Annotated in this window: 42 protein-coding genes, 3 pseudogenes and 1 riboswitch (1 of these 46 only partly in view); of the genes and pseudogenes, 22 read left to right on the top strand and 23 right to left on the bottom strand. The window is 71.8% G+C overall.

Annotated elements, in window-relative coordinates; translation table 11 throughout:
• Nucleotides 1-10 precede the first annotated feature (10 nt).
• Nucleotides 11-133, top strand: a pseudogene (locus ACIRD8_RS28650) (TetR/AcrR family transcriptional regulator); the annotation flags it as partial.
• A gap of 12 nt (nucleotides 134-145) precedes the next feature.
• Here the strand turns inward: ACIRD8_RS28650 and ACIRD8_RS28645 are convergent.
• Nucleotides 146-667, bottom strand: coding sequence for a TetR/AcrR family transcriptional regulator (locus ACIRD8_RS28645; RefSeq protein WP_403997588.1), 522 nt, complete (start codon nucleotides 665-667; stop codon nucleotides 146-148).
• 108 nt (nucleotides 668-775) lie between these two features.
• Between ACIRD8_RS28645 and ACIRD8_RS28640 the strand changes: the two genes are divergently transcribed.
• The gene (locus ACIRD8_RS28640) at nucleotides 776-1,468 is read left to right on the top strand and encodes a hypothetical protein (RefSeq protein WP_403997585.1); all 693 of its coding nucleotides are present in this window, start codon (nucleotides 776-778) and stop codon (nucleotides 1,466-1,468) included.
• Nucleotides 1,469-1,537: 69 nt separating this feature from the next.
• On the opposite strand, the pseudogene ACIRD8_RS28635 reads toward ACIRD8_RS28640, so the two are convergent.
• From ACIRD8_RS28635 to ACIRD8_RS28620, 4 genes and pseudogenes are all read right to left on the bottom strand, one after another.
• Nucleotides 1,538-1,672, bottom strand: a pseudogene (locus ACIRD8_RS28635) (IS5/IS1182 family transposase); the annotation flags it as partial.
• Between the two features lie 161 nt (nucleotides 1,673-1,833).
• On the bottom strand, nucleotides 1,834-2,046 hold the full coding sequence (locus ACIRD8_RS28630; RefSeq protein ID WP_403997582.1) for a hypothetical protein: 213 nt from the start codon (nucleotides 2,044-2,046) through the stop codon (nucleotides 1,834-1,836).
• A 123-nt stretch (nucleotides 2,047-2,169) separates the two neighbouring features.
• A complete protein-coding gene (locus ACIRD8_RS28625; protein ID WP_403997579.1) occupies nucleotides 2,170-2,652 on the bottom strand; it encodes a hypothetical protein in 483 nt (160 codons plus the stop codon).
• A gap of 371 nt (nucleotides 2,653-3,023) precedes the next feature.
• Nucleotides 3,024-3,989, bottom strand: a complete 966-nt coding sequence (locus ACIRD8_RS28620; RefSeq protein ID WP_403997576.1) for a pirin family protein — start codon at nucleotides 3,987-3,989, stop codon at nucleotides 3,024-3,026.
• 120 nt (nucleotides 3,990-4,109) lie between these two features.
• Here ACIRD8_RS28620 and ACIRD8_RS28615 point away from each other — a divergent pair, with 120 nt between their 5' ends.
• Nucleotides 4,110-4,493 (top strand): tetratricopeptide repeat protein, encoded by a 384-nt coding sequence (locus ACIRD8_RS28615; protein WP_403997573.1) that lies wholly within the window; start codon nucleotides 4,110-4,112, stop codon nucleotides 4,491-4,493.
• Nucleotides 4,494-4,568: 75 nt separating this feature from the next.
• On the opposite strand, the gene ACIRD8_RS28610 is transcribed toward ACIRD8_RS28615, so the two are convergent.
• Complete coding sequence (locus ACIRD8_RS28610; protein WP_403997570.1) at nucleotides 4,569-5,264, bottom strand: TetR/AcrR family transcriptional regulator; 696 nt, start codon at nucleotides 5,262-5,264, stop codon at nucleotides 4,569-4,571.
• Nucleotides 5,265-5,436: 172 nt separating this feature from the next.
• The gene (locus ACIRD8_RS28605) at nucleotides 5,437-6,192 is read right to left on the bottom strand and encodes an SDR family oxidoreductase (protein WP_403997567.1); all 756 of its coding nucleotides are present in this window, start codon (nucleotides 6,190-6,192) and stop codon (nucleotides 5,437-5,439) included.
• A 181-nt stretch (nucleotides 6,193-6,373) separates the two neighbouring features.
• On the opposite strand from ACIRD8_RS28605, the gene ACIRD8_RS28600 reads away from it, so the two are divergent.
• Nucleotides 6,374-6,928: a GNAT family N-acetyltransferase gene (locus tag ACIRD8_RS28600; protein ID WP_403997564.1), complete on the top strand. Its 555-nt coding sequence runs from the start codon at nucleotides 6,374-6,376 to the stop codon at nucleotides 6,926-6,928.
• Between the two features lie 101 nt (nucleotides 6,929-7,029).
• Here ACIRD8_RS28600 and ACIRD8_RS28595 read toward each other — a convergent pair whose 3' ends face one another.
• Both ACIRD8_RS28595 and ACIRD8_RS28590 read right to left on the bottom strand, forming a co-directional pair.
• Complete coding sequence (locus ACIRD8_RS28595) at nucleotides 7,030-7,701, bottom strand: 4'-phosphopantetheinyl transferase (RefSeq protein ID WP_403997561.1); 672 nt, start codon at nucleotides 7,699-7,701, stop codon at nucleotides 7,030-7,032.
• Nucleotides 7,698-8,600 carry a metallophosphoesterase family protein gene (locus ACIRD8_RS28590; protein WP_403997558.1) on the bottom strand — a complete coding sequence of 301 codons (903 nt, stop codon included), beginning with the start codon at nucleotides 8,598-8,600 and terminating at the stop codon, nucleotides 7,698-7,700. The genes ACIRD8_RS28595 and ACIRD8_RS28590 overlap by 4 nt, the downstream gene beginning before the upstream one ends.
• A gap of 149 nt (nucleotides 8,601-8,749) precedes the next feature.
• Between ACIRD8_RS28590 and ACIRD8_RS28585 the strand changes: the two genes are divergently transcribed.
• From ACIRD8_RS28585 to ACIRD8_RS28575, 3 genes are all read left to right on the top strand, one after another.
• On the top strand, nucleotides 8,750-9,121 hold the full coding sequence (locus ACIRD8_RS28585; protein WP_403997555.1) for a VOC family protein: 372 nt from the start codon (nucleotides 8,750-8,752) through the stop codon (nucleotides 9,119-9,121).
• Nucleotides 9,122-9,236: 115 nt separating this feature from the next.
• Nucleotides 9,237-9,773, top strand: a complete 537-nt coding sequence (locus ACIRD8_RS28580; protein WP_403997552.1) for an isochorismatase family cysteine hydrolase — start codon at nucleotides 9,237-9,239, stop codon at nucleotides 9,771-9,773.
• A 138-nt stretch (nucleotides 9,774-9,911) separates the two neighbouring features.
• Nucleotides 9,912-10,511, top strand: a complete 600-nt coding sequence (locus tag ACIRD8_RS28575; RefSeq protein ID WP_403997549.1) for a flavodoxin family protein — start codon at nucleotides 9,912-9,914, stop codon at nucleotides 10,509-10,511.
• A 17-nt stretch (nucleotides 10,512-10,528) separates the two neighbouring features.
• Here ACIRD8_RS28575 and ACIRD8_RS28570 read toward each other — a convergent pair whose 3' ends face one another.
• A complete protein-coding gene (locus ACIRD8_RS28570; protein ID WP_403997546.1) occupies nucleotides 10,529-10,921 on the bottom strand; it encodes an SgcJ/EcaC family oxidoreductase in 393 nt (130 codons plus the stop codon).
• Nucleotides 10,922-10,955: 34 nt separating this feature from the next.
• The gene (locus ACIRD8_RS28565; protein WP_403997543.1) at nucleotides 10,956-12,128 is read right to left on the bottom strand and encodes an epoxide hydrolase family protein; all 1,173 of its coding nucleotides are present in this window, start codon (nucleotides 12,126-12,128) and stop codon (nucleotides 10,956-10,958) included.
• Nucleotides 12,129-12,276: 148 nt separating this feature from the next.
• Between ACIRD8_RS28565 and ACIRD8_RS28560 the strand changes: the two genes are divergently transcribed.
• Together ACIRD8_RS28560 and ACIRD8_RS28555 are read left to right on the top strand one after the other, a co-directional pair.
• On the top strand, nucleotides 12,277-13,488 hold the full coding sequence (locus ACIRD8_RS28560) for a phosphatidylserine/phosphatidylglycerophosphate/cardiolipin synthase family protein (protein WP_403997540.1): 1,212 nt from the start codon (nucleotides 12,277-12,279) through the stop codon (nucleotides 13,486-13,488).
• A 149-nt stretch (nucleotides 13,489-13,637) separates the two neighbouring features.
• Nucleotides 13,638-14,066, top strand: coding sequence for a hypothetical protein (locus ACIRD8_RS28555; protein WP_403997537.1), 429 nt, complete (start codon nucleotides 13,638-13,640; stop codon nucleotides 14,064-14,066).
• Between the two features lie 108 nt (nucleotides 14,067-14,174).
• On the opposite strand, the gene ACIRD8_RS28550 is transcribed toward ACIRD8_RS28555, so the two are convergent.
• Nucleotides 14,175-15,134, bottom strand: a complete 960-nt coding sequence (locus tag ACIRD8_RS28550; RefSeq protein WP_403997535.1) for a MerR family transcriptional regulator — start codon at nucleotides 15,132-15,134, stop codon at nucleotides 14,175-14,177.
• Nucleotides 15,135-15,225: 91 nt separating this feature from the next.
• Here ACIRD8_RS28550 and ACIRD8_RS28545 point away from each other — a divergent pair, with 91 nt between their 5' ends.
• The 5 genes from ACIRD8_RS28545 to ACIRD8_RS28525 all read left to right on the top strand — a co-directional run bounded on the left by ACIRD8_RS28545 (nucleotide 15,226) and on the right by ACIRD8_RS28525 (nucleotide 21,621).
• On the top strand, nucleotides 15,226-16,746 hold the full coding sequence (locus tag ACIRD8_RS28545; protein ID WP_403997532.1) for an alpha/beta hydrolase: 1,521 nt from the start codon (nucleotides 15,226-15,228) through the stop codon (nucleotides 16,744-16,746).
• 114 nt (nucleotides 16,747-16,860) lie between these two features.
• On the top strand, nucleotides 16,861-18,126 hold the full coding sequence (locus ACIRD8_RS28540; RefSeq protein WP_403997529.1) for an NAD(P)/FAD-dependent oxidoreductase: 1,266 nt from the start codon (nucleotides 16,861-16,863) through the stop codon (nucleotides 18,124-18,126).
• Nucleotides 18,123-19,331 carry a lycopene cyclase family protein gene (locus ACIRD8_RS28535; RefSeq protein WP_403997526.1) on the top strand — a complete coding sequence of 403 codons (1,209 nt, stop codon included), beginning with the start codon at nucleotides 18,123-18,125 and terminating at the stop codon, nucleotides 19,329-19,331. The genes ACIRD8_RS28540 and ACIRD8_RS28535 overlap by 4 nt, the downstream gene beginning before the upstream one ends.
• Nucleotides 19,328-20,062, top strand: coding sequence for a class I SAM-dependent methyltransferase (locus ACIRD8_RS28530; RefSeq protein WP_403997523.1), 735 nt, complete (start codon nucleotides 19,328-19,330; stop codon nucleotides 20,060-20,062). The genes ACIRD8_RS28535 and ACIRD8_RS28530 overlap by 4 nt, the downstream gene beginning before the upstream one ends.
• Nucleotides 20,059-21,621 carry an FAD-dependent oxidoreductase gene (locus ACIRD8_RS28525; RefSeq protein WP_403997521.1) on the top strand — a complete coding sequence of 521 codons (1,563 nt, stop codon included), beginning with the start codon at nucleotides 20,059-20,061 and terminating at the stop codon, nucleotides 21,619-21,621. Before ACIRD8_RS28530 ends, ACIRD8_RS28525 begins: the two co-directional genes overlap by 4 nt.
• A 3-nt stretch (nucleotides 21,622-21,624) precedes the next feature.
• Here ACIRD8_RS28525 and ACIRD8_RS28520 read toward each other — a convergent pair whose 3' ends face one another.
• Genes ACIRD8_RS28520 through ACIRD8_RS28505 form a run of 4 tightly spaced genes read right to left on the bottom strand, consistent with a single transcriptional unit; the run spans nucleotide 21,625 to nucleotide 26,280 of the window.
• Nucleotides 21,625-22,635, bottom strand: a complete 1,011-nt coding sequence (locus tag ACIRD8_RS28520; RefSeq protein WP_403997518.1) for a DUF5914 domain-containing protein — start codon at nucleotides 22,633-22,635, stop codon at nucleotides 21,625-21,627.
• Entirely contained in the window at nucleotides 22,632-23,618 is a 987-nt protein-coding gene (locus ACIRD8_RS28515) for a phytoene/squalene synthase family protein (protein ID WP_403997515.1), read from the bottom strand. Before ACIRD8_RS28515 ends, ACIRD8_RS28520 begins: the two co-directional genes overlap by 4 nt.
• Nucleotides 23,615-25,150 (bottom strand): phytoene desaturase family protein, encoded by a 1,536-nt coding sequence (gene crtI / locus ACIRD8_RS28510; RefSeq protein ID WP_403997513.1) that lies wholly within the window; start codon nucleotides 25,148-25,150, stop codon nucleotides 23,615-23,617. The genes ACIRD8_RS28515 and crtI overlap by 4 nt, the downstream gene beginning before the upstream one ends.
• Nucleotides 25,147-26,280, bottom strand: a complete 1,134-nt coding sequence (locus ACIRD8_RS28505) for a polyprenyl synthetase family protein (protein WP_403997510.1) — start codon at nucleotides 26,278-26,280, stop codon at nucleotides 25,147-25,149. The genes crtI and ACIRD8_RS28505 overlap by 4 nt, the downstream gene beginning before the upstream one ends.
• 414 nt (nucleotides 26,281-26,694) lie before the next feature.
• Here ACIRD8_RS28505 and modA point away from each other — a divergent pair, with 414 nt between their 5' ends.
• The 3 genes from modA to ACIRD8_RS28490 are packed head-to-tail and all read left to right on the top strand — an operon-like array spanning nucleotide 26,695 to nucleotide 29,455.
• The gene (modA, locus tag ACIRD8_RS28500) at nucleotides 26,695-27,519 is read left to right on the top strand and encodes a molybdate ABC transporter substrate-binding protein (RefSeq protein WP_403997507.1); all 825 of its coding nucleotides are present in this window, start codon (nucleotides 26,695-26,697) and stop codon (nucleotides 27,517-27,519) included.
• On the top strand, nucleotides 27,516-28,370 hold the full coding sequence (gene modB, locus ACIRD8_RS28495; RefSeq protein ID WP_403997504.1) for a molybdate ABC transporter permease subunit: 855 nt from the start codon (nucleotides 27,516-27,518) through the stop codon (nucleotides 28,368-28,370). The genes modA and modB overlap by 4 nt, the downstream gene beginning before the upstream one ends.
• On the top strand, nucleotides 28,367-29,455 hold the full coding sequence (locus ACIRD8_RS28490) for an ABC transporter ATP-binding protein (RefSeq protein WP_403997501.1): 1,089 nt from the start codon (nucleotides 28,367-28,369) through the stop codon (nucleotides 29,453-29,455). Before modB ends, ACIRD8_RS28490 begins: the two co-directional genes overlap by 4 nt.
• A 25-nt stretch (nucleotides 29,456-29,480) precedes the next feature.
• Here ACIRD8_RS28490 and ACIRD8_RS28485 read toward each other — a convergent pair whose 3' ends face one another.
• A complete protein-coding gene (locus ACIRD8_RS28485) occupies nucleotides 29,481-31,034 on the bottom strand; it encodes a glycoside hydrolase family 43 protein (protein ID WP_403997498.1) in 1,554 nt (517 codons plus the stop codon).
• Between the two features lie 41 nt (nucleotides 31,035-31,075).
• Between ACIRD8_RS28485 and ACIRD8_RS28480 the strand changes: the two are divergent.
• From ACIRD8_RS28480 to ACIRD8_RS28465, 4 genes and pseudogenes are all read left to right on the top strand, one after another.
• Nucleotides 31,076-31,456, top strand: a pseudogene (locus tag ACIRD8_RS28480) (ChbG/HpnK family deacetylase); the annotation flags it as partial.
• Nucleotides 31,457-31,575: 119 nt separating this feature from the next.
• The gene (locus tag ACIRD8_RS28475; RefSeq protein ID WP_403997602.1) at nucleotides 31,576-31,881 is read left to right on the top strand and encodes a hypothetical protein; all 306 of its coding nucleotides are present in this window, start codon (nucleotides 31,576-31,578) and stop codon (nucleotides 31,879-31,881) included.
• Between the two features lie 59 nt (nucleotides 31,882-31,940).
• Nucleotides 31,941-32,161, top strand: a riboswitch (cobalamin riboswitch).
• A 160-nt stretch (nucleotides 32,162-32,321) separates the two neighbouring features.
• A complete protein-coding gene (metE, locus tag ACIRD8_RS28470) occupies nucleotides 32,322-34,640 on the top strand; it encodes a 5-methyltetrahydropteroyltriglutamate--homocysteine S-methyltransferase (RefSeq protein ID WP_403997495.1) in 2,319 nt (772 codons plus the stop codon).
• Nucleotides 34,641-34,843: 203 nt separating this feature from the next.
• Complete coding sequence (locus ACIRD8_RS28465) at nucleotides 34,844-35,671, top strand: aldo/keto reductase (protein WP_403997492.1); 828 nt, start codon at nucleotides 34,844-34,846, stop codon at nucleotides 35,669-35,671.
• A 79-nt stretch (nucleotides 35,672-35,750) separates the two neighbouring features.
• Here the strand turns inward: ACIRD8_RS28465 and ACIRD8_RS28460 are convergent, their stop codons facing one another.
• Complete coding sequence (locus ACIRD8_RS28460; RefSeq protein ID WP_403997490.1) at nucleotides 35,751-38,099, bottom strand: GH92 family glycosyl hydrolase; 2,349 nt, start codon at nucleotides 38,097-38,099, stop codon at nucleotides 35,751-35,753.
• 224 nt (nucleotides 38,100-38,323) lie between these two features.
• On the opposite strand from ACIRD8_RS28460, the gene ACIRD8_RS28455 reads away from it, so the two are divergent.
• Nucleotides 38,324-39,499, top strand: a complete 1,176-nt coding sequence (locus tag ACIRD8_RS28455; protein WP_403997487.1) for a PP2C family protein-serine/threonine phosphatase — start codon at nucleotides 38,324-38,326, stop codon at nucleotides 39,497-39,499.
• Nucleotides 39,500-39,542: 43 nt separating this feature from the next.
• Here ACIRD8_RS28455 and ACIRD8_RS28450 read toward each other — a convergent pair whose 3' ends face one another.
• From ACIRD8_RS28450 to ACIRD8_RS28430, 5 genes are all read right to left on the bottom strand, one after another.
• Nucleotides 39,543-40,148: a class F sortase gene (locus ACIRD8_RS28450; RefSeq protein ID WP_403997484.1), complete on the bottom strand. Its 606-nt coding sequence runs from the start codon at nucleotides 40,146-40,148 to the stop codon at nucleotides 39,543-39,545.
• A 90-nt stretch (nucleotides 40,149-40,238) separates the two neighbouring features.
• Entirely contained in the window at nucleotides 40,239-40,634 is a 396-nt protein-coding gene (locus ACIRD8_RS28445) for a hypothetical protein (RefSeq protein ID WP_403997481.1), read from the bottom strand.
• Between the two features lie 102 nt (nucleotides 40,635-40,736).
• Entirely contained in the window at nucleotides 40,737-42,755 is a 2,019-nt protein-coding gene (locus ACIRD8_RS28440; RefSeq protein ID WP_403997478.1) for a sensor histidine kinase, read from the bottom strand.
• Nucleotides 42,739-43,461, bottom strand: a complete 723-nt coding sequence (locus ACIRD8_RS28435; protein ID WP_403997475.1) for a response regulator transcription factor — start codon at nucleotides 43,459-43,461, stop codon at nucleotides 42,739-42,741. Before ACIRD8_RS28435 ends, ACIRD8_RS28440 begins: the two co-directional genes overlap by 17 nt.
• Nucleotides 43,462-43,513: 52 nt before the next feature.
• Nucleotides 43,514-44,778, bottom strand: partial view of a YeeE/YedE family protein gene (locus ACIRD8_RS28430; RefSeq protein ID WP_403997472.1) — the 3' portion only. 28 nt of this gene lie beyond the right edge of the window; the window shows 1,265 of its 1,293 coding nt (coding positions 29-1,293); the start codon falls outside the window, past its right edge — the gene reads right to left on this strand; the stop codon is at nucleotides 43,514-43,516.

Genomic DNA, 44,778 nt, shown 5'->3' with positions numbered 1-44,778 from the left:
GCGTGCCTTCATCGAGGTGTGGGAAGTCGATGCCCGGACTTCGGAGCCGCTCATGGCGATGCTCCGCGGCGCGATCGTCAACGAGCAGGCGAACAAGCAGCTGCGCGAGTTCCTCCAGGAGCGGTTGCTCGTCGACGCTATCGCGTCACGCGCAGTCGACGGCGCGGGCCGCGGCGTCCAGCGCCTCCTGCGGGTGGGAGCGCTGGATCTGTTCGGAATAGGGGGCCGCTGCTTCGAGCAGGAGTCGGTGGATCTCGGTGATCGTGTGGGCCCCGCGGTCCATGGTCCTGTTCCTCCCGGCGCGCAGCAGCGCGGGGAAGGGGCTGTTGCTGTCGGCGAAGGACTCCAGCAGGGCGTGCGCGTAGGCGTCCAGGACGCCGGAGAGTGAGGGCTCGGCCATGCGCAGCCGCTCGGCCATGTACTCCTCGCGGCGTTCCAGCATCCGCTCGGTCAGGGCAGTGATCAGCTGTTCTTTGTCTTCGAAGCGGCGGTAGATCGTGCCCACGGAGACCCCGGCGCGCTCTGCGACGCCGGTCATCGTCATTTCCTCCAGGCCGGTCGAGGCAGCGATCTCCTCGGCGGCCCGCAGGACGCGGGCCAGGGTCGCGGCGCTGCGTGCCTGCTGGGGTTGCCGGTAACTCAGCGGGCGGACGGGCTCCTCAGTCATGTCCAGCATCGTACTGGCGGACGTTCGGCAGGTTCCTTTGACAAGTGGTCCACACCCTCACTACGTGAATGCGAATTCGCATTCACGTACTACTCGGAGGTTCGGCCCATGACCGACAACCAGATTTCCCCGCCGGTGACGGTAACCCTCGAATCCGGCCCCGCCGGAGGGAGCATCGACGACTTCGAGCTGTTCTACGCCCGCCGCGCCCTGGACCGCTTCCGCACGCGACTGGGCCGCCAGGGCCTCCTCGACCTCCTCGCCGCGGACATCGAGGAAGGCAACGCCTTCCTGCGCGAGAGCGCCCGCACCTCCGACGGCCGATTCAAGGGGGGCACAACCGTGCTCGCGACGAAGGGCCTCACCTCGGGTGCGTTCCTGGCCTGGATGGACAAGGCGTTCGCCGGCGACGAGCAGGCGCTTCTCGCGTCGCACCCCGAGCACTACGTAATGGGCACCGACGAGATCGGCGCGCGCGTGGTGGAGAACATCGGCCCCCACGTCTCCTCCTTCTACATGGGCGGCTGGGGATCGGACGCAGTGGCCTGGGCCGCGGACGCGGACGAGCTTCTCCCCGAGTCCGATTTTCCTCGCAAGATGTCCTCGAACCTGTTCCTGGCGGACGGCACGGTGGTCGGGCGGGCGCTGATCCAGTTCGGTGACACCACTGACGGCTTCACGGCGAACCTGACCGTCTACTTCCCCGTCTCCTGCCCGGACGAGGTCCTGGACCACCATCTGCGGCACTACGCCGTCGAGTTCAGGAACTGGATCGTCGCCGTCGCGGCTGCCCAGGCCTGACGCTCCGGCCCGGCAGCTGGTCGTGAGTCGCGAGGCTGCCGACCTCATGAGCGGGTGCCGGGCCCGGCAGGTGTCGGCGTCGATGACGACCTGGCGGTTGGTGGAGTACCTGTAGTTCTTCGACCGCTCGGCGATGGTGGGGACGAGGGTGCCGTCCACGATGAGCACGGTGTCCTTGGCGAACCGCTTGCGGGGCTGAAACGCGCGCCGACGATCACGGAGCACACTCTCTGACACCAGCCCCAGCAGTCCCTGGGCCTGACGCTCACCGGAGGCCCCACACCACGGCCGCACGTAACTCCAGGCGAAGGGGCCTTCTCTCTTCCCCGGAAGGCTCGCCTCCAGCGCCGCTTCACGGCACCGGACTACCAGACCCCGTCGATGACCTCTTCGAACGCAAGGTTCCACTGCGAGTCTTCATCTGCAAAGGGGAGCGCATCAGGCAGGCCAACTGTACTCAGCAGAAGCGCGGCGCGGTCGTTGACGCGGTTGTGCGGGACGTCGTAGCGGGGGAAGTGGACGACGCCCGTCAGCCCGAAAACGGTGCGTACCTCGTCCGCGGTGATGGCGAAGTTCACGCTGAGGCCTTTGCGTTCCGGGAGGGCACCTGATGATCCATGTTAGCGGCTATGACGCGACTTGAGTTCGTCCATGTACTTCTGGCGTTCGAGGTCACGTTTGTGCCGTGGTACGGACTGGTCTCAATTGTTGGCATGGTGAAGGGTCTTGGTCTCCTTGAAGTAGTTGCCCAGCCAGGCTTCGCATCTGGGGCGTTTCTGGCAGGGTTCTCGCTCAGTGAAGACTTCCTTGAGTCCTGGCTGTTTCTCGTTATACAAAATGGGATATCCGATGGACCGTATGGTCGGCAGGATCTTCGGTTCGGCCGGGCAGGCCTTGCTGCCCGGGGTGCCTACCGCCGCGCACGGGGGCAGTTCGACCAGGCGCAGACGCGAGCCGTAGGAGCCGCCGTATCCCTCGGCGAAGGAGGAGGAGTCCACCTGGAGGCGCACCGGAGCGGAGCGCTTCGTGTCGTCTGCGCGTTCCACCTTGAGGACGGCGCTCGCACCCAGTCGCTTGGCGTCGGCCGCGCCCAGCACCTCTACGGTGATCTTGTCTGGAGTGGTATTTGTCTTCTTGCCCTTGGCCACAGCCTTCCACTCACCCAGCGTGTCCACGTCGGTCACCGACGTTCCACATGCCTATGTTTCCGACTGTGGTGTCGTAGCCGAGCGTGAAGCCGGGCACTCCGGTGCCGTCCTGGCTGACCACCGTCATGTCACGACTCAGATCGGTGGGCCGTACCCAGGCGCTGACCCGCTCACCACAGTCAGCCGATGCACCAGGCCGCAATTCGAGATGCATTGACGCACCGTCAGCTAAGTCAGCATTGGGTCAGCATCAGGTCTACCAAAGCTGCTCAAGCACGACCGCACCTTGGAATCCCGGGCACGCGAGAAGGAAGCCTCCCCCGCGAGGAAGAATTATTCCACTTCTACCTACGGGCGCAGCTGCCGCATCCAGGAGCACATCAGTCCCTCATTCAAATCATTGCAGGTCAACGCACCCTTCCCCGCGGCTTCAGCGTCACCGGAGGCAGTGCCGGAGCGGCGAGCCGGTCGCCGTCGTAGCCCTTCACCTCGCCGAAACGGGGGCCTTCCAGCCAGTCCAGACGGGCTGCCTCGATCTCCTCGTGCGACCGCCCGATGAAGTTCCACCACATGACGATCTCCTCCTCGAACGGCTCCCCGCCGAGAAGCATCAGCCCCGCGTCGGAGTCGGCACGCAGCGGCAGTTCGGTGCGGCCGCAGCCGAGGTAGAGCATCGAGCCGGGGAGGACCGGGACGCCGTCGACCTGGGCCTCGCCGGACATCGACAGCACGGCGTACTCGAAGTCGGGGTCCAGCGGGAGCCGGGCTTCGGCTCCCGCGGTCAGGGCCAGGTCGGCTCCGACGATCGGGGTGTAGGACGTGCCGGGCGACGTGGCTCCGTCGAGCTCCCCCAGGATCACGGTGGCGGTGAATCCCGGCGCCGTGACGGTGGGCAGGCCGGTGTGGTGCTGGAAGTGCGGCTCGACATGACGGTGGGCGTCGGGCAGGGCCACCCAGAGCTGCGCCCCGTGCAGAAACCTGGCGTGCGGTACGGGGCTCTCCTCGGAGTGGCTGATGGCCCTGCCGGAAGTCATCAGCCCCAGCTCGCGCGGCCGGATCTGCTGGAGACTGCCCAGGCTGTCGCGGTGCAGGACCTCCCCGTCGTGCAGCCAGCTGACCGTCTGCAGACCCATGTGAGGGTGCGGTGGCACCTGCATGCCGGGCTCGTCGGCGATGTCGTCGGGGCCGTAGTGATCCACGAAGGCCCAGGCGCCGACCATACGGCGACCCAGGTTGGGCAGCAGTCTGCGTACCTCGGTGGATTCGCCGAGCTGGACGCGGCGCGGGGTGAGGAGTTCACGTACCGGTTCGGCGACGACGAAGCCGCGTCCTCCGCAGACGGAGACAGCGGCTTGGCGATCGAGATTGCTCATGGCGCACAACCTATTCCCGTACGGTCATGGAGCGCCGGTCCCCACGCCGAAATTTTGGTGGAATGTTCAACCATACCGATGCGTTGACCCCTCTGTAACCGTTCCGGACGAGGAGGAGAAGTGGACGACACCTACTACGAGTTCGGCACGCCGGCCGACCGGTGGGACCGGGCGCAGCTGTTCTTCGAGGCCAAGGAGTACCTGACGGCGGCGCGGATCCTCGGCGGGCTGGTGCAGGAGGTGCCGGAGCAGGTGGCGCCGCGGCTGCTGCTGGCGCGCGCCTACTACCACTCGGCCAGGCTCGCCAAGGCCGAGGCGGAGCTGCGCGAGGTACTGGAGCGCAGTCCTGTCGAGGACTACGCGCGGCTGATGCTCGGGCGCACTCTCGAGCGCCAGGGCAGGCATGCCGAGGCGGCCACGCATCTGCGGATGGCTCACGCGATGACCGGGGACCTCGGACCCGGGCTTCCGGAGCACCAGCAGGAGCAGCAGAACCAGGGATGACGCACGGGCCGGAGAGCGGGCGCCGGGAGACGGAAGCCTCGGCACCGCTCCCGGCCCGGCCCTCGGCCGGCGGGTTCACCGTTCCGCGTTCGACACCCGGTCCAGCCATTCGGTCATCAGCGCCGACTCGGCCGTGCTGAGCCCGGATCCGTGCGACCGGCGCAGGAGGGCTCCCAGGCGGGAGGCGACGGAGGGGACCTCGGCGTCCACCGTCTCGACCGCGCTCGCGTCCGGGATGAAGACGGCGGCGTGCACGGCGTCCCGCAGTCGCGCCGACACCCCGGCGTCCGAGAAGGTCGTGGGCCGGGAAACCAGCATCAGCGCGATGCCCGTCGTGGCCGACATGATCATCTGGGCGGCCAACTCGGGTGCCACACGCAGCTTCCCCTGCTCGGCCGCCCGTTCCAGGTCCCGCGTCAGGATGCGGTGCGACTCGAGGGCGGCCGCCGGTGGCGTCCGCATCGCCGGGGAGTTCATCAGCCGGTACAGATTCGGGTTCCGGAGAGCGAACTCGACGTGACTGTCCCAGCCGTTACGGAGATCCTCGACGGGATCGGAGGTCTCGCCCCGCTCGCGCTTCGTCGCCAGGTAGGCATCGAAACCATGATCGACGACGGCCGACAGCAGGCCTTCCTTGTCACCGAAATGCCTGTAGAGGGCCGGCGCCCCGACCTGCGCGGCCTCGCACACGGCCCGCGTGGAGATGTCCCCGTCGGGGGACTCCGCGACCAGCCGGGCCGCGACTTCGAGGATGCGCGCTCGTGTACTCATCGGAGGGACGCTATCAAGCGGTGCGCGGGGTGAACCCAACGGTGGGAGCTGGGGCCACCCACCGCTCCAGGCCTGCCCTGCGGCACGTGCGCCCCCGGGCCCGCGAGAGCCTTGCGCATGGTCTCGACCCTCTCCCGCCCGGCGGATCGGGCGCAGCAGACAGTGGGCCCGGTCAGATGATTCCGCCGTTGGCGCGCAGCACCTGGCCGTTGACCCAGCGGGCGGGACCGGCGAGGAAGGCGACGACTTCCGCGATGTCCTCCGGGGCGCCGAGCCGCTCGAGGGGAGGCTGCGCGGCCATCCTCGCGATGGTCTCCTCGTCCTTCCCGTCCAGGAACAGAGCGGTGGCGGTCGGCCCGGGGGCAACGGCGTTGACCGTGATGTCCCGGCCGCGCAACTCACGGGCGAGGATCAGCGTCATCGCCTCCACGGCCCCCTTGGTGGCGGCGTAGGCGGTGTATCCGGGTATGGCCAGTGCCAGCACCGAGCTCGAGAAGTTGATGATCGCCCCGCCGGACCGCAGACGGCGCGCCGCCTGCTGGTCGATGACGAAGGTGCCGCGGATGTTGGTCCGGTACATCCGGTCGAGCGCGTCGAGGTCGAGGTCGACCAGCGGCGAGAGCGCCATGACGCCCGCAGCGTGAACGACCACGTCCACTCCCCCGAAGGCCTCCTCCGCGGCGTCGAAGAGGGCGGCGACCGCCACCTCGTCGGCGACGTCCGCCTGGTGCGCGACGGCCTCGCCGCCTGCGGCAACCACGGCCGCGACGGCAGCTTCGGCCTCCGCCTCGTTCGCCGCGTAGTTGATGACGACCGCGAACCCGTCGGCCGCCAACCGCTCGGCGCTCTTGCGGCCGATACCTCGCGATCCCCCGGTGACGAGAGCGACCCTGCGTGCGGGGGTGGTGTGCTGCTGCTGCTCGGTCATGACGTTGCTCCTGTGGCAAAGAGGTTGCCGCCGGTTCCACGAACCCCGACAGAATCAACGCTAACACCATTGCGATAGCATCGCTACCTCGAATCGTAACGATGTTAATAGCGTCGCTACCCCGGTCTGGCTGCGGATACTCAGGTGCGCCCGCCCTCGGCCGGGTGATAGTCAGGCCGCCATGGACCTGGACACCCTCATGACCGCCCGGCTCGCACTGCATCCGCTGACCGCCGTGGAAGCGGCGTTGGTGGAGACCGGCGATACGCGCAACCCTCCGGACGGAGCGCGCTGGGCGCCCGGGTACCCCGACGACGGCGACCGGGCAGGCGCCCGCCGCTTCCTCGCGACCTGCGCGAGCGCGGGCAGCACCCAGCCCTTCGGCCCGTACGAGATACGACGCCGGGCGGACGGGATGGCGATCGGCGGCGCGGCCTTCCACGGCCGGCCGGATGCCGCCGGGCAGGTCACCGTCGGCTACGGCCTCATCAGCTCGGCACGCGGCCGTGGCTACGCCTCCGAGGCACTCAGGGCGCTCCTGGCTTTCGCCCGGTCCCAGGGGGTTCTCTCCGTGAAGGGCGACGCCGACCTGGACAACGTCGGATCCCACCGCGTCATGGCATCGGCCGGCATGCGGCTGGTGGCGGTGGACGACCGGCTGAAGCACTACCGCATCGACTGGCGCGGCACCTCACCGGTCGGCGAAGGAACACGGTCCGACGGTACGGCCCGGTGAGACGGACGGCCCGGCGAAACGGTTCGGCCCGGTAAGACGGCCGGGCGGAACACCCAGGGGCGGCGGGGCGGAACACGCGGGGACCGGCGCTCCGCCCGGCCTCACGCGGAAGGGACCTCCGGGAGCACGATCGCGGTCACCACGAAGCCGTCGTCGATCAGCCACTTGCCCTCGTACGACCTCGGCATCCCCGGCGCTGTCAGGGCGAGCGACGCCACGAACGTGCCTTCGGTGGCGGTACCCGGCCTCGTGTGGAACCTGATGTCCGCCTCGTCGAAGTCGAGTTCGATCCGGGTGAGCGGAAACCACGTCTTGAAGACGCTCTCCTTGGCGCTGAACAGCAGCCGGTCCCAGTGGATCGCCGTGCCGCCCTCCCCCAGCGGCAGCCTGTCCCGTTCCGAAGGCACCGAGATCGCCTCCCAGACACCGGGCGGAAGCGGTGCGTTGGGCTCGGCGTCGATACCGACCGCCCGCACCTCGGACGCCCTTGCCAGTGCCGCCGCGCGATAGCCCTCGCAGTGCGTCATGCTGCCGACGGTCCCGTCCGGCCACAGCGGCATGCCCCGATGGCCGGTCAGCACCGGTGCCGGGGGCAGCCCCAGGACGGCCATGGCCCGTCGCGCACAAGCCCGGACGGCAGCGAACTCGTGCCGGCGGCGGTCGACGCTCGCCGCCACCAGCCGCGCCTCCTCCGGGTACAGGCTGCCTGCCGGAGCATCAGCCTCGTGGGTGTCCGCGCACGCGACGTGCGCGGGAAGAAGCCGTTCGATCACGAGGCGTCGCCCTTCGCAGCCGCGGGCCGCTCCTCGTACGGGAGGATCTGCCGCAACAGCCCGCGCGGGTGGCCCCGCTTGCGCCACTCCCTGGGGTAACCGATCGAGACCTCCTCGAACCGTACGCCGTCGTGCCAGGTCGTCCGGGGGATGTGGAGGTGCCCGTAGACGACGGCGGCCACGTTGAAGCGACGGTGCCAGTCGGCGGTGAGTTCCGTGCCGCACCACTGGGCGAACTCCGGGTACCACATCACGGAGGTGGGCTCGCGCAGCAGAGGCCAGTGCCCGGCGATGACGAGCGGAACACCGGGGTCGTGCGCGGCCAGTCGCTGCTCGGTCAGTGCCACTCGTGCCCGGCACCAGTCGTCCCGGGTCGGATAGGGGTCCGGATGCAGCAGGTACTCGTCGGTGCAGACGACGCCCGCCTCGTGGGCACGGGCCAGGGACTCCTCCTTCGTCGCCGTTCCAGGCGCCCTGAAGGAGTAGTCGTACAGGAGGAACACCGGTGCCACCGCCACGGGGCCGTCCGCACCCTGCCACACCGGGTAGGGGTCCTCGGGCGTGGTCACACCGAGTTCACGGCACACCTGGACGAGGTGCTCGTACCGCGCGCGGCCACGCAGTCGTACGGGGTCCCTGTCCACCGTCCACAGTTCGTGGTTGCCGGGAGTCCACACCACATGGGCGAACCGCCCCGCGAGCAGCTCCAGCGTGCTCGCGACCTCTTCCGCCTGCTCGGCGACGTCCCCCGCGACGAGCAGCCAGTCCTCGTCGGTGGACGGTTGCAGCCGGTCGGCGATGGGCCGGTTGTCGGCGATCCCGACGTGGAGATCGCTGACCGCGAGGAGCCGGCCGCCACCTTTCGACGGGTGAGTCACTGGTTCGATGGTGGAACTCATTGTTCGAATTTACCGTCTCCACGGTTCCGCCGGAGCCGCCCCGCTCGACATGCCCGCAGTTCATCCGCCCGACATGATTGACCAGCCGCCACCGGGGAACGCGGCGCCACATGGCTGCCTACGTCTTCCGCGCGACGAAAGGACCGGACATGCCCGTAGCCACATATGGTCTCGTCGCTCTCGACTGCCGCGACCCCGTCTCCCTGGCCGGTTTCTACCAGGGTGTTCTCGGAGGTGAGGTCACGCAGTACGACGAGGACTGGTACGACCTCCGTGTTCCGGGCGGCGCCCGCATCTCGTTCCAGCGGGCGGCGGACCACCGGCCCCCGGAGTGGCCCCGCGGGGACAGGAACTCGCAGCAGGCGCACCTGGACTTCGACGTGACGGATGTCGAGCGTGCGCAGGAGGAGGTGCTGGCGCTCGGTGCGACGCCGCTGGACCTCGACGACCGGGGCGGTGAGCGCAGGTTCCGCGTGTACGCCGACCCGGCCGGGCATCCGTTCTGCCTGTGCTGGCAATGAACCTCTCGGCCCCGACGCACTCGGGCGGCCACCGGCCGGGGAGCGCCACCCGGCGGCCCCGACGGGCCGTGTCGCCTTCGCATGTCACATCCCGGCACGGCGAGAATGAGGAACTATGAACAGAAGTGCCCTCATTGTCATCGACATGCTCAACACATACAGCCATCCGGATGCCGACATCCTCATTCCCTCCGTGCGCGAGGCACTCCCCCACGTCGTGGATCTCATCGAACGGGCCAGGGACGACGCTGTTCCGGTGATCTATGTGAACGACAATTTCGGGGAATGGCGGTCCCACCACGGCGAGATCATCGATACGACGTTGTCGGGGCCGCACAGCGATCTGGTGGAACCCGTACTGCCGGACGACGATTCGCTTTTCGTCGTCAAGGCGAGGCACTCGATCTTCTACGAGACGCCGCTCAGCTACCTCCTCTCGCAGCTGGCTGTGGACCGGGTGGTTCTCTGCGGTCAGGTCACCGAGCAGTGTGTCCTGTATTCCGCCCTCGACGCACATATCCGTCATCTGGACGTGACAGTTCCGGACGACGCCGTGGCCCATATCCACCGGGACCTGGCGCAGGCGTCCCTCCGGATGATGGAGCGCAACATGGGTGCGTCGATCCGAAAAGCCGCGGACGTCGAATTCTGATTCCCGCCGTGTGTGGGTCCCGCCCTTGGCTCTGTACGGGGCATTTCCGCGGCCGCGCCGAATGGACGGGCCTTTCGAGGGGCACAGTGGCGCCGAACCCGCAGTACGAGTCTTCATTTTGAGGAGAGTGTCCCCGCGATGCGTGCTCTGGCTTTCGTCTGCACCCTGAATTCCTCCCCCGCGCCCTCCAGCAGCCATCTGATCGCCGATCAGGTGATGGCCGAGTTCGAGAGCCTCGGGGTAGGCGGCGAGGTGGTCCGTGTGGCCGACCACGACATCCGGCCCGGAGTGGAGCTCGACATGGGCGACGGCGACGCCTGGCCGGCTCTGCGCGAGAAGGTCATGGCGGCGGACATCCTCCTGATCGCCACCCCCATCTGGCTCGGCCACCCGTCCAGCGTCTGCCAGCGCGTCCTGGAGCGCCTGGACGCCGAACTGTCCGAGACCGACGAGCAGGGCCGGCTGCTGACGTACGGAAAGGTCGCCGCCGCGGCCGTGGTGGGGAACGAGGACGGCGCCCACAAGGTGAGCTCCGATCTGTTCCAGGGCCTCAACGACCTGGGGTTCTCCCTGGCTCCGGGAGCCGTCACCTACTGGGTCGGCGAGGCCATGCAGGGCACCGACTACAAGGACCTCGACGGGCCGCCGGAGACGGTCGCGTCGACGACGCGCACCCTCGCCGTCAACGCGGCTCATCTGGCCCGGCTGCTCACCGGCGGCCCGTACCCCGCCTCCTGACAGGGCCTCACCCCGGGCTATCCGGAGTGGACCGGGGTGTTCTGGCAGGCGTGCAGCAGCCATGCTCCGTCGTCACGCTTCGTCATGACGTAGAGCGGGGCGCCCTCCGAATCCCCCTGGGCCGAGTGGTACACCTGCCGGACCTTGACGGCCGCCACGTCGGGCCGCAGGAACCGGGTGTGGACCACGTGGTAGGTGATGTCTCCGTCCCACTCGGCGGCGGGCAGCACGGCTCGGGTGAACTCCGCGATCGCGTCGAAGCCGATCAGGACCTTGCCGTGGCCGGTCGTCCAGAGGGCATCGGGGTGGAAGAGCGCGAGGAAGCCTTCGGCATCCTTGGCGCGCTGGGTGGCCTCGACGGTGGCGACCACCTGTTCGATGGCCTTGATGTCTGTTGCTTCGGTATTCATGCGGCCCACCCTGCAACCTGGACCGCACTTGAGGTCAAGGAGCTGCCGCGCGGTAGGGGCGGAAGAAGGCGCGGAGCTCCTCCGCGTAGATCTCCGGCTCCTCGAACGCCGCGAAGTGCCCGCCGCGTGCAGGCTCGGTCATGCGCACCATGTTCGTCGTGCGCTCCAGCCATGCCCTCGGCGGGCGGACGATGTCACCGGCGAAGATCGAGAAGCCGGACGGCACCTCGACCCGGCGGGCGAGCTGGTTCGGCGGGATGGCGGCGTTCGCGCTGTACATGCGCATGGATGATCCGATCGTGCCGGTCAGCCAGTAGAGCGTGATGTTCGTCAGGATCTCGTCCTTGGTGAAGCTCCGCTCGACATCGCCGCCGCAGTCGCTCCAGGCGCGGAGTTTCTCCACGATCCACGCGGCGAGTCCGGCCGGTGAGTCGTTGAGCCCGACGGCGGCGGTCTGCGGCTTCGTCCGATGGATCGCGGCGTAGGCGCCCTCGGTCCCGCCCCAGGCCGCGACGTCCTCCATCCACGTCCGTTCCTCCGGAGTGAGGTGCGCCGGGTCCCCTGTGAAGACGGGCAGGCCGCCGTCGGTGCGGTGGACGGCCACGACCCGGTCGGGATGGTCGAGGCCGAGATAGCGGCTCACATGGCTGCCGACGTCCCCGCCCGCCGCGCCGAACCGCTCGTAGCCGAGGACGGTCATGAGCTCGGCCCACAGGCCGGCGACGGCGATCGAGTCGAGCGGCCGGCCGACGGGCCGGTCGGAGTAGCCGAAGCCCGGCATGTCGGGGACGACCACGTCGAACGCGTCGGCGGGATCGGCGCCGTGCGCACCGGGGTCGGTGAGGAGCGGGATGACCTTCGAGTAGCGCCAGAAGGAGTCCGGCCAGCCGTGGCTGAGGACCAGCGGCAGGACCGGTCCGGCAGGCGCGGCGGCCTTGGCGTGCACGAAGTGGATCCCGAGGCCGCCCACCGGAACGCGGAAGCGGGGAAGCCGGGCGAGCGCAGCCTCCTGCGCCGGCCAGTCGAAGCTCTCCGCCCAGTAGGCGACGAGATCGCGGAGGTGGTCGAGGTCGGTCCCCAGCGACCATCCGGCGTTCTCGGGAGCGTCCGGCCAGCGTGTCGCGCGCAGTCGCGTGCGCAGGTCTTCGAGGGCGGCGGGGGCTGTCTGCTGGAGGAACGGCTCGGGGCGGGGCTGGGCGTCCGGCATGATCGCATCCTAAAGGGCACCCCCGCGCTGTGGACCGGTAGCCCGACGACGTTCCGGAGCGGCCCGCCGGCCGGCCGGGGTGGCCAGGTGTGTCACACCCCGGGAGTACAGTCGCCCTGCCCCGTCGCCCCCATTCACCAGGTGAGAGATGTCCAGCCACATAGATGAGAGATCCACGCAGGACGGACCCGATGACGCCCTTTACGCGCAGCGCACGCATCGGCTGCGACGGCGGCTGGAGCGTCTGATCGGCATCGCCGCGACCGAGGGCAACAGCCTCGTCCCCCTCCGCAACGGGGACCAGATCTTCGCCTCGATGCTGGGGGCCATCCGCGCCGCCGAGCACACCGTGGACATGATGACCTTCGTCTACTGGCGTGGGGAGATCGCCCGCGAGTTCGCCGAGGCGCTGTCGGAACGGGCTCGCGCCGGGGTGCGGGTGCGGCTTCTGCTGGACGGCTTCGGCTCCCGGCTCATCGAGAAGGACCAGCTGGCCTTGATGGACGAGGCCGGGGTGGAGGTGGCGTGGTTCCGTAAGCCGCTGTATCTCTCGCCGCTCAAGCAGAACCACCGCTGCCACCGCAAGGTCCTCATCACGGATGAGGAGACGGCGTTCACCGGCGGGGTCGGGATCGCCGAGGAGTGGTGCGGTGACGCCCGTGACGAGACCGAGTGGCGGGACACCCATGTGCGGGTGCAGGGCCCGGCCGTGGACGGTCTGGCCGCGGCGTTCGCACAGAACTGGGCGGAGTGCCACGACGAGCTGTTCACCGAACGCGACAGGTTCGTCGACGCCACACAGCACGGGGACGCGATCGTCCAGGTCGTGCGCGGGTCGGCCGGCTACGGCTGGCAGGACATGCAGACCCTGCTCCGTGTCGTCCTGGAGTCCGCGGAGGAGCGGATCCGGCTGACCACGGCGTACTTCGCGCCCGACACGTACTTCATCGGTGTGCTGTGCGCCGCCGCCCGCCGGGGCGTCGCCGTGGAGATACTGCTTCCCGGGCCGCACACGGACAAGCGGGTGTGCCGGCTGGCCGGTCAGCACTACTACGAGGAGCTCACCGCCTGCGGTGTGAAGATCCACCAGTACCAGCCGACGATGCTCCACACCAAGGCGCTGACGGTGGACGGGGTCGCCTCGCTGATCGGTTCGACGAACTTCAACCGCCGCTCCCTCGAACACGACGAGGAGGTGATGCTCGCCGTCCTGGACCGGGAGTTCACCGCCACGCTGGACGGTCACTTCGATGAGGACGTGAAGCGGAGCACGCTGATCGACGGGGCCCGGTGGAAGCGCCGTTCGCCCGCGCAGCGGATGCGTGAGGCCGCCGTCCTGCCGATCCGCCGCTGGCTGTGACGGGTACGGGTGCGTGCGCCACCACGGGGAGTGGTGGATGCGGGTGCCCCTCTTCCGACGGCACAATCACCCGGCCCCGGGGGTGTGCCGGGTCCCGCCGGGGGCATACGGGCTGTCACCTGCCGCTTGTCAGGTGAAGGGAGTGGTCCATGAGCGAGTCTGTCGAGACACGGCCGGAAACGACTGCGGTGATGACGGAGCCCGTGCCCGATCTGCAGCTCCAGCTGCTGATCCAACTGCTGGACAGAGAACTGCGCTCCAGCCTGCCGATCACCCTCACGCTGACCGGTGGCGTGCTCCACGGAGACGTGATCGGCCACGAGGCGTGGAAGGCGGACTGGGCGCGGAGCCTCCGCCAAGTCGAGGGCGAGGGCGCGAACCTGATCGCGGAGTTCCCGGAGACGGTGGACCAGGGGATCAGGGAGCTGAGCACCGGAGAAGGTGCCCCGCAGTTGCCGCGCTGGATTCATCTGAGAGACGCCACTTTGGTCTTCGGAGGTACGGGGTCCCTGCGCCTGCCCCTCTGGCGCGGCCGCCTCGCCGATGTGTCGGGCTGGGCACTGGGAAGACCGCAGTGACAGGACGCGTGCAGGACAGCCGGCGGGACGGCCGTACGCCGTCCCGCCGGCTGCTGTCCGTCGTCGGCCCGCACCCGGTCGTCCGAGGCCTGTCCACCGGCCCCGGTCCTATGCGGGCAGTGTGGTTCCCGGCCGGGAGCCCAGCGCGGCGAGAAGCCAGTCGTGCGCGGACCCGGGCGTCGGCTCGGGCCGGCCGGACAAGGGGCTGACCAGCTCGGCCGTCAGCTCCCAGTACCGGTCGATGCGCGGGTCGGTTGCCAGCTGCCGGGCGAGGGTGCGGCGGAAGTCAGGGGTGTCCGCGGTGTTCCGTGCACTCGCGTACGCGTCCACGAACCCGTCCAGCGCCTCCCCCGGGTACGGCTCCCTGCCCTGCCGCATCTCGGCACCCGCCAGGTCGTACGCCTCGGCCAGCCCCGCGTAGAGCACGGCCGACGCGCGGGCTCCGGCGGCCTTGTGCGCATGGGGCTGGGTCGGCTCGTCTCCGTCGCAGGGGCGGGACACCATGGCGCACAGCCGGGCGAAGGCGAGCACATGGGCCGGTTCGGGGTCCTCCGGTGGCTGCGGGACCGCGGCGTCCAGGAACGCGGAGACGGCCCGGGCGGGCATCCGCGGCGGCAGCCAGCCACGCCAGAACCGGGCCAGGGGCGCCGTGCTCGGCGGCGCGGTCACCGCGCCGATCAGCCGCAGCCGGGCCGCGCGTTCGGCCGCCGGGCACTCCTGCACCGAGCGGAGCGCCGCCTCCCTCCAGCGCAGCGCTCTCAGCTGGGAGCCGAGTGCGCGCAGCTGCCCGGCGACGGCGTCCTCCAGAGCGCTGCCCGCACGGCCCGCCGCGTCCTCCTCGTCCAGGACGCGTCGCACCGCGGGGACCGGCAGGTCCATGGCCCGCAGGGAACGGATCATCCGCAGGCGTTCGAGGGAGTCCGGGCCGTATCTGCGGTGACCGCCGGCGCTGCGGGACGCCTCGGGGAGCAGGCCGCTGTCGGAGTAGAAGCGGACCGTCTTGACGCTGACTCCCGCCCGCTCGGCGAGTTCGCCGATGCCGCACAGCCCGTCGTACGACTGGAACACTTGAACCTCCCTCAGGGGGAGTTCCTACGGTACCCGCGAGAGGGACCGGTGAACGGGCCGGTCCGAGGCGACGGCGTATCGAGGAGAGACCATGACCGCGTTCATCCTGGTGTCCGGGGTGTTCACCGGCCCGCAGGTGTGGGACGACACAGCCGCGCGACTGACATCGGCGGGCGCCGAGGTCCATGCGGTGGCCCTGACCGGACTCGGCGGCGGGACCTGCCCGTCCGCCGGTACGGACATCGATCTGGAGACGCATGTCGCGGACGTCCTCGCGGTGATCGACGCGGTCGCACAGGTGTCCGGCGAGGAGATCGTGCTGGTCGGACACGACTACGGCATCCACCCGGCCCTGGGGGCCGCCGACCGGCGGGCGGGGTCGATCGCCCGGATCGTGTACCTGGACTCGGGACTCCCCCAGGACGGCGTCCCGGCCCTGGCCGCCGTCGCCGACCAGGGTCTGCGGGAGGAGGCGCTGCGGGCCGCCGAGGGAGGAGGAGGGCTGCTGCCGCCTCCGGCGCGCGACGCCTGGCGGCTCTGGGGAAGCACCGCGGACCTCCCCGACGCGGCGCTCGACCGGCTCACCGCCTTCGCGTCGCCGCAGCCGCTGGGCACACTGCTGCAGCCGCTGAGGCTGACCGGTGCGGCGGCCGAGCTGCCCATGGCCGGGGTCCTGTGTACCGGCAACGGTTCGAGCATCGCGGTGCTCCAGGCCCGTGCGGATCTCGGCGAACCCAGCCTGCAGGCGCTGACGGGTCCCCGGGTGGCCTTCTTCGAACTGCCCACGGGCCACTGGCCGATGCTGTCCGGTCCCACGGCGCTGGCGGTGACGCTGCTGAAGGCCGCGGCGGGCGAGGGGCACCGGCTGACTCCGGTGAACACCGAGCGGCCGCCCGCGCACCTTCAGCCGTTCCTGCTGGACGTCCCCGGACCGCCACGGGAGCGGACGGACAACATCGACCTGTACCTGCCGCCCGCCGCCCGGGGCCCCCGCCCGGCCGTGGTGTTCATCCACGGAGGGCCGGTGCCCGCCGGAGCACGCCCCACCCCCCGGGACTGGCCGGCCCTGACGGGATACGCCCGTTACGCCGCCGGCCAGGGGGTCGTGGGGGTCACTCTGGACCACCGTCTGCACGCCGTGACCGATTACGAGCGGGCCGCCGCCGATGTCGCGGACGCGGTGGAACGGGTCAGGTCCGACGTGCGCGTGGACGCGGACCGGGTCGCGCTCTGGTTCTTCTCCGGCAGCGGCCCGCTCACCGCGGACTGGATGGGGAAGCCCCCGCCGTGGCTGCGCTGTCTGGCGGCCGACTACCCCATCATGGCGCCGCTGCCGAACTGGGGGCGGCTCGACAGCCGTTTCCACCCGGCGGACGCGGTGGCGCACGCGGGGTCCCTGCCCCTCGTGCTGGTCAGGGCCGGGCTGGAGACGGCCGAAATCGCAGCCACCGTGGAGGAGTTCCTGACCGCCGCGGACCGGTGCGGGGCGGACGTCGAGGTGATCGACGTGCCGAACGGCCACCACGGTTTCGAGACCGTCGACCGGACCGACGAGTCGCGGGACGCCGTGCACCGCGCGATGGGGACGGTCCTGCGGCACCTGACGGCCTGAGGCACACGGGTCACCCGAAGAGGCTATCTCCGTGGCGGCTCCTGGCTTCGGCGCCCGGAACGTGATCGGGTTGACAACCCGTCAGCCGTTACGGGGCCGAGCCGAGGGACCCGGATGACGAACCGACCGTACCCACCACCGCCGGACGCCGTCGTCGTCGGCGCGGGCCTGGCGGGCCTGGCCTGCGCGCGCGACCTCGGTGAGGCGGGCCTCCGCGTCGAACTGCTGGAGGCCTCCGACGGGGTGGGCGGCCGGATGCGTACGGACCGCAGGGACGGCTTCCTCCTGGACCGCGGCTTCCAGGTCTTCAACACCTCCTACCCGCAGGTCCGCAAGCGCCTCGATCTGCGGGCCCTGCGTCTGCGGCCGTTCACCCCCGGCCTCATCGCCCGGACGTCCGAGGGGCGGGTGCGGCTCACCGACCCCACCCGCCGGCCGGGGGACGCGGCGCAGCTGCTGCCCGGGCGCGTGCTCCCCGCCCGCGACCTCGCCGCCCTCGCGGCGCTGACCGCCCGGGACGTCCTGCTCCCCCCGAGGCGTCTGGGGCACATGCGCGACCGTACGGCGTCCGAGGCGCTCGTCCGCGCCGGGCTGTCACCGCGCGCGATCGAGGACCTCATGCGGCCGTTCCTGTCCGGGGTGTTCCTGGAGGAGGGGCTGGAGACCTCGGCGCGCTTCCTGCACCTGGTGTGGCGGAGCATGGCGCGCGGCACGCTCTGTCTGCCCGTCCACGGCATCGGCGCCGTGCCGGCCCAGCTCGCCGGGCGCCTCCCGGAGGGCGCCCTCCGGCTCGGTTCGGCCGTCGCCGAGGTCACCGACTTCGGGGTGCTCCTGGCGGACGGCGGCGAGCGCCCGGCCGCCTCCGTCGTCGTGGCCACGGACTCCGCCACGGCGGCCCGGCTGCTGCCCGGGCTGCCGGTGCCGGACAGCCGCACGGTGACGACGTATTACCACGCGGCCGGCCGGTCGCCACTGTCCGAGCCGACCCTGGTCGTGGACAGCGGCCTCGCCGTGCTGAACAGCTGTGTCCTCACCGAGGTCGCGCCCTCCTACGCTCCCCCGGGTTCGGCGCTGGTGTCGACCTCCGTCCTCGGCGCGGGCCCGCCCGGCGGGGAGCACACGGTCCGCGCCCGGCTGGCCGAGCTGTACGACACGGACACGAGCACCTGGGACACCGTCGGCACCTACACCGTGGAGGGCGCCCTGCCCGCCATGCGGCCACCCTGGCCGCTGAGCCGTACGACCCGTTTCGCACGGGGCCGGTACGTGTGCGGGGACCATCGGGCCACCGGTTCGGTGCAGGGCGCCCTGGCCTCCGGCGCCAGGGCGGCACGCGAGGTGCTGGCCGACCGGGCCGCGGCCCGGACCCCCAGGACGTGACCGGGGCCGCCCGGGACCGGGTGGACGAGGCCGTCGTCGTGGGCGGCGGGGCCGCCGGACTCTGTCTGGCCCACCGGCTCACCGCAGGCGGTACGGGAGTGACGCTGGTCGAGGCCCCCGACGGGCCGCTGCGCCCGGCGGAGCGCACCTGGTGCTACTGGGAGGCGGGCACCGGTGAGTTCGAGGAGGCCGTCGTCGCCTCCTGGCAGCGGCTGCGGGTGCGCGGGCCGGACGGCGACGTCATCGAGTCGGATCCCGCGCCCCTGCGCTACCGCATGGTGCGCTCCGGCCCGTTCGAACGGCTGGTCCACTCCCGGCTGGCGGCCTCCCCGGCGGCCCGCGTCCTGCGTGCCACCGCCCACGAGGTGCGCGACACCCCGTACGGCGCCGAGGTCCGCTGCACGACGGCCGGCGGGCGGCCGCTCACCCTGCGCGGCAGATACGTCTTCGACTCACGGCCCGTGCGGCGCGCGCCGCCGCACCGCACGCTGCTGTTCCAGCACTTCCGGGGCTGGTTCGTGCGCACCGACGTCCCCCGCTTCGAGCCCGGCGTGGCGGACCTCATGGACTTCCGGGTCCCGCAGCCGGGCCACGGTCTCGCGTTCGGCTACGTGCTGCCGCTGGCACCGGACCGGGCACTGGTGGAGTACACCGAGTTCTCCCGTGCCCCCCTCACGACGGCTGCGTACGAGGCCGCCCTGCGGCAGTACACCGAAGGTGTCCTGCGGCTCGGCCGGTTCGCCGTGGAGTCGGCCGAGCAGGGTGTCATCCCGATGACCGACGCGCGCTTCCCGCGCCGGGCGGGCCGTGCCGTCTTCCGGATCGGGGCCGCCGGGGGCGCCACCCGTCCGGCGACCGGCTACACGTTCGCCGCGGTGCAGCGGCAGAGCCGGGCGATCGCGGACGCCCTGCACCGAGGGTCCCCGGGGGTCCCGCCGCCGCACGGGCGCAGGGCTCTCGCGATGGACGCCGTGCTGCTCCGGGCCCTCGACACGGGGCGCCTGGACGGGCCGCGCTTCTTCACCGACCTCTTCCGCCGCGTCCCCATGGAGCGTCTGCTGCGCTTCCTGGACGGCGGGAGCACGCCGTGGGAGGAGTTCGGGATCGGTCTGCGTACGCCCGTGGGCCCGATGCTCCGCACCGCGGCCGAACTCCCCTTCCTCGCCCGCCGGACCACCGGCCGATCCGAAGAGAGCCCCCGATGACCCTGCTGCGGGACCACGATCTGGCGCACGCCTTCGACCACGCGTCACACACGTACGACCGGCTCACCGCGCTGAACCCGGGCTACCGCTCCGACCTCCTGCGCTCCGCGCACCGGCTCCGGCTGCCCCGCGGCGGAAGGGGGCTACGGGTGCTGGACCTCGGCTGCGGAACGGGCGCGTCCACGCGGGCGCTGCTGCGGGCCGCCCCGTACGCCCGGATCACGGCGGTCGACGCGTCCGCCGGCATGCTGGAGCGGGCGCGTGCGAAGCGCTGGCCCCCGAACGTCCGCTTCGTGCACCGCTCGGCGGAGGAGATCCCCACCACCGAGGACGACGGCTCGTACGACGCCGTGTTCGTCGCCTACCTCTTCCGCAACGTCGCCGAACCCGGGGAGGTCCTCGAAGCCGTGCGCACGCTCCTGCGTCCCGGCGGCCGCCTGCTGGTCCACGAGTACAGCCTCAGTGGCTCCCCCGTGCACCGGGCCGTGTGGAACGCGGTGTGCCGGGGTGTCATCGTCCCGGCGGGCACGCTGACCGGCGACCGCGCGCTGTACCACCATCTGTGGCGCAGCGTCCTGGCGTTCGACACGGCCCCCGTCTTCGCGCGACGGATCGCCCGGGCCGGGTTCCCCTTCGTGCGGGCCGTTCCCGTCGGCGGCTGGCAGACGGGGATCGTTCATGTGTTCCTCGCCCGGAGCGCCGTGGAACCCGTAAGGCCCGATGCGTCATGAGGGCTCCAGGACGACGCACTGACGCGGCCCGGCACGGACGCGACCGGCGGGCCGAGGTGCTCCTGCCGGAGCCGGGGCGCGCGCGCTTCACCGGCGACGCGCCCTCGGCCGCGGTGATCGGCGGCGGAATCGCCGGGCTCGCGGCGGCGACCGCGCTCGCCGAACGCGGTGTCCGCGTGACGCTGTACGAACAAGGGGAGAGCCTCGGCGGGCGCCTCGCCGGCTGGCCCGTCCAGCTCGCCGACGGGTCCTCCGCGACGATGAGCCGGGGCTTCCACGCGTTCTTCCGGCAGTACTACAACCTGCGTGGACTGCTGCGCCGTACGGACCCCCGGCTCTCGATGCTCACCCCGCTGCCGGACTATCCGCTCCGGCACCGGAACGGCATGACGGACGGTTTCGCCCGGGTGCCGAGGACCCCGCCGTGGAGCGCGCTCGGGTTCGTGGCGCTCAGCCCGGCGTTCGGCCCGCGCGACCTCGCCGCGATGAACCCCCGCGAGGCCCTGCCGCTGCTCGACGTACGGGTCCCCGAGGTGTACGAGCGGTTCGACGGGGTCGGCGCCGAGGAGTTCCTGCACCGGATCGGCTTCCCCGAGGCGGCCCGTCACCTGGCCTTCGAGGTGTTCTCGCGGAGTTTCTTCGCAGACCCGCGTGAACTCTCCGCCGCCGAACTGCTGCTGATGTTCCACATCTACTTCCTGGGGTCGTCCGAAGGGCTCCTCTTCGACGTGCCGCGCGAGCCGTTCCCCCAGGCGCTCTGGGAGCCGCTGGGCTCCTATCTGCGGGGGCTCGGCGCCGAGGTGCGCACCGGCACCCCGGTCCATCGTGTCCGCCCGGCCGCCGGCGGGGACCTGGCCGTGGAGACCGACGGAGCGGCCGGCCTCCACCAGGCCGTGGTCCTCGCCCTCGACACCCACGGTCTGCGTCATGTCATGCGCTCTTCCGAGGAGTTGGGGGACGCGTCCTGGCGCGCGGGCATCGCGGCCCTGCGCACGGCGCCCCCGTTCCTCGTCTCCCGGCTGTGGCTCGACCGCCCCGTGCGTGCGGACCGCGCCGGGTTCCTCGGCACCAGTGGTTACGACGGCCTCGACAACGTCAGCGTCCTCGACCGCTGGGAGGGCGAGTCGGCCCGCTGGGGCGCACGGACGGGCGGGTCCGTGGTCGAACTCCACGCCTACGCCGTCGACGAGGGAGCCGAACCGAAGGAGGTCCAGCGCCGGATGCTCGGCCTGCTGCACGAGGTCTATCCGGAGACGGCCGATGCCCGGGTCGTCGACGCGCGCCACGAGTGGCGCGCCGACTGCCCCGTGTTCTCCGTGGGCGGCTACCACCGCCGGCCCTCCGTGCGCACGCCTCACCCCCGGGTCGTGCTGGCGGGCGACCTGGTCCGTACGGGCCTCCCCGTCGCCCTGATGGAGCGGGCCGCGACCTCGGGGTTCCTCGCCGCCAACGCGCTCCTCGCCGGCTGGGGCGTCCGGGGGCAGGTGCTCTGGACCGTCCCGCGTGCCGGACGCTCCCGGGCCCTGCGCGCCCTCGCGGGCCTGGCCGCGCGGCGCTGACGCTCAGCCGGGGAAGCGCCCGGTGCTCCGCAGTGTCCAGCGGCGCTCGGCGTACGCCAGGTCGTCACGCCAGAGCCTGCCCGCCGTCCGGCGCATCAGGGGGCGCAGGGCCGGGGCCGCGATGCGGGCCAGGGCGAAGCCCCGCCGGTCCGAGGAAGCGACGACGGCCTCGACGACGGCGGTGCGGGGGTCCGCGGCGCCGGGCGCGGTCAGCGGGGTGGCATGGGTCTCCACCACCGATCCGGCACCCTCGCCGTCGGTGATGTGCATGACGACGGTGCGCGGTCCGGGCGCGGTGAACACCGCCCGCACCGGCACCACCAGCCGGCCGGCCACCTTGAAGGAGACGTCGACGGTGAACGCGTCGTCCCCGCCGTCCTCCGGGGTGCCGGCCACCTTCAGGCCGACGAACGCGTACGGGTGGAACCAGGAACCGTGCCAGGGGTCGAGCCGGTTGGCGACGACGTCCTCGGGTTCGCACCGGCCCACGGCCGTGAACACCGCGTCCACGGCGTCCGCCGGTACCGGCCTCACCGGGACGGCCGGGCGCTCCGTCGGGCTGCCCTCGCCCCCGGCCCGGTCCAGCCTCACCCAGGCCAGCACCCCGTCGTCGTGCACCGGGTACGGTTCCCACCCGGCGAACGGCCCGCCGTCCAGGGCCAGACCGTGCCAGTGGCACAGGAGCGTCCCGCACACCACGCGGCTGTCGCGGAGCGGGGCTCCCAGGTGGGGGCACGCCCCCGGGCCGGCGCGCAGGGCGCCGTCCTCGGACCGCCACAGGACGACTTCCACCCCGGCGACCGTCCGGCCGTACGGGCGGTCCCGTGACCCGATGTCCCGGGAGGCCCCGACGACGTACCAGTTGCCGGACGGCCGGGCGACGGCCCGCTTCAGCGCTTCGGCGATCACGGTGGGCTTCGCATCGCGCCAGGTCGGGGCCTGCCGCTCCCAGCGGGGGGCGCGCCGCACCCGCAGCGGCGACGTCCACGTCCTCGTTCCGCGCGGGGTGTTCATCGCAGGGAGCCCTCCGCCCCGGAGACCGCGCCCGGAGCGGTGACGGGCGGCCGGGTCCGCATCCGGGCACCCAGGATCCGTACGAACCCGTTCGCGGCGGTGGCGGCGCGGCGCCGGCGCGGCACCACGACGCGACGGTGCAGCACCCGGTAGTCGTCGGCGGCGACCGCGTCCAGGATCCCCCGGTACAGGACGAAGGCCGTACGGATGCAGGGCCGCACCCGCGGCTCCAGCATGGCGATGCCCGGTTCCGCCTCCCGGTACACGGCCCGGATCACGGTGTCGGCTTCCGCGAAGGCGGCCCGGAGGCGCGGGTCGTGCCGTCCGGTGCGGCGGCTCCACTCCAGCAGGGGGCGGTCCACGGCGTGGGCGGCGAGCAGGTCCGCCGGCAGGTAGACACGGCCGCGGTCCAGGTCCTCGCCCACGTCCCGCAGGAAGTTGGTCAGCTGGAAGGCCACGCCGAGCGCGGCAGCGTGCGGAGCCGCCTCCTCACGGGCCACGACCGTCCCGAGCACGGGCAGCATCTGAAGGCCGATCACCGCTGCGGAACCGTGCATGTAGGCACGCAGGTCGGCGTACGTACGATAGTCGGTGACCGTCAGATCGCTGCGCATGGACGCCAGGAAGTCGGCGAACAGGCCGTGGTCGATGGCGTAACGCCCGGCCGTGTGGGCCACGGCCCTGACCACGGGCTCGTCCCCGCCTCCCGTGCGCAGGCCGTGGGCCAGGTCGCTCTCCAGCAGACGCAGCAGACGGTCACGTTCGGCGGGAGGCTGTCTGCGGTCCAGGTCGTCCACGATGTCGTCGGCCCACCGGGCGAAGCCGTACAGCGCGTGGACGGCGCAGCGGCGTTCGACCGGCAGCAGGCGCGTGGCGAGGAAGTACGTCCGGCCGTGCTGGGCGTTGAGCCGCCGGCACCGGGCGTAGGCGGCGCGGAGGGCGGGCCCGGTGATCCCGGCGGCGTCCAGTTCACGACGGCTCATCGGCTCTGCCCTTCGAGGACGGGGGTACGGCGGCGCGCACCCGTCGCGCGGGGAAGGCCCGTGATGCGAGCCGCGGCGAGCTTTCCGCTCACGAGTACGGTCGGCACGCCCACCCCTGGTGTGGTCCCGCACCCGGCGAGGACGACGTTGTCGTAGCCGCGTACGAGGTTGCGCGGCCGGAAGGGACCGGTCTGCGCGAAGGTGTGGGACACGGAGAACGGGGTGCCCGCAGCATGGCCCTGGGCCGTCCAGTCCACCGGGGTGACCAGCAGCTCCCGGTCCATGGACGCCGCGAAGCCGTCGAGCCCCCGGCGCTCCAGCTCGGCCAGCAGGCCGTCCCGGTAGCGCGGACCCAGGCCGCGCCAGGTGCCCGCCGACGGGCCGGTCGTGGTGTTGGGGCACGGGGCCAGGACGTAGTGCAGGTGTCTGCCCTCCGGCGCCAGGGAAGGGTCGTGCGTCGTCGGCCGGGTGATGAGCAGCGACGGGTCGCTCATCACCCGTCCGGTCCGGGTGAGTTCGTCGAAGGTGCGCTCCCAGGCGGCACCGAACGACAGGGTGTGGTGGGCCAGTTCGGGCCAGGTACGGTCCGTGCCGGCGTGCAGGACCACGGCCGACGGGGCGTGACGCAGCGGCACGGCACGTCGGGGGGCCCGGCCCAGCAGCCGGTGCGCGACGGGGAGGTCCGGTGTCAGGACGACCGCGTCGCAGGCGATCCGCTCACCGGACGCCAGCCGGACGGCGCGCACCCGTCCGGACGTGCGCTCCAGGGCGGTCACCTCGGCCGACCAGCGGAACTCTCCTCCGGCGTCGGCCGCCGCGTCCGCCATCGCCCGGGGCAGGGCGTACATGCCGCCCTTCGGGAACCAGACGCCCGCGACCGTGTCCATGTAGGCGATGACGGCGTAGGCGGCGAGGGCACGGGCCGGGGCGACGCCCGCGTACAGCGACTGGAAGGAGAACACCCGGCGCAGGCGTGGGTCGGAGAGGAATCTGCCGATCTGCGGGTCGAGCCGGCCGAAGCCGCCCAGGGCCGCCAGCCGGGCGAGGTCAGGGTGCAGGAGCTGGAGGGGCGAGTCGAAGTTGGTGTCGATGAAGCGGTGCATCTGCGCCCGGTACATCCGCTCCAGCCAGCGCCGCAGCCGGCGGTACCCCTCGGCCTCCGCGGCTCCGGCGAACCGGCGGACCTCGGCCTCCATCGCGTCGCCGTCCGTGTGGACGTCCAGTCGGGTGCCGTCCGCGAAGCGGGCCCGGTAGGCCGGGTGCAGCGGGATCAGCTCCACCCGCCGGTGGAGACTGTCCCCGACAGCGGCGAAGGCCTCGTCGGCCAGGTGGGGCATGGTCAGCACCGTGGGTCCGGTGTCGACCCGGTAGCCGCCGAGTTCCAGCCGGCCCGCACGGCCGCCGGGCACGGCGTCGCGCTCGACGACGGTCACCCGCCGTCCCGCGCCGAGCAGGTGGAGGGCCGCGGCGAGGCCGGACAGTCCGGCGCCGACCACCACCACGTGGTCCGTGGGCCCGGTCACGGTCCTCATGCGCCCTCCCCGTCACGGGCGGTGCCCACGGCTCTGGCCACCAGTGCGGCGAACTCCCGCCGGGCACGGTCGTCCGCGCCGGTGGCCTCGAAGTGGCGCAGGCTGGACGCCGTGAGCCCGGTGATCTCCTCCTCCACCGCCGCCCGCGCACCCGTACGTTCCAGAGCGGCGCGCATCCCCTCGACCGTGCCTCCACCTTCGGGGCCGAGTACCGCCAGGGCCTCGGTGTCGCCCGACTCGACGGCGAGCCGGAGAGCGGCCGCGAGGAGACCGGTGAGCTTGCGTGAGCGCAGGTCCTCGTCCGCGGGTTTCCCCGTGACGGCCGGGTCCCCGAACGCGCCCAGCAGATCGTCACGCAGTTGGAAGGCGAGGCCCGCGCACCGTCCGGCGGACCGCAGCCCGTCCATGACGCCGGCGTCGGCCCCCGCCAGGCATGCGCCGAGGGCGAGCGGCCGCGCCACGGTGTAGAACGCGCTCTTGAGGGTCGCGATGGTCCGGGCCTGGGCGGGGTCGGAGGAACCGGTCGCCTGGGCCCGCATGTCCAGGTACTGCCCCGCGACCATCTCGCCCCGCATCGCCTGCCACTCCTGGTGCAGCTGCTCGCCGTACGGGGAGGTGAGTGCGGTCTCGGTGAGCAGGTCGTCGGCCCACGCCAGCGCGAGGTCTCCGGCGAGCACAGCGGCGGTGGCCGAGTAGGACGCGGCGGAGCCACGCATGCGGCCCGCCCGGTGCATGCGTGCGAAGTCCGCGTGCACCGAGGGGGCGCCCCGGCGTACCGGCGATTCGTCCATGACGTCGTCGTGCACCAGTGCGCAGGCCTGCAACAGTTCCAGGGCGGCACCGACGCGCAGGGGCGTCCCTGGGTCGCCGGTACCTCCGGCGGCCAGCCATCCGCACCGGACGAAGGCCGTCCGTAGCCGTTTGCCGCCGTGCAGGACGAACCCGGCCACCCGGGACGCCACCTCCTCGGCGAACACGGCGTCCACGCGCCGGGCCTCCCCCACCCGGGCGTGCAGATGCTCCGCGAGGACCGCGTCGACGGCCGCGGCCGCCTCGGCCGCCGTGCACGGGACACCGCCGGGGCCCGTGCCTCGGTCGATCCCTGCCCGCGTCGCCCGTGGACCGAGCATGGACAGCCCCTTTCGCTCGGTTGTCCGCTTCCGCGTCCACCGGTGCTTCCGGCCGCGAGGACCGCGGATGCACTTATGCCTGCCCGTCGCCCGGCCCTCTCGGAGCGGAGTTCACCCGGACGGCGGGCGGAACGGTGCGGCGACTCCGGCGGGGGGCGAGGAAGCCGGTCCCCCGCGGTCGGCGATTCGCGCCCGGACCCACTCCCCGTACAAACGCACATGCCAACGGCTGCTATCACGATTGCGCCTCATGCAAAGCGACAAGGGACTTTTCCCTCGCAACTGCGGCAGTATGATCAGCGTATGCACGCCGACCGGACCGGGGCGCCTCCGCGCGTGCGAGTCGGTCGAGGAACTGGTCCGCCTGGACCGCAGGTGATTGTGTCCGTCAGGACAAGAGGGAGCAGACCCGTGATGACCCGTACCGCGCGCCGGACCCGCCGGACCCTTCAGGCGGCCGGTGCAGGCGCCGCCGCCCTGCTGGCGCTGAGTGCCTGTTCGTCGTCCGACGACGACTCGTCGACGTCGGGCTCCTCCGCGTCCGCCTCCTCGTCGGACGAGCTGTCCGGGACGGTGACCGTGTTCGCCGCGGCCTCTCTCAAGGAGAGCTTCACGGCCCTGGGCAAGGAGTTCGAGAAGGCCCACCCCGGCACGAAGGTCACGTTCAGTTTCGGTGGCAGCGACTCCCTCGCCGCGAGCATCACCGGCGGTGCACCGGCCGATGTGTTCGCCTCGGCCAGCCCGAAGACGATGAAGATCGTCACGGACGCGGGGGACGCCTCCGGCACACCGGCCACCTTCGTCCGCAACCAGCTGGAGATCGCCACCCTGCCGGGCAACCCCGACAAGATCTCCTCCCTGAAGGACCTCACCGACTCCGGCCTCAAGGTGGTCCTCTGCGACAAGGAGGTGCCCTGCGGCGCCGCCGCCCAGAAGGCCCTCGACGCCAGCAAGCTCAAGCTCACCCCCGTCTCCTACGAGCAGGACGTGAAGTCCGCCCTGACCAAGGTCGAGCTGAAGGAAGCCGACGCGGCCGTCGTCTACAAGACGGACGTGCACGCGGCAGGTGACAAGGTGGAGGGCGTGGACTTCCCCGAATCGGCCGACGCGATCAACGACTACCCGATCGCCCAGCTCAAGGACACGCAGAACGCCGACGCCGCCAAGGCGTTCATCGCCCTGGTGCAGTCCTCCGAAGGCCAGAAGGTCCTGACCGAGGCCGGGTTCCTCAAGCCGTGACCGAGCTCCACAAGCCCGATGCCGCGGCCGGCGCCCTCCGGGGCGGGCCGCGGCGTCGGCGTATCCGGGGCGGCCGGGGTGTTCCGCTGCCGCTCCTGGTGCCCGCGCTGCTCGGCCTGGCGTTCCTGATCGTGCCGCTGGTCGCGCTGCTCGTACGGGCCCCGTGGCGCAGCCTGCCCGAGCTGCTGACCAGCGCCGAGGTCTGGCAGGCGCTCCAGCTGTCCCTCGTGTGCGCCACGGCCGCGACGGCTGTCAGCCTGGTCATCGGGGTGCCGCTGGCCTGGCTGCTGGCCCGCGTCGAGTTCCGCGGGCGCGGTCTCGTACGGGCGCTGGTCACCCTGCCGCTCGTCCTTCCCCCCGTGGTCGGCGGTGTGGCCCTGCTGATGGCGCTCGGCCGCAACGGGATCGTCGGGAGATCGCTGGACGACTGGTTCGGGATCACGCTGCCGTTCACCACGGCGGGGGTCGTGATCGCGGAGGCGTTCGTCGCGATGCCGTTCCTCGTCATCAGCGTCGAGGGGACCCTGCGCGCCGCCGACCCGCGCTTCGAGGAGGCCGCCGCCACACTCGGCGCCTCACGCTTCACCGCGTTCCGCCGGGTCACCCTGCCGCTGATCGCACCGGGCATCGCCGCGGGCGCCGTGCTGGCCTGGGCCCGCGCCCTGGGCGAGTTCGGTGCGACGATCACCTTCGCCGGCAACTTCCCCGGCCGCACCCAGACCATGCCGCTCGCCGTGTATCTCGCCCTGCAGAGTGACCCGGAAGCGGCCATCGCCCTCAGCCTGGTCCTGCTCACCGTGTCCGTCGCGGTGCTGGCCGGTCTGCGCGACCGTTGGATGACAGCCGGATGACCGAGACCTCCGATTCCACCCGCGACGTCCGCGCCGACGCGTCCGGAGAGGGCCTCGACGCCCATCTCGTCGTGGAACGCGGCTCCTTCCGTCTCGATGTGGCGCTGGCCGTCGCGCCCGGCGAGGTCGTCGCCCTCCTCGGCCCGAACGGCGCCGGCAAGACCACCGCCCTGCGCGCCCTCGCCGGTCTGACACCCCTCACCGGAGGCCATCTGCGGCTGGACGGGCAGGCGTTGGAGCGTACGGCTCCGGAGTCCCGTCCCGTCGGCGTCGTCTTCCAGGACTACCTCCTCTTCCCCCACCTCACCGCGCTGGACAACGTGGCCTTCGGGCCGCGCTGCCACGGCGTGGCCAAGGCGGAGGCCCGGGCCCAGGCGGCCGAGTGGCTCGGCAGGCTGGGCCTCGCGGACCACGCCGGCGCCAAGCCACGCAAGCTGTCCGGCGGCCAGGCCCAGCGGGTCGCCCTGGCCCGCGCGCTGGCCACCCGGCCGCGCCTGCTGCTCCTGGACGAGCCACTGGCGGCGCTGGACGCCCGCACCCGCCTGGAGGTCCGGTCACAACTGCGGCGGCACCTGGCCGAGTTCGAAGCCGTCGCCGTCCTGGTCACCCACGACCCGCTGGACGCCATGGTGCTGGCCGACCGCCTGGTCGTGGTCGAGGACGGCCGGGTCGTCCAGGAGGGCGCACCGTCCCACATCGCCCGCCATCCCCGTACGGACTACATCGCCCAGCTGGTCGGCCTGAACCTCTTCCGGGGGACGGCCGACGGCCACACCGTCCGCCTCGACGCAGGCCCTCCGGTCACCACCACGGAGGACCTGTCCGGCCCGGTCTTCGTCGCCTTCCCGCCGAACGCGGTCACCCTCCACCGCGAGCGGCCCGCCGGCGCCAGCGCCCGTAACCTCTGGCACTGCGAGATCGCGGGCCTGGAGACCCACGGCGACCAGATCCGCGCCGACCTCACCGGCGAACTGCCCCTCGCCGCGGACCTGACCACGGTCGCCGCCGCCGAACTCGACCTACGCCCGGGCGCGGCGGTCTGGGCCACGGTGAAGGCGACACAGACCCACGCCTACCCGGTCTGAGACCCGTTCCCGCGACTGCGGACCGTCATGCCCGATCCGGGTGGGCCGGCCGGAGCTCGAACCAGTCGAAGGCCGGCGCACCCCCGGTCGCGTACATGCCGACGACCCGGCCGGTGAATCCGCCCGCGACCTCGGTGGTGAGGTACCGGCCGTCGAGTTCGGCGAGGATCTCGAAGTGCCCGTCGTCGGTCTCGTACCCCAGGCGGAGGGTGTCGGGACCGCCGACGCGCAGGCCGGAAGCCGCCGCGGTGGCGGGGTCCGCGGGGCGTACGGTGACGGTGGGCGGCAGGACATCGGTGGTGGTCACGTCGATGCGCAGCGTCAAAGGCCCGGTGGGCACGTCCCGTTCGGCCACCGTCTGACGCAGGGGGCCGATGCGGGCGACCGCACGCACCCTGCCGTCCTCCGTCTCCACCTGGTAGTGGTGCGCCTCGTCGAGCCGTACGGCGAGGCCGCCCCGGCCTCCTTCACCGGCGTCGACCCGGGTCCGCGCCACGCAGTCGGGGTCGCGCTGGCGCCGCCCGACGAACAGCGCGCCGGGCTGCTCCATGCCGTCCGCCCGGGCGTGCAGCACCAGATGGCCGGGCCGCTCGTCGAGGCGCGCGGCATCCGGATCGCGGCGCCTCAGCGACACCCAGCAGGGTGCGAGCGCGGGGGCCTCGAAGTCGTCGCGGTGCGGCTCGGCGGGCCAGGGGTGCGGAGTCAACTCGGGTCCTGGGGAACGGAGTTCCAGCGGTCCCGGCAGGGGCCACTCGTCCTCCCAGCGCACCGGAACCAGGAACGTCTCCCGGCCCATTCCGTGGAACCCGGGCGTGTCGCCGCGGGGCCGGGTGCCCAGCAACACCATCCACCAGGTGCCGTCGTGCGCCTGCACCAGATCGCCGTGGCCGGTGTTCTGCACGGGGTGGCCGGTGCTGCGGTGGGACAGCACGGGGTTGTCCGGGTGCGGTTCGAAGGGGCCCGGCAGCGTGCGCGCCCTGGCCACCGACATGGCGTGCCCGCGTTCGGTCCCGCCCTCGGAGAGCAGCAGGTACCACCAGTCGCCGATCCTGTAGAGGTGCGGCCCCTCGGGGTACTGGAGCCCGCTGCCCGACCACATCTCCACCGGCTCACCGAGCAGTTCGCCCGTCTTCGGCTCGATGCGCACCCCGCGGATCCCGTCGTGGGAGAACACGCACCAGCAGTTCCCCTCGTCGTCCCAGGCCAGATCGGGATCGATGCCCGGTATACCGACCGGCACCGGCTCCGACCAGGGGCCGGCGGGGCCCTCGGCGGTCACCAGGACGGTGCCCTCGCCGGCCACCACGGTCGTGATCATCCAGAAGAGACCGTCATGGTGCCGCAGCGTCGGGGCGTACACCCCGCAGGATGCGGGAGCCGCGTCAGGGAGCGACAGCTGCGAGGGGCGGTCGAGGGCGTGCCCGATCAGCCGCCAGTGCACGAGGTCCCGGCTGTGCCACAGCGGCACCCCGGGTACGTACTCGAAACTGGACGTCGCCACGTAGTAGTCCTCGCCCACGCGGCAGATGCTCGGATCCGGGCTGAAGCCGGGGATCACGGGATTGTCGAAGAACACCACGGTCGGTCCCTAGGGTCGGGCCTGGGCCGAGACCCACGGCCATGATCGTTGAAGCGCTTCGACGGTGTCAGCCCGAAGGGAGGGTGTCAATGGAAAATTCCGGCCCGGTCTGCCCAGCATTGGCTTGTCGAATCGCTTCGACACCTTCCGGGCTCCGGCTGGTCGGCCGTACGGTGGCGCGCCGACGGCCGTGGGCGCCCTGTTCAGGTGCGCGAGCGTCGGGGTGGGTCCAGACTGCGACCATGGATGGAGCAGCCGTCGGACCGTCGCCCGGGACGTCCTCCGCGCAGTGGAACCGGATCCTGGGGTTCCCGCCCGATGCCCGCCTGCTGATCGTCAACTGCGACGACTTCGGCATGGACCCGGCCGTCAACGCCGCGGTGATCGAGTCGGTAGAGGAGGGGATCGCCTCGTCGTGCAGCCTCATGACGGTGTGTCCGGCGGCGCCGGAGGCCATGAGGCTCCTCCGGCGAAGGCCGGGAATCTGGCCGCCGAGTACGGCCTCGCCGTCCGCATCTGGCTGGAGCCGGGGCGGCGCGCGATGCGCCTGCGTGGGCTGCCCGTCGTCGACCACGAGTTCCTGGACAGCTTCTCCCTGGCGACCGAGGACAAGGCGGCCCTGTACGGCCGGCTGCTCCACGACCTGCCGGCCGGGCTCAGCGAATGGGCCGTCCATCCCAGCCTCGGCAACCGGGAGGCGCAGGCCTTCGACCGGCGGGTGCGGCGTACGGACCACGCGTTCCTGACGTCACCCGAGGCCCGGGAGGCTGTGGCGCGGGAGGGCGTCACGGTCATCGACTACCGGGATCTCCAGCCCGCCTGGGCCGCGCGCACGGGCGCTGCGTGAGTCCGCGGCCCGCCATCCGCATGCTGGACCTGGCTCACCGCGCCCTCGGAGGGCCCCGTAGGCTTGTGGGTGCAGCTGGTTCGCCCCGTCCGCCAGGCGGGATGCGTCGTAAGAGGGAACCTGGTGGAATTCCGGGACTGCCCCGCAGCGGTGAGCGGGAACGACCGCCGTCATGAGCACTGGGTCCGACGAACCGGACCTGGGAAGCGACGGCCACTAGGTGTCCTCGACGAGGACGTGCCCGCGAGTCCGAAGACCTGCCATCTGCCCGCGCGCGGCCCAACCGTGCGCGGACATCCCGGTGACCTCGTGGGCGGGTCGGCGTACATACCTGGCGGATCATCGCGTCGTCCGACGCCTTTGCCGTCCGGTACGTCACCCCTTCGCGTCCTCGTCCCGCCGCCGGGATCTCAGGGATTCATCTCGCGAAGGAGATCTCCGTGACCACCGAGCACGCGACCGCGACTGCGCGGTCCACTGTCCACGGCTACCCCCGGCAGGGACAGAACCGGGAACTGAAGAAGGCCGTCGAGGGCTACTGGAAGGGGCGGGTCACCGCCGACGCCCTCCGCGCCACGGCCGCAGATCTGCGCCGTACGAACTGGCAGCAGCTCGTCGATGCCGGCGTCGACGAGGTCCCGACCGGGGACTTCTCGTACTACGACCATGTGCTGGACACCACCGTCATGGTCGGAGCCGTCCCCGAGCGCCACCGGGCGGCGGTCGCCGCCGATCCGCTGGACGGCTACTTCGCGATGGCGCGCGGCACGCAGGACGTCGCCCCGCTGGAGATGACCAAGTGGTTCGACACCAACTACCACTACCTGGTTCCCGAGCTGGGCCCGGACACCGTCTTCACCGCGGACTCCGCCAAGCAGGCCGCCGAGCTCAAGGAGGCCGTCGCGCTGGGGGCGGCCGCCCGGCCCGTCCTGGTCGGACCGGTCACGTATCTGCTCCTGGCCAAGCCCGCCCCCGGTGTGGCCGCGGACTTCGACCCGCTCACCCTCCTGGACCGCCTGCTGCCGGTGTACGCCGAGGTCCTCGCCGACCTGCGCGCGGCCGGAGCCGAGTGGGTGCAGCTCGACGAACCCGCACTCGTCCAGGACCGCACCCAGGCCGAACTGGATGCCGCCGAGCGCGCGTACCACCGCCTCGGCTCGCTGACCGACCGGCCCAAGCTGCTCGTCGCCTCCTACTTCGGCCGGCTCGGCGAGGCTCTTCCCGTCCTGGCGAAGGCGCCGGTGGACGGGCTCGCGCTGGACTTCACCGAGGCCGCAGCCGGGAATCTGGACGCCCTGGCCGCTGTCGGCGGGCTCCCCGGGAAGCGGCTGGTCGCCGGTGTGGTCAACGGGCGCAACATCTGGATCAACGACCTGGAGAAGTCGCTCTCCACGCTCGGCACCCTGCTCGGGCTCGCCGGACGGATCGATGTGGCAGCCTCCTGCTCCCTGCTGCACGTCCCCCTGGACACCGCAGCCGAACGGGACATCGAGCCGCAGGTCCTGCGCTGGCTGTCCTTCGCCCGGCAGAAGACCGCCGAGATCGTCACCCTCGCCAGGGGCCTCACGCAGGGCACCGGTGCCATCGCCGCCGAACTCGCCGCCAACCGGGCCGACCTGGCCTCCCGTGCGCACTCCCCCGTCACCCGGGACCCCGCCGTCCGCGCCCGGGCCGCCGCGGTGACCGAGGCCGACGCCCGCCGCTCCCAGCCGTACGGGGAGCGGGCCGCCGCCCAGCGCGCGCACCTCGGGCTGCCCCTGCTGCCGACGACCACCATCGGCTCGTTCCCGCAGACCGCCGAACTGCGCACCGCCCGCGCGGACCTGCGGACCGGACGCATCGACGCGGCCGGGTACGAGGAGCGCGTCAAGGCCGAGATCCAGGAGGTGATCTCCTTCCAGGAGAAGACCGGCCTGGACGTCCTGGTGCACGGTGAGGCCGAACGCAACGACATGGTCCAGTACTTCGCGGAGCAGCTGACGGGATACCTCGCCACGCAGCACGGCTGGGTCCAGTCCTACGGCACGCGCTACGTCCGGCCGCCGGTGCTGGCCGGCGACATCTCCCGCCCCCAGCCGATGACGGTGGGCTGGACGACGTACGCCCAGTCCCTCACCGACCGGCCGGTCAAGGGCATGCTCACCGGGCCGGTCACCATGCTCGCCTGGTCGTTCGTCCGCGACGACCAGCCCCTCGGCGACACCGCCCAGCAGGTCGCCCTCGCTCTGCGTGACGAGGTGACCGACCTGGAGGCCGCGGGCACTTCGGTCATCCAGGTGGACGAGCCGGCGCTGCGGGAGACGCTGCCGCTGCGCGCCGCCGACCACGGGGCCTATCTGGCCTGGGCGACGGAGTCGTTCCGGCTCACCACCAGCGAGGTGCGGCCGGACACACAGATCCACACCCACATGTGCTACGCCGAGTTCGGCGACATCGTCCAGGCCATCGACGATCTCGACGCCGACGTGATCAGCCTGGAGGCGGCCCGCTCGCACATGCAGGTCGCCCACGAGCTGGCGGAGCACGGATACCCGCGCGAGGCGGGGCCCGGTGTGTACGACATCCACTCGCCCCGTGTGCCGAGCGCCGTGGAGGCGGCCGAGCTGCTCCGCACCGGGCTGAAGGCGATCCCGGCCGAGCGGCTGTGGGTCAACCCTGACTGCGGACTCAAGACCCGCGGCTGGCCGGAGACCCGTACGTCGCTGGAGAACCTCGTGGCGGCGGCCCGCACAGTCCGCGGGGAGCTGTCGGCGTCCTGACGACCCGGTCCGGCCGGGGCTGACCCACGCCCCGGCCGGACCGGTCGCGCACCTCACGCAGATGGATGGGTATTCCGTCGTTTCAACCTGTTTGCGCCGTTTGATGGCGGGTACGCCGCAGAGAGGGCGGAATACAGCGCTCCGCTGCGTGCTGCGAGCCGCCGCCCGTGCACCGGCCCCACACCGACGACAAGGAGTCATCCGTGCCCCCGGTACCCGCCATCACGCTCAACAACGGTGTGGAGATCCCCCAGCTCGGCTTCGGGACCTTCCAGATCCCGCCCGAGGACACCCGCGAGACCACTCTGGCCGCTCTCGAGACCGGTTACCGGCACATCGACACGGCACAGATGTACGGCAACGAGGAGGAGGTAGGCCAGGCGGTCAGGGAGTCCGGTCTCGACCGTGCCGATGTCTTCGTCACCAGCAAGCTGGACAACGGCGCCCACGCGTACGACGACGCCCTCAAGGCCTTCGGGCGCACCATGGACAAGGTGGGGCTGGACTATCTGGACCTCTTCCTCATCCACTGGCCGCTGCCCGACAAGGGTGACTTCGTGGAGACCTGGAAGGCGCTGGAGGAGATCTACCGTTCGGGTCGCGTCAAGGCCATCGGTGTCTCGAACTTCCAGCCGCACCACCTGCGCCGACTGCTGGACGGCAGCACGGTGGTGCCGGCCGTCAACCAGGTCGAGGTCCATCCATACCTCACCCAGGACGCCGTCAGGTCCTTCGGTGCCGAGCACGGCATCGCCACCGAGGCCTGGTCGCCGATCGCCCAGGGCAAGGTGCTCGACGACCCGACGCTGACGCGTATCGCCGAGCGGGTGGGCAGGTCGACGGCGCAGGTCACGCTGCGCTGGCATCTGCAGCGCGGGGACATCGTGTTCCCCAAGTCGGTGACGCTGCGGCGCATCCAGCAGAACTTCGACCTCTTCGGCTTCGAACTCACCGAGGGGGACATCGGCGAGATCAACGCCCTGAACCGTGACGAGCGCACCGGGTTCGACCCGGACCGGTTCAACGGCTGAGCGGCTCCGCCCTCACGGCGCACGGCCCGCCCCTCGGCGAGGGGCGGGCCGTGCGTGCGGTCGGAGGCCGTTCAGCGCGTCACTTCAGGGCGGGCGGTGCGGCGTCCGCCGAGGTGCCCCACTCCGAGGGCTCCGTACCGACCTCGAAGGACAGGTTGCGGGTGCCGCGGATGTCCTCGGTGGTCAGATAGGTCTTCCCGTACGCGGCCCCGTCGGCCCGGGCCGACTGGATGTAGCGCGCCGAGTCGGAGGTGCCGGGAGCACTGACGGTCAGGCTGCCCTTGGGGTAGTAGCGCCGGTCGAGGGTCAGGTCGACGCGTTCGAACACGGGGGTCGACAGGCTCCAGGTGTCGGTGCCCGGCTGGACCGGGAAGATCCCGATCGAGGACAGGACGTTCCAGGCGGACATCGTCCCGAGGTCGTCGTTGCCGGTCATACCGGTCGGGGTGTCCGTGAAGAGTGTGAGCGCGGCGTGCACCACGTCGGTGGTCTTCCAGGGCTGTCCGGTGGAGAGGTAGGTGTAGGGAGCGATCAGGTCGGGCTCGTTCTGCGGGTTGTACTTGTCCGCGTTGTAGTAGTCGTACGGCCCGTTCACCCACACCTCGCGGGCGGTCTTCGCCGGGTCCTGGAGCAGCTGCTCGTACGCGAAGAACGAGTCGAGCCGTTCGTTCGCGGCCTCGGTGCCGCCGATCAGGGAGACCATGCCGGGCAGGTCCTGCGGGACGAGCCACTGGTACTGCCAGGACGTGCCCTCGTGGAAGCCCTCGCTCTGAGCCGGGTCGACGGGGCCGGTGAAGGCACCGCTCGCGTCCCGTGCGCGGAAGAAGCCGGTCGAACTGTCGAAGATCTTCCGGTAGTTCTGCGCCCGCGCCGTGTACCGCGCGGCGTCGTCCCGGTGCCCCAGCTCCTTCGCCATCTGCCCGAGCATCGCATCGGACAGCGCGTACTCCAGGGTCGCGGAGGCGCCGTGGTCGTAGTCGGAGTCACCCGGCTTCACATGCGCGCGGTCCTTGATGTACGGCGCGAAGCCGTCGTCGAGGTACTCCTTGTTGGCCTCGCGGCCCACGGGGGCGGAGTCGGCGGGGGGCACGCCGTCGGCGTTCTTCTTCAGCGCGCGGTACGCCTTCTCCTCGTACCCCTTGAGGAGGCCCTGCTGGTAGGCGTTGGTGAGGAACGGCGTGACCGGGTCACCGGTCATGATGTTCGTCTCGACCGTGCCGTAGCCCCACTTGGGCAGCCAGCCGCTGTCCTCGTCGATCTTGATGACGGAGATGGCCATGTCGCGGGACTCGTGCGGTGCGAGCAGCGAGAGGAGCTGGGCCTGGGTGCGGTAGGTGTCCCAGAGCGACCAGTTCTGGTAGTAGGTGAATCCCTTGGCGCGGTGGATCTTCTGGTCCCAGCCCGTGTAGCGGCCGTCGACGTCGCTGCCGATGTTCGGCGCGAGGAACGAGCGGTAGAGGGACGAGTAGAAGGTCCGGCGCAGCGTCTCGCTGCCGCCCTTGGCGCGGACGTCGTCGAGACGGTCCTCCCAGGCGGCCTGCGCGGCACGCGCGACACGGTCGTACGAACGGCCGCCTTCTGCACGGAGGTTGAGGGCGGCTCCCTTGGCGTCCACGTAAGAGATCGCGGTGGTCGCCTCGACGGTGCGGTCCTTGGTGGTGTCGAAGCGCAGGAAGGCGCCGTTGCGCTCGGCGGCCGCGGCCGAGGACTTCGAGCCCTCGGTGACCTTGTCGCCCTTCCAGGTGCCGGAGGTGGTGAAGGGCCGGTCGAAGCGGGTGATCGTGTACACCGTGTACGGCTTGGTGTCCTGGCAGAAGCCGCTGCCGGTGATGGCCGTACGTACGGTGCGGTTGTCGAGGATCTCGACCTCGGTGTTCAGGGTCTTGTGCAGCGACTGTCCCGCGTTGACGAGGACGTTGGCCTTGTCGGTGGCGGGGAAGGTGTAGCGCTGCACCCCGGTGCGCGCTGTGGCGCTCAGCTCGGCCCTGATGCCCGTCTTGAGGCCCACCTCGTAGGTGCCGGGGGCGGCCTTCTCGTCGTCGTGGCTGAACTCCGCCGCGTAGGCGGCGTTGTCCGTCGACGTGATGTCGCCGGTGGTGGGAAGCACCGGGAGGTCACCGCCGAGGCCGCAGCCCACGCCGGAGATGTGGACGGTGGAGAAGCCCCTGATGTGGGTCTCCGAGTAGTCGTAGCCTGTGTTGTGCCCGGTGTCGGGCGAGAACTGCACCATGCCGAACGGCACTGCGGCACCCGGGTAGGTGTTGCCCTCGTTCTCGGTCCCGATGAACGGGTTGACGAGATCGGTGAGCCGGCCGCGCTCGGCGTGCCCTCCCCCGTCCGCAGCGGCGGGTGCGGCGACGGCGCCGCCGAGGAGGGCGGCCGTGGCGGCCGCCGCCCCCGCACCGCGAATCCAGTGGGTCCATCTCATGGAATGAGCGCCTCTCGGCTTAGACAACGTTGTCATACGCACTGCGCGATCATTCTTGGTCCGCGTACGTGTACTCGTCAAGAGTCGCGGCGGTCCGCATCGGTGGCTGCCTTGCTCCTCGGCACGCGCTCCGCGTGCGGGACGGGGCTTCCGGCGCGAAGGTCGAGTGAGGAAGCAGTGCCTGCCGGGCGGCAGCCTGCCCGTTTCATCCCGGAGGCGATGCCGTGAGCCCGAACCGCGACGCGACAGGGCTGACGTCGCACGCGCCGCAGAGCGAGAGCGACCTGCTCCCGCGGTGGACCCGGTTCGCGCCCTTGGTACTGGTGGTGCTCGGGCTGGCGGTCGACCTGCCCACGCCGGGAGCGTACAGCGGGGACGTGTTCCTGATCCTCAGCTCCATGATCGCGGCCTGCGTGTACTCGCTGCGGGCCGTGGTCTGGGTGGCCGCCCTCAACAGTGTGGCGGGCCTGGTCTTCCTCCTCGTGAGACATCTGCCCTCGGACGGCGAGCACGCGGTGGTCGACTACGTCGCCCTCGTGATCCTCGCGTGGGCGACAGTGCCCCTGTGCAGGCTGCGGCTGTTCCTGCGGGACGAGCTCCTGGGGGCCCAACGGGTGGCGGAGAGCGCCCAGCGTGCCGTTCTCCCGCCCGTACGGGCCTGGTGGGGGAACACCTGGGTCGCGGTCCGCTACGAAGCCGCGTCCGCGGCGGCCTCGGTCGGGGGTGACCTGTACGCGGCGGAGCACACCTCGTTCGGCGTACGCCTGCTCATCGGTGATGTGCGCGGCAAGGGGCTGAACTCCATTCCCAGCGTGGCCGCCCTGGTGGGCAGCTTCCACGAGGCCGCCCACCACACCCCGACCCTGCCCGAGCTGGCCCGCCATCTCGACGAGGCGGTGACCCGTCACATCAGGGAGGCCGCCGCGGTCGGCGGTGGGGGCGGCGTGAGCAGTGAGCACTTCATCACCGCCGCCATCGCGCAAATCCCTGACGACGGTGCGGAGGTACGTCTCATCAGCCGCGGACACTGCCCGGCCTTCCTGGTGAACGAGACCGCCCTGGGCGTCTGGGAGCCCGAGCATCCGGGACTGCCCCTGGGGCTCGGTGAATTCGACACGGGCCCGTGGGCCGACGAGTCGCGTCCCTTCGGCCCGGGGAGTCTGCTCCTGCTGTGCACGGACGGGCTCCTGGAGGCCCGTGACGCCGGCGGACGTTTCTACACACCGGACGAGGACCTGCGGGGGGCGTGGCGTCACGGGCCGCCGGCCGTCGTGGACAAGCTCGCCCAAGCGGTCCACGCCCATACGGACGGTGTCCTGACCGACGATCTGGCCCTGGTCGCCGTCACCCGCGCGGAGCATGCCCCGCCATGGGGCGGAGCGGAACCGGCGCCGCCGTGAGGTGCCGAGAGCCCGGCCGGCAGGCGTTCCGGCCGGCCTTCCGTCAGCGCAGCGTCGCGTAGACGACGAGGTTGTCCACGGGGTGGCCGTCGGCGTCGAAGGCCCCGTCGCACGTGATCAGCCGGAGCACGCGCTCGTCGGTGGCTCCGTAGACCTTCTCGGTGGGGAAGGCGTTCTTACGGACGGTCTCCTTGCCGGTGACCGTGAAGTGGGCCGCCTTCCCTCCCCCGGCGGAGACGGCGATGTCGGCTCCCTCGGCGATGGTGTGCAGGTCGTGGAAGACGGCCTTGCCGAACCGGGTGTCGTTGTGGCCGATGAGCACGGCGGCACCGGGCTCGCCCGGTACGGCTCCGCCCGCGTACCAGCCGGCCGTCATGCCCTCGTCGGCAGGCGGGACCTCCACCGTGCCGTCCTCGTTGAGTCCCAGCCGCAGCAGCGAGCTGTCTATCCCGAGCGACGGGACGGTCAGCCGCGTCGGTGCGGGCGCCTTGGGGACTTCCGGGGAGGGGGACGTGTCCGAGGCCGTCCCGGCCGCGGCCGTCGGCGCGGGCGCGTCGGCCGCGCCGCAACCGGTGACGGTGGCGAGCAGCAGGCAGGCCGCCGCCGCGGACACGGCTGTCCGCCAGGACGAGTTCGATGTAAGGGGCATGAGCACTCCGGTGCGGGGTCGAACGAATGCGGGAGGGGGAACGGCGGGTGGCGCCGCACCCCGGGCGGGGTGCGGCGCCACCGTGCGGGATCAGCCGTTGCGCTGTGCGGCGGACCGGCGGCGCAGCACGAGGACGCCGCCGCCCGCGAGCAGGGCCGCGCCGGCCGCGGAGCCGTACAGCGCGGTGGCGCCGGAGCCCTCGGCCGGACGCTCGCCGGCGTCGACACCGCCCCGCGGCACCGTGCCGGCCGGCACTGACTCGGCGGGGACCGGGGTCGCCACCTCGGTGGGCTCGGCGGGTGCCGGGGTGGGGGTGGCGCTCTCGGCGGGCTGCGCGGTTCCGGGCGCGGGGGTGGGGCTCTCGGTGCGCTCGGCGGGTACCGGTGTGGGCGAGTCGTCGGCGGCGGCCACGGAGGACGGCAGCAGGACCGCGCCGAGGCCGACGGCGGCGAGGACCGCGGTGCGCAGGGTGTGACGAAGGGACATGAAGAACTCCGATTCCGGCCCGGCGTTGGTGGTGCCCCCCGCGCGGATGCGCGTCGGGCGCCGGGCATGTCCTCAGACTGGAGCGAAGTTGTGAGGAAGCTGTCAGACCGCCGTGTTCATCGGATCAGGGCCCGCCGCCGGCAGGCGCAGGGTGAACACCGACCCCCGACCCACCGTGCTGACGACACCGGTCGTCCCGCCGTGGGCCTCGACGAGCTTGCGGACGATCGCCAGCCCCAGGCCGCTGCCCCCTGTGCGGCGGCTGCGTGACTTCTCCGCGCGCCAGAACCGGTCGAAGACGTACGGCAGGTCCTCGGGGGCTATTCCGCTTCCGGTGTCGGCGACCTCCAGCACCAGCTCGCCGTCCGCTCCCCCGGAGCCGGCCGCGTAGGCCCGCAGCGTCACCCGCCCGCCTTTCGGGGTGTGGCGTACGGCGTTGGAGACGAGGTTGCCGATCGCCTGCCGCAACCGGACGGGGTCTGCGGTGAGTTCGGGGGCGGGCTCGTCCCTGTCCGCGACGGTCACGGTGAGGCCGACCCCGGCGGCGTCGGCCTGCGCCTGATGGGCCGCCACGGCATGGGCGAGCAGTTCCTCGATCCGTACGGGCTCGGGGTGCAGACGCAGGGCGCCGGCATCGGCCGCCGACAGGTCCTGGAGGTCGTCGATGATGTGCTGCAACTGCACCGCCTCCTCCAGGAGCGAGGAGACGAACACCGCGTCCACATCGGCGATGCCGTCCTGGGCGCCCTCCAGCCACCCCCGGATGTTGGACAGCGGGGTGCGCAGCTCGTGCGCGACATCGCTGACCATCACCTTGCGCTGCTCCTCCAGCCGGGCGCGGTGCACCGACATGTCGTTGAAGGCGGCGGCCAGTCGGCCGATCTCGTTGTCCGCGGCGACCACCACATGGGACGGTTCCTCACCGTCCCGCATGCGCTGGGCCGCTCCCGTGAGGGCGTGCAGCGGGCGCACGAGCCGGGCTCCGGCGAGGATCGAGGCGCCGACGGTGAGGGCCAGGACGAGCGCCGCGACCCCGATGATCTTCGCCGTGTTGGCGGAGGAGAGCGCGAAGCCGGGCACCGCGCCGCCGCGCGGGTCGCTGATGAACAGCAGCGCGGGTGAGGCGACGTACGAACTGAGCTGTTCCTGGCGGGCGATGCCGACGCAGGAGGCGATGTCCCGGTCGTTCTCGCTGTCGAGCGGCTCGGGGGTCGCGAGCTCCGTGGGCAGGGCCTCCCGCGGGACGCTGATGCTGGGCACCGGCGTCGGCACGGGCGCGGCGGTCGCGGCGCCGGGCAGCTCGCCGGTCCTCCACGAGAGGTCGAGATCGAGCCGTACGGCCTCACGGCCCTGCCGGTCCAGGCACGCGTTGACGAGGTCGTTGAGGGCGGTGAGCGCCTTCGTCTCCGTCCCGGTGGGGCTGTCCAGGGCATCCGTCGAGCACTCGCTGCCGCGCATACGGTCGGGATCGTTGCCCACGACCTGGATACGGGGGCGCCCGCTCGGCCCCTCGACGACGTCCGAGGCGATCCCCGACCTGCTGAGGCACCGCACCGTCTCGTCCGCGCTGCGCCTCAGCGACGTACGTTCGGCCGCGGGCAGCCTGAACGGGCCGACGGCCCGCGGGTCGACCCGGTCGTTGCCTGAGCGCTGCTCCCCGTCCGTGCCAGGCGCCGCGACCGTCACGGATCCTGCCCCCGCCTCCGTCTCGGTGGTGGCGTCCACCGAAAGGGGGTCCACGACCGCCGACGCCTGGGGCGGCAGAGCGGGCGGGGGCGGGGAGGAGGACACGGAGTCCGCGAGGATCTGGCGGCTCTGGGTCGTCAGCGTGATCCTCCGGTCGGAGACGTCGGCGAGCTCGCGCACCGTGGCGTCCACCCCGTCCCAGGAGGGGTGTTCGGCCGCGTAGGCGAGCAGGGCGTCGAGGACGCGGGTGTCGGCGGCAAGGTTGCGGCCCTGCTCCTGCTCGATCGCGCCGGAGGTGGTCTGTACGGCCAGCCACGCGGTCGCGGCGACCGAACAGGCGGCGACGAGCGCCGACGCCGCCAGCAGCCGGCCGAGGAGGCTCTTGCGCAGCGGGAGCCTCAGGCGAGGCCCGCCGCGCTCAGCGCGCCGAGGCACGCGGGGCGCCCTTCAGCGGGTCCATGAGTTTGTAGCCGACTCCGAAGACGGTGAGCAGCCGGACCGGGCGCCGGGGTGCGCGCTCGATCTTCTTGCGGAGGTTCATGATGTGCACATCGACGGTGCGGCTGCTGATGTACCGGTCGAACCCGTGGAGTTCGGCGAGCAGCTGCTCCCGGGTGAAGACCCGTTCGGGCTCGGCGGCCATCGCGGAGAGGAGCCGGAACTCCCCCGGTGTGCACTCGACTCCGACGCCGTCGACCGCCACCTCGTGGCGCACGGGATCCACGGCGAGCGATCCCACCCGCAGTATGTGGCCGTCCTCGCGTCCTGTGTCCCGCCGGGTGCGCCGCAGGAGCGTGCGCACCCGTGCCATGAGCTCGCGCGGACTGTAGGGCTTGGTCATGTAGTCGTCCGCCCCCAGGTCAAGACCGAGCAGCAGATCGTCCTCGGTCGCCCGTGCGGTCAGCATGAGGACCGCCAACTCCCGTTCCTCGGCGCGCAGTATGCGGACCACGTCGAGCCCGTCCGCCCGCGGCATCATCACGTCGAGCACGAGCAGGTCCGGCGTACCCTGCCGTGCCTGTTCGAGCGCGGAGAGGCCGTCGGACACCACCGTGACCGCGTGGCCTTCGCGTTCGAGGTAACGGCGGACCAGCTCGGCCTGTTTCGCGTCGTCTTCAGCGACTATGACGTTTGCGCACACGCGGACGATCGTAGAGGAGGCGGGTCAGGGGCCCGCACACGCGAGGCGGCGGTCAGCAGACGCCGTCGCCCGGCTTGGGGTTGCCCAGGCCGAACAGGGGGCGCAGCTTGAGCCCGATCCAGGTGCCCAGCAGTGCGACCGCTCCCCACAGCCAGCCGCTGAGGCTGCCGGAGGCGACGCCCGCCAGGTAGGCGCCGATGTTGCAGCCCCCGGCCAGTCGTGCGCCTATGCCCATCAGCACCCCGCCGAGCACCGACGCGACGGCCGTGCGCCACGGGATGCCACGGTGCAGGGCCCAGGTGCCACCGAGTGCGGCGGCCACCGCGGCGCCGATCATGATGCCGATGTCGGTGAGGCTGGTCTTGTCGGCCAGGACGGGGCCCGCCAGCATCTCCTTGTTGCCGGCCTGCTGCCACCAGGTCCAGTTCTCCGGGTGGCCGCCGAGGGCACCCACCAGCTCCGAGCCCCAGAGGCTGAACGCGCTGGTGACGCCCCAGGCGCCGCCGGACACCAGCAGCACGCCGGCGCCGAGCACGGCCAGCACCAGGGCACCGGCGGCCAGCGGCCAGGAGCCGCGGAAGGCCCGTACGAGCGCGGTGCGCGCCGAGGGCACGACACCGAGGGGCGGCGGGTTGCGCCGGGCCTGGACGCGCCGAGTGACCACGACCACGAGCAGCAGTGCGGCGATCGTCACCGCCCACGATCCGAACCAGCCGATGTGGTCGGAGAGGACGACCGGTTCCCAGGCGGGAAGGTCCTTCCACAGGTCGAACTGCCAGGCGGCGAGCGTGGCACCCCCGATGAAGCCGCCGAGGGTCAGGAGTATGGAGCTCTGCCCCGAGCCGACGGCGAACAGGGTGCCCGACGCGCAGGCGCCGCCGAGTTGCATCCCGATGGCGAAGAGCAGCGAGCCGACGACCAGACCGGTCCCGATCGGCCCTGCGGACGGTGCGGGCTGCGAGCCGAACAGGCCGGTGCTCGTACCGATGACCAGGGCGAACAGCGTGGCGGTCGTCCCGAGCAGCAGTGCGTGCGCCCGCAGCCCGGCTCCGTTGCCGACGGCGATGAGCTGCCGCCAGGCGGAGGTGAAGCCGAACCGGGAGTGGAAGAGCGCGACGCCCAGGCCGAGCCCCAGCAGGAGCAGCACGCCCGGCTTGGCGCCGTGCGTGAACCAGACGTACGCGGTGAGCGCCACGGCGAGCAGCCCTGACACGACGAGCGGGGCCCTGCGCACCGGCGGCAGGGGCGGCGCCTCCGGTCGCGGCACCGAGGTGGGCGAGGGGGCGAACAGTTCGGGCAGTGCGCGCGGCGGCGCGG

The organism is Streptomyces sp. NPDC102451 (assembly GCF_044765485.1).
Lineage (GTDB): Bacteria > Actinomycetota > Actinomycetes > Streptomycetales > Streptomycetaceae > Streptomyces.
Note: the sequence above shows the minus strand (reverse complement) of the source record. Positions and strands in the feature narration are given on the sequence as shown.

Bases quoted from the DNA above. Each gene is read 5' to 3' on its own strand.
- ACIRD8_RS28645 (WP_403997588.1), bottom strand. From the start codon at position 667: ATGACTGAGGAGCCCGTCCGCCCGCTGAGTTACCGGCAACCCCAGCAG.
- ACIRD8_RS28640 (WP_403997585.1), top strand. From the start codon at position 776: ATGACCGACAACCAGATTTCCCCGCCGGTGACGGTAACCCTCGAATCC.
- ACIRD8_RS28620 (WP_403997576.1), bottom strand. From the start codon at position 3,989: ATGAGCAATCTCGATCGCCAAGCCGCTGTCTCCGTCTGCGGAGGACGC.
- ACIRD8_RS28610 (WP_403997570.1), bottom strand. From the start codon at position 5,264: ATGAGTACACGAGCGCGCATCCTCGAAGTCGCGGCCCGGCTGGTCGCG.
- ACIRD8_RS28605 (WP_403997567.1), bottom strand. From the start codon at position 6,192: ATGACCGAGCAGCAGCAGCACACCACCCCCGCACGCAGGGTCGCTCTC.
- ACIRD8_RS28600 (WP_403997564.1), top strand. From the start codon at position 6,374: ATGGACCTGGACACCCTCATGACCGCCCGGCTCGCACTGCATCCGCTG.
- ACIRD8_RS28590 (WP_403997558.1), bottom strand. From the start codon at position 8,600: ATGAGTTCCACCATCGAACCAGTGACTCACCCGTCGAAAGGTGGCGGC.
- ACIRD8_RS28585 (WP_403997555.1), top strand. From the start codon at position 8,750: ATGCCCGTAGCCACATATGGTCTCGTCGCTCTCGACTGCCGCGACCCC.
- ACIRD8_RS28580 (WP_403997552.1), top strand. From the start codon at position 9,237: ATGAACAGAAGTGCCCTCATTGTCATCGACATGCTCAACACATACAGC.
- ACIRD8_RS28575 (WP_403997549.1), top strand. From the start codon at position 9,912: ATGCGTGCTCTGGCTTTCGTCTGCACCCTGAATTCCTCCCCCGCGCCC.
- ACIRD8_RS28570 (WP_403997546.1), bottom strand. From the start codon at position 10,921: ATGAATACCGAAGCAACAGACATCAAGGCCATCGAACAGGTGGTCGCC.
- ACIRD8_RS28565 (WP_403997543.1), bottom strand. From the start codon at position 12,128: ATGCCGGACGCCCAGCCCCGCCCCGAGCCGTTCCTCCAGCAGACAGCC.
- ACIRD8_RS28560 (WP_403997540.1), top strand. From the start codon at position 12,277: ATGTCCAGCCACATAGATGAGAGATCCACGCAGGACGGACCCGATGAC.
- ACIRD8_RS28555 (WP_403997537.1), top strand. From the start codon at position 13,638: ATGAGCGAGTCTGTCGAGACACGGCCGGAAACGACTGCGGTGATGACG.
- ACIRD8_RS28545 (WP_403997532.1), top strand. From the start codon at position 15,226: ATGACCGCGTTCATCCTGGTGTCCGGGGTGTTCACCGGCCCGCAGGTG.
- ACIRD8_RS28540 (WP_403997529.1), top strand. From the start codon at position 16,861: ATGACGAACCGACCGTACCCACCACCGCCGGACGCCGTCGTCGTCGGC.
- ACIRD8_RS28530 (WP_403997523.1), top strand. From the start codon at position 19,328: ATGACCCTGCTGCGGGACCACGATCTGGCGCACGCCTTCGACCACGCG.
- ACIRD8_RS28525 (WP_403997521.1), top strand. From the start codon at position 20,059: ATGAGGGCTCCAGGACGACGCACTGACGCGGCCCGGCACGGACGCGAC.
- ACIRD8_RS28520 (WP_403997518.1), bottom strand. From the start codon at position 22,635: ATGAACACCCCGCGCGGAACGAGGACGTGGACGTCGCCGCTGCGGGTG.
- ACIRD8_RS28515 (WP_403997515.1), bottom strand. From the start codon at position 23,618: ATGAGCCGTCGTGAACTGGACGCCGCCGGGATCACCGGGCCCGCCCTC.
- crtI (WP_403997513.1), bottom strand. From the start codon at position 25,150: ATGAGGACCGTGACCGGGCCCACGGACCACGTGGTGGTGGTCGGCGCC.
- ACIRD8_RS28505 (WP_403997510.1), bottom strand. From the start codon at position 26,280: ATGCTCGGTCCACGGGCGACGCGGGCAGGGATCGACCGAGGCACGGGC.
- modA (WP_403997507.1), top strand. From the start codon at position 26,695: ATGACCCGTACCGCGCGCCGGACCCGCCGGACCCTTCAGGCGGCCGGT.
- ACIRD8_RS28490 (WP_403997501.1), top strand. From the start codon at position 28,367: ATGACCGAGACCTCCGATTCCACCCGCGACGTCCGCGCCGACGCGTCC.
- ACIRD8_RS28475 (WP_403997602.1), top strand. From the start codon at position 31,576: ATGCGCCTGCGTGGGCTGCCCGTCGTCGACCACGAGTTCCTGGACAGC.
- ACIRD8_RS28460 (WP_403997490.1), bottom strand. From the start codon at position 38,099: ATGAGATGGACCCACTGGATTCGCGGTGCGGGGGCGGCGGCCGCCACG.
- ACIRD8_RS28450 (WP_403997484.1), bottom strand. From the start codon at position 40,148: ATGCCCCTTACATCGAACTCGTCCTGGCGGACAGCCGTGTCCGCGGCG.
- ACIRD8_RS28445 (WP_403997481.1), bottom strand. From the start codon at position 40,634: ATGTCCCTTCGTCACACCCTGCGCACCGCGGTCCTCGCCGCCGTCGGC.